The following is a 57671-nucleotide window of genomic DNA, read 5'->3' as shown; positions in this document are numbered from 1 at the left end:
GGCCACCGCATGAGCGAACTCGGCGGCGTTGTCATCGAGATAGGACGTCACGGTGACACCCTGCGGCAACACGATATTGCCGCAAGCATCGAGTGGTATCGCGTCACGTGCCCGCAGACGCTGCGCTTTTGACAGCCCCATGGCCATACCTCCGCATGAAATTAGTGCGCGTTCAGCCCCTGCCGAACAGTCCCGTGTATGCCGCCGCCGAGCGCACCCAGTCTCGACGCCGCGCCGCTTCACGTTATGCAGACTAAGCACTGTGTGCAGGTACTGCGGTATATGCACAAGATTTATCCACAGATGTTAGTAATGACACTACTAAAAGTTCGTGTTGTGCAGTGTATGCAGTGGGTGCAATACTCGAGGACGCTTTGTCGCTGCGGCCGGCAAAGTGCTTGATCAGACGATTGCCAACCAGGGAAGCGTCGACTGTCACCCGCCGCCCTGGCACGCGGTGGAGGTGTTCTCGGCACCCGCGTGTCCACAATGGAAGGAACATCATTGACGAGTCCACCCGCGCCGCCGCCCTCTGGCCTTCCCCCCAATTTCAGGCAGGTCCAAGCGCATTACGACCTCTCCGATGAGTTTTATCGCTTGTTTCTTGATTCCTCCTTGACCTACAGCTGCGCTTATTTCGCCGAGCCGACCATGACGCTGGAGGAAGCACAGATCGCGAAAATTGATCTGGCGCTGGACAAGCTGGGTCTTACGCCGGGGATGACGTTGCTCGACGTGGGCTGCGGCTGGGGTTCGACACTGATGCGCGCGGAAGAGAAATACGACGTCAACGTGATCGGTCTCACACTGAGCAAAAACCAGCACACTCACATCGAGCGGCTGTTCGCCGACACGCCGAGCACACGGTCGCGCCGGGTGCTGTTACAAGGGTGGGAGCGTTTCACCGAGCCCGTCGACCGGATCGTCTCGATCGGCGCTTTCGAGCACTTCGGCTTCGAACGCTACGACAATTTCTTCCAATTCGCCCACCGAGCTCTGCCGGACAACGGGGTAATGCTGCTGCACACCATCACCGCGTTGCACCCTCGCCAGGTTTCTGCGCGCGGCTTGCGACTGACGTTTGAATTAGCCCGTTTCATCAAGTTCATCCTGACTGAGATCTTCCCCGGCGGACGGCTGCCCTCTCAGGAGATGGTCGAATCTCACGCTGTTGCCAACGGTTTCACTATTGACCGAGTCCAGAGCCTGCGACCGCATTACGTCAAGACCCTCGATGCTTGGGCGACTCGGCTATGCAGGCATCGGACCGAGGCTATTGCTGTGCAATCCGATGAAGTGTATTTGCGCTACATCAAATACCTCAACGGATGCACTCAGCTGTTCCGTGACGGCTACACCGACGTCTATCAGTTCACGTTGCGCAAGACCGACCACGTGATCACCGGTGGGTAGCCCGACGATGCCAGATAACCGGTCGTCGCGTCACTCGACACACCTGGGGTCGATGAGTGATCTGCCCGCTGACTTCGCCGCGTTGATTTTCGGCCCCACCATGGCAGATACGTGCGCCTATTTCAGGCGAATCTCCATGAGCCTCGACGAAGCTCAAGTCGCCAAAGCTGCACTCGTCCTTCGCAAACTTGATCTGCAACCAGGGATGACCCTGCTCGACATCGGATGCGGCTGGGGCGCTACGCTGCGCATTGCGGCCCACAACTACGACGTCAAGGTGATCGGCCTTACCACCCACCGCCATCAGTACAACTACAGCAGGGCAAGGCTGGACCCGCGTGCCACAAAGGGATCCGTGGACCTACGGCTGCAGGGTTGGGAACACTTCGACGAGCCGGTCGATCGTATCGTGTGCCTGGGCGCGTTCCAGACATTCAGAAGGGCTCAATACCCTTCTTTTTTCGAAAGAGCGCACCGGGTCCTTCCCCGCGATGGCCGCATGGTGCTGCAAACGGTTTTTACCCAGCCGTTGGATAATTCGGTACCGGGTGGTTCTCGGATCACCGCACCCGACCTGGAATTCTTGCGGTTTGTCCATAAAGAGATCTTTGCACGCGCACAACTGCCGCTGCAGCGTGACGTGATCAACTTCGCGCAGGCCGGCGGTTTCGAGGTCGAGCAGGTTCAATTGCTGCGGCCGCACTATACACGGACATTGAAGACCTGGGGATACAACTTGGCGGCCCGGCGTGATCAAGCGATCGCCTGCACCTCTGAAGATGTCTATGACCGCTACCTGCGCTACCTCACCCAGGGTGCCAACGTGTTCCGCCGCGGCGTCGCCGACGTCGGCCAATTCACCCTCAGGAGGACATAACCGCTACATCGGGCTCGCGACGTCCAGCTTCGACTTCAATCAAAACACGGAGGGAGAGAAACGGATTGATGCCAGCGGCGTCCACCCCCATTTCACGGGGGTCTCAGGTCGGCGGCCCGGCGGCCTGCGGTTGACGATGTGCACCAGCCCAACCGCCCGTCAGCGCGGCGACAGCGAGCCCGCCGCTGACCACGCCGTCCAACCCCTATGCGTCAGTTCATCGCCGCCGTGATCCCACACAAACTCTTCCCGCGCGTCGCTCGTGAAGGTTATCCGAAACAATTGCTGCCGTTGATGATCGCCGCAGTCATGGCAGTAGGCGGCCGGGCGCCGTTGTCGCCAAAGACGGCACAGGCCAGCCGAACTCGCTGCAGCGTGAGGTGGCGAGCTTGATTAACAATGGCATTGCCGCACACCTGTATGAGGGCCGCTATTAGCCCATCTGAGCGGAATGCGGTTTATGTGGACACGAAAGCGGTATGGACATGGAGCAATTCGACGCGGTCGTCGTGGGAGCGGGCTTTGGTGGAATCGGCGCTGCGATCCAGCTCAAGCGGCTAGGGTATGACAACATTGTCATCTTCGAGCGGGAGGACGACTTGGGCGGCACCTGGCACGTCAACCGCTACCCGGGCGTGGCCGTCGACATCCCGGCCACCACCTACTCGTATTGGTTTGAGCCCAACCCGAACTGGTCGCGGCTATTCGCGCCAGGTGAGGAGATCAAGCGCTATGCCGAACACGTCGCCGATAAGTACGACATCCGCCGCCACATGCGATTCAACACCGCGGTCGACGGCGCGCGGTGGGACGAGGAAGCCCGGCTGTGGCGGGTCAGGCTGGCCGGCGGCGAGTGCCTGACCACCCTCTTTCTCATCACGGCGACCGGGTTCCTTTCACAACCGTGCATGCCGGAGATTCCCGGGGTCGCGTCCTTTGACGGCAAGGTCCTCCACACCGCCGCGTGGGACGACAGCTACCACTTAGCGGGGCGTCAGGTCGCGGTCATCGGCACGGGGGCCAGCGCGGCGCAACTCATCCCCGAGCTGGCCGATAAGGCCTCCGATCTCACGGTCTACCAACGCACGCCGATCCACGTCGTACCCAAAGTCGATTTCGCCTTCGCGCCGGCGGTGCAGCGGCTGTTCGCGCGCGTGCCCCTGGCGCAGCGCGCCCTGCGCTGGCTGACCGACGCCCTATTCGAACTGATCACAGTAGTCGGCGTGCTGCACTATCGAGGATCGCGGCGGCTAAACATCGCCGCCGCCGACCTAGCTAAGATCAACCGGTTCCTGTCAGTCCGTGACAAGCAGCTGCGTCGAAAGCTGACGCCGGACTACGACTTCGGCTGCAAGCGGCCCACCTTGTCCAACCGCTACTATCGCGCCTTCGCCAAACCGCACGTGCACCTGCAGACCAATCCGATCGAGCGCATCGAACCCGACGGCGTCGTCACCGCGGACGGGCGCAAAACCGTCATCGACACCCTGGTGCTGGCCACCGGGTTCGACCTGTGGGATGCGAACTTCCCGGCCATCGAGCTGGTGGGCTGCCAGGGGCGCGACCTTGGAAAGTGGTGGCGCGACGCGGGGTTTCAGGCGTATCAGGGCGTGTCCATTCCGTCTTTCCCCAACTACCTGAGTTTGGCCAGCCCGTATGCGTTTTCCGGGCTGTCGTTCTTCAACACCATCGAGTACCAGATGCGGCACATGGACCGGCTACTCGGGGAGGTGAAGCGCAGGGGCGCAACGACCTTCGAGGTGACCGAAGAGGCCAATGCGCGCTTCCTGGACCGGATGACCCGGCTGCTGGGCAAGTCGGTGTTCTATGCCGGCGACTGCGCCCGGTCGCGGTCATACTACTTCAACCGCAGCGGTGAGGCGGCGCTGCTGCGGCCGACCTCGACGCGCAACGCCGTTCGCGAAGCATCGACGTTCCCCCTCGACGACTACACCATCACGTAGATGTGCTATCTCTAGGTCGGTAAGGTCTGTATATCCATATTGGGTTCCTGATTTTCAGGGACGTCCCTCGCAGCGTGGACAGTCTGGCGCGTTGCGCCCGGATCTGGCCGAGAAGAATCAGCGTTACTAAGACACAATTCGTCACTGTGACGTATTGCCCGCAGATGCAGTTCCCGGCGGAGCGACGTTCGATACTGCGACTCGAGGGAGCGGGTCTCGATCTGACCAGAGACGGGACAGGTGCATCCGGTTCGCGACGCCCAGCAGTATCGCCGCCGTGTCGCGCCGACTCGATCGCGGCTGGTGGGCTCAGTCAATGGTCATGAGATGTAGTTACTCATCTAAACCACCGGCATCGGTATCCGAACGCCTGGCCGACGACATCACGGATCATAGCGAACGGCTATTGAGTAGTTAGTAGCATTTCGTGCCGAGACCAATCATTTTGGCCCGCAACAACATTCGCCGATATTTTATCTTATGTCAGGTTAGTGCGAGCGGCGGGTCTTGCGCCGCTGGCACTGGGACCGCGCCCGCGGCAACGTAGTTGCATCGGCGGCGGTCAACAAAGCTGCCAAGGCCGATGGCCCGCAGACGCTGACAAAAGCTCTCGTTGCGGCCTCTACTGACAACCCATCACTGGTGGGCAGTTCGTCAACGAGCCTCATCCGCTTGCCGCGCAGGCCCGTGGCGTCATACCGGAAGTGGTGAACGTTCACGTCAGGTCCTCTGGGTCGGACAATGGCCGCTCTGCAGGCGGAGTGGCGCCGGTTAATAACACCATGGTGAAGCCGTGCCGAGGATAGGCTGCGTATCCCTGAGTCCGACGCGCCTCGACATTGTCGGATCCAGTCAGCGCGCCAGCCGATCGTGCCGGTTTTCCTCGACACTCCCCTATTATCGCTGCGCTGCGCAGCGCTCGGCGCCGACCTGGGTGCAAAGTGAGCATCAAACTCGAAACCTACCCCGCGATCAACCGTCCGGGGGGATTGAAGCGAGTCACCACCGACGGCTCAACGAGCGTTGGTTACTTCGGGGCTACCGGATCCCGTCGGCCCCGAAGTTTGCCTTGATGGTGGCTCTCGAAATCACGGCGATGACAACTCCATTGGCGCCACCTCTGCCTCAGCGAACGTGACACTTTCCCCAGCACCCAGAGGACCACGTCCCGTTGTCATTCGGGCCGCTTGGCCAGATGTCGGCGGCAGTGAAAACTGACGCAGGCGCGACGGCTACCTGCTCGCTTTTCGACCGGCGCCGGCAGGTTCGATGCAAGGCGGTCATCAGATGACGCCTGCGACTTTCTCCTTAAGGCTCTACTATTTGGCTAGCGCAACCGGCGGCCGCAGAATGCCGTCGTCGTCGGGAGAAAAGGAGTCCAATGTGAAGGCGAGAGTATTGGCCACCACCGGTGGTGTGGCGGCAGCCTTGACCGCTGGTGTCATCTGGACCGCGCCATCGGCCTCGGCTAGCGACTTTTGCGATTCACTTGGCAACCCCGCGCAAATTCATGATTGCAACTGCGGTGCCGACAACGTCCCAGGTACTCCAGAATACCAGCAGTGTCTGCATGGAATTGCGGCTTCGCCCGGACCAGCCAACTCACCGCCGCCCCCGCCTCCCCGCTGACCCCTACCGCACTGGGCTCGCCCCCCAGTGTGGCGAACCGCGAGTGCTCTCCCAACTCCAGGGCTCGTAGCGAATATGCATAAATCCGTTCTCAATGAATTTGTCAAGCCGTTGGGGCAGTTGGGATTTGGTACGCGTAGTGGTTAGGCAGCATGGCCCAGAGGACGTTGAGGCATCGACTTGCCAGCCCCAGGATTGCACGGCGGTGGTTTGCCCTCAGCGCGTTTGCGGTCGTAGTAGGCGCGTGATGGCGGGGTGGTGCGGGCGACGCTTTGGGCGGCCATGCAGCAGGTGCGCAGGAGCCGTCGGTGGTAACGGGCGGCGTAACGTGGCGTGCAATACCTGCCCAGCTGACGGCGCGAGCCGACTGCAGCGACTCCGAATCTCGTTGCGCAGCTCCTCTTGCCAGACAGGGCGGCGCTCGAAGCGAATGTAATCATCGGCCCAAGCCTCGACTACAGGACTGGCCGCGGCTGGTCCACGAATGTTGAAGGGCCGCTCAGACTTCGAGGCTGCCACTCCCCGAGCAGTCGGCTCGGTGGAAGTTGGTGCCCAGACGCAGGGTTCGCCCGGAAGGCCTCCGTCAGCATGTTCACCATCACCCGAGACATCCGTTCGACCGTCTGCCGTCCGTTCGATCTGGTTGATTGACGTGGGTCGGGCGCCACCGCTAGCCGGGCGGCAGATCCCGCAAGGTGAGATTGGCTGTCCCACTGTCTCTTTCGCCCAATGCTCCAGCTCGGCCACATATTCCGCGCAGACTTTCACCTAGGGTCCGGTCCACGGTCGCCCGTGAGGGTTCTGACCTCTGATCGTTCGGCAACTGGCGCGGTGCACACGCGCTTGGGTCGCATTGTGGTTGCGCGCGATATTGATCACGTAGCCATCACGGTGAGCGGCGAGCCACGCCAGATAGCCGGCGTCGTCGTCCCGGAACTCAGTGAACCAAAGCATAGCGCCACATTTTGCCTCCAACTACCGACAGCGGGTTTATCACCGACCAGCACGTGAGCGTTCGAGTCCCTGACGTTCATCTGTCCAGGCGGCCCGCGCCCACAAGGTGGCGCCAGGCTGACTGGTGTTCAAACGCGCTGGCAGGAGTGATTTTTTCTCAGTGCTTGACTCAACGGCGGATCGGTGAGCAAGGCGTTAAACGTTCTTTGCTCGATGGAGAATGAGCTCTGGTAACCGTCGGTTACTTTTCCAGGGTGAACTGATTGACGTCGGTGTAGCCCTGGCGGAACAGCTTCGCGCAGCCGGTCAGGTACTTCATGTACCGGTCGTAGACCTGCTGGGACTGGATGGCGATGGCCTGCTCGCGATTGGCCTCGAGTGCCTCGGCCCACAGGTCCAGGGTCCTGGCGTAGTGCAGCTGCAGCGACTGGACCCGGGTCAAGTCGAAGCCCGCGGTCACCCCGTACTCGCCGACGGTCTGAGGCGTCGGCAGCCAGCCGCCGGGGAAGATCTCGGCCAGGATGAATTGGGAGAACTGCACAATCTCGTGGGTCAGGTTCAAGCCCTTGGCCCGGGCATCTTTGAACGACGGCCGAACGATGGTGTGCAGCAACATCACTCCGCCTGGCGGTAGCGCTTGGTAGGCCATCTTGAAGAAACGGCCGTAGCGTTGCCGGCCGAAGTGCTCGAACGCGCCGATCGACACGATGCGGTCCACCGGCTCGTGGAACTTCTCCCAGCCCTCCAGCAGCACCCGCCGGGTGCGGGGGGTGTCCAACTCGTCGAAGGACCTCTGTACGTGCTCGGCCTGGTTTTCCGACAGCGTGAGCCCGATGACGTTGACGTCGTATTTCTCGATGGCCCGCCGCAGGGTGGCCCCCCAGCCGCAACCGATGTCCAGCAGCGTCATTCCGGGCTCGAGCTTGAGTTTGCCCAGAGCCAAATCGATCTTGGCGATCTGCGCCTCCTCGAGCGTCATGTCATCGCGCTCGAAGTAGGCACAGCTGTAGGTCTGTGTGGGATCCAGGAACAGCCGAAAGAAGTCGTCAGACAAGTCGTAATGGGCTTGGACGTTTCCAAAATGCGGCGTGAGCTGCACAGACATGTCACTGCTGCCTATGTCACGGGGAGCGGTGGGCGCCCGGCCGGCGGCGGGCTGCCCTGTGGGACAACGCGGTTGGTCTCGTGTGGTCATGCCACCACCCGAGGCGTTCCGGGCCGGCGGAAGGTGAGGGCAATCGAGCGCATTCGCCTCGTGGGCGTCGGCAGGAATTCGATTTGCATGTCAGGGTCGACGGCTTTTCCCAACGCGATGAAGGCTGAGGGGCTGTAGGCAAGTAGGGCGCTGATGTAGGCATCGTGCATAACAGCGCGGGCCGCGGCGAGCGGGCGCACGCGGAACGCGATGGCGGGGAGTGTCAGCGGCAGCAGCGCCAGGGCCAGCGAAGGCATGCGCTTGAAGTCTATGACGAGGAAGGTTTTGCCGACTCGGGTGGCGTTGGCGATAGCCTTGGCTGCCACGGGTGGCGGCAGGTGATAGAACGCGTTGGCGAACACCACCAAGTCGTAGCTGTCGTCGGGATCGTCGATGTTGGTGGCGTCGACGACCTTGGTCCTCACTCGGGAGTGGTGGCCCAGTGGGCCGTTGGCGACACTACTGACTGAGTGGGGGTCCAGGTCGGAGATGGTGAGTTCGGCGGTGGGGTGCAGGTGCAGGATGTGGTCGCAGAGGCGGCCGTGGCCAGCGCCTAATTTCGGGATGCGCGGATTATCGATACCAGCGACAAGGTCGACGGCGAGTTGGGCGGTGGAGGCGTGCGTTCCCTGGCGGGTGCCCATGTCGTCGAGTGCGGTGACCACGTATTGCTTGATCTGGTCGGGAATGTCGTAGCGGTCGGTGTATTCGAGCACCTCGGTTTGCAGGTGGCGATTTAGCCATGACGCATCGGGCCCACCGCGCGGCATGTCCTTAACGGGCGGGGTGTGGGTTGCAGACGTGGTCATCGCAGGCCTTTCGTTACGGTTGGTGGAATCGTGAGATGCGGTCGTCGCCCACTGTCGGCGGGGTTCGTCGGTGCTGGACCACGGTGTGCAGTTGTTGCCTCGTCAGGGCCGGCGGTGCCTCGATGCCGACGGGCAGTTGTGACTCCTCGTGCAGCATGCCATCGATGGTCAGCCGCAATAAGCGCCGCCAGAGCTCAGGGTGTTGGCTGCCGCCGAAGTCACGGACTGCTCCAATAGCCATCAAGATGAGCGGAAAGTCGGTGGCCGAGAAGTCTTCCCGTAGCCACCCCGTCCGTTTGGCTTTGTTGACCAGTACGGCCGTTTGTGAGGTGAGCTGGTCGAGCGCTGCGGCGTGAGTCTTGCTGGGGCGAAAGTCTTCAGCGAGGATGATCTGACGTAAACCTTTGTTGCTTGCGAGCTGTTCGGCCACCGTGCTCACGAACTCCACCAATGCTGCTGCGGCGTCTTCCTGGCGTGCCGCGATCCACGCCAGTCCGGTGACCTCCTGAATTTTCACGGTGAATAACGCATCGATGAGAACCTGTTTGTCGCCGAAGCGACGATAGACGGTGCCCACGCCGACGCCGGCACGCTCGGCGACGTCGGACATCGACACTGCCAAGCCCCGCTCGGCGAACACCTCCATTGCGGCAGCCGAGATCTTTTGCATGTTGCGGGCCGCGTCTCGGCGCAGCGGACGCGAGGCCGCCTCGACCTGGATCGTCGTCACAAGCGGAAACTCCTAAATGGATAGTTCTAATCCGTTTCGTCCATGACCATACGCCACTGAAGCGGACGGCGCTATTCCAATTCGCCGACACCGCCATATTCGCGCTGGGGAGTTCAATCGGACACCGACGCGGCGCGAGAGATTTCGGCTCATCGAGTGGCTGGGGCTGGGCAGGAGGACGTCTCTCCGCCGCCGGATCTTTCGTATCCGTTTCGATGGAGTGCGCCGCGGACTACACTGAACGGCGTGTCGTCGGGGTGTGGGCCGCGTCGCCCGCTACGTAAGGACGCTGAGCGCAATCGGCAGCGGGTGGTTGAGGCTGCCCGAGATCTGTTTGCCTCGAAAGGACTCGAGGCTACTCTCAATGACGTCGCCCACCACGCCGGTGTGGGTGTGGGCACCGTTTATCGACGATTCCCCACGAAGGAAGCACTGGTCGAGGCGATCTTCGAAGATGGCATCGATGAGGCCACCGCACTAGCCGAGTCAGCGCTGCAAGCGAAAAATTCCTGGCGCAGCTTTGTCGATTTTGTTGAACAGTTCTGCGAGCTGACCGCGACCGACCGGGGATTACGGGAAGCTGTGTTTAGCAAGGCTTATGGTGGAGATCGGGTTGAGGCTTCGCGCTTGAGGTTGACCCCGGTAATCTCCAAACTCGTGGAGCGGGCCAAAGACGACGGCTATCTGCGCCCGGACATCTCGCCGACCGACATGCCTTTCCTGGCCTTATTGGCGGGTACGGTCAGCGAGTACGCGGGCCATGTCGAACCACAGCTGTGGCGTCGCTATGTAGCGATTTTCCTCGACGGAATGCGCCCCCGCAGAGGACAACGACCCTTCGCGATCGCTGCGCTTGACGACGAACAGCTCGACGCCGCGATGCGCACCTGGTATCCCGCAACATCTGGCTGACCCGCAAACGAGTGCCACAGCACGGCGATGCCTCAGTGCCCGAAGCACAGACGTTGCTGTTCAACAGAATTGGTTGCCCGGCTGCCTTTTACTGAGAACTCAGCGGGCGGCGGTTAGCACCGCTTGGTGACCATTTTGAGGGCACTAATGTTTTCCGTTCCCGACCAGTAGGCAAGCCGCCAAAGAGCAATTTCCTGCCGCATACCTGCGGGTGCATCACCTTCGTTTGCTATCCCGCACGCGAGGGCCCGGGCGGCCAAAGTGTCTCGCATCCCGATCGACCTAGGCGACGACACGCAAATTCGTCGACCTCGCAGCTCTGGCGGATGGCGTACCTCACCGAAAACGAAACCGGATTGACACCATCCACTTATACCGCTAGGTTACTCATTGCTTCCCCACACCGTCGTCGACCACCCGCCCGGGGCGGCCGACTGCCGCTGAAAGGTCCACTGTTGACTGCCTTTTCCAATGTCGGCGCGCACGCGAGCCGATTACACCCTTTCGCGACAACGAAACTCCCACAGCTTGGCTCAAGGGGATGCTCGCACGCTGTATCCGCTGCCGGTGAAAGGCGCCGGGGGTGACCGGGGTGGTCAGACTGGCGCGGCGGGTGTGGCTTCCGCTGCTGATCGTGGCGGCTGTCGCCGTCGGTGGCGTTGCTGTGATCAAGTTGCGTGGAGTTTTCGGGTCTAACGCTATTTTAGTGGCGCCCAACAGTTCTGACAGCGCAGCGGACTTCAATCCCAAGGTCGTCACCTACGAGGTGTTCGGCCCTGCCGCCACGGCGGTCGTCAATTACCTCGACCTCGACGGGAAGCCGCAGCGCGCCCCGGATGTGGCATTGCCGTGGTCATTGACGCTGCAGACCACCGCACCGGCGGCAACACCGAATCTGCTTGCCCAGGGCGACGGTGACTCCATTACTTGCCGGATCACCGTTGATCGCGCGATCAAGGACGAACGATCGGTTACCGGCGCGAATGCCATGACCTTCTGCTTGGTGAAGTCAGCATGAGCGCACCGATGGACCACACCCAGACCGAGCCCATCCCGGTAACCCGCCACGCGTCGCGCCCTGGGATACCGCGCACGATTCGGGTGCTGGCGGTGCCGATCATCCTTGCCTGGGTCGCCGTGGTCGTGGTTCTCAATACCGTTGTGCCCCAACTGGAAGTTGTCGGCAAGACCCGCGCGGTGTCGATGAGTCCCAATGATGCGCCGTCGATGATTGCCACCAAGCGGGTGGGCAAGGTGTTTCACGAGTACGACACGAGCAGCTCGGTGATGATCGTGCTCGAAGGCGACAAACCGCTTGGTGCCGACGCCCACCAGTTCTATGACCGGGTGGTGCGCGAGTTGCGGGCCGACCCGAAGCATATCCAGCATGTGCAGGATTTCTGGGGAGATTCGTTCACCGCTGCTGCGGCACAAAGCGTCGACGGCAAAGCCGCCTACGTCCAGGTCTACATCGCCGGAGATCAGGGAGAAGCACTGGCCAACGAGTCGGTGGAGACGGTGCGCCATGTCATCGCCAGCGTGCCCGCACCGGCGGGCGTCAAGGCCTACGTGACCGGTCCTGCGGCCACGAGCGCCGATCAAAATGAGACCGGCGACAAGAGCATGCAGGTGATCACGCTGCTCACCTTTGCCGTCATCATCACGATGCTGCTGCTGGTCTACCGATCGGTGCTCACGGTGGGCATCGTGCTGGTGATGGTGGTACTGGAATTGGCTGGCGCGCGGGGATTGGTGGCCTTCCTTGGCTATTTCAAGGTTTTCGGCCTGACGACGTTTGCGACCAATCTGGTAGTGACGCTGGCGATCGCCGCGGCCACCGACTACGCCATCTTCCTGATCGGCCGCTACCAAGAAGCGCGTCGGCTGGGAGAGGACCGAGAAGCCGCTTATTACAGCATGTTTCACGGCACAGCGCATGTCGTGCTGGCTTCGGGAATGACTATTGCGGGGGCGGCCTTCTGCTTGCGCTTCACCCGTCTGCCGTACTTCCAGACCATGGGAATACCTTTGGCGATCGGCATGACGATCGTGGTCGCTGCGGCTTTGACACTCGGGCCGGCACTGATCGCGGTGGCCAGTCGCTTTGGCGGGGTCCTCGATCCCAAACACATGGCCCAGCCACGGGGATGGCGACGTATCGGTGCGGCGACGGTGCGCTGGCCCGGCGCCATCTTGATCTGCGCCATTCTGGTCGCGCTGGTCGGCTTGCTGACGCTGCCCGGCTACCACACCAGCTACAACGACCGCATCTATCTACCCGCTAACGTCGCGGCGAACGTCGGCTATGCGGCCGCGGATCGCCACTTCTCCCAAGCGAAGATGAATCCCGATCTGTTGATGGTCGAAGCCGATCACGATCTGCGCAACCCCGCCAGTTTCCTGGTGATCGACAAGATCGCCAAAGCCCTTGTGCGGGTGCACGGTATCGCCCAGGTGCAAACCATTACGCGGCCCGAGGGACGCCCGATCCAACACACCTCGATCCCCTACAACATCAGCATGAACAGCACCGGCCAGGTGATGAACAACGACTATCAACAGACCGTCCTGAAGAACACCCTCAAACAGGCCGACGACATGCAGGTCAACATCGACTCGATGGAGAAGATGCAGGCCATCACCCAGCAACTGGCCGGCGTCACCCACAACATGGCGACCAAGATGAAGAAGACCAGCGGGGACGTGCAGGACTTACGCGATCACATGGCCGATTTCGAAGATGTCTGGCGCCCGATGCGCAGCTACTTCTACTGGGAAAAACATTGCTTCGATATCCCGGTGTGCTGGTCGCTGCGTTCGGTGTTCGACGCCCTAGACGGCATCAGCACCATGTCCGACGACCTCTCCGACCTGGTTCCCGACTTAGACCGCATGGACGCGTTAATGCCGCAGATGGTGGCCCTGATGAGACCCATGATCGACTCGATGAAAAGCCAGAAACAGATGATGCTCAACCAGTATCAAGCCCAAAAAGCCCAGCAAGACCAAACCATGGCGTTGCAGGACAACGCCACAGCCATGGGCCAGGCGTTCGACGAGGCCAAAAACGACGACTCCTTCTACCTGCCGCCCGAAGCGTTCGACAACGCCGATTTCAAACGCGGCGTGAAGCTGTTCTTGTCCCCCGATGGCCATGCCGTGCGGTTCACCATCATTCACCAAGGTGACCCGCTAACAGAGGAAGGCACGTCGCGCACCGCGCCGCTCAAAGTCGCGGCAGCAGACGCGATCAAAGGAACACCATTGGAGGGATCGAGGATCTACCTCGGTGGAAGTGCGGCCATGTACACCGACATGCAGAAGGGCGCCAACTACGACCTGCTCATCGTCGCGGTCGCCGCACTGATCTTGATCTTCATCATCATGGTGACCCTGACCCGGGCCGTGGCTGCCGCGGCGGTCATCGTGGGAACCGTGGTGTTGAGCCTGTCCGCCTCCTTCGGGCTCTCAGTGCTGCTGTGGCAACACATCATCGACATTCCCCTGCACTGGATGGTGCTGCCGATGACGGTCATCATCCTGTTGGCCGTGGGATCGGACTACAACTTGCTACTGGTCTCGCGGATGAAAGAGGAAATCCACGCCGGACTCAACACCGGCATCATCCGCGCCATGGTCGGCACCGGTTCCGTGGTCACCTCCGCCGGCCTGGTCTTCGCCTTCACCATGATGTCCATGGCCATAAGCAAACTCATCGTGATCGGACAAGTCGGGACCACCATCGGCCTCGGCCTGCTCTTCGACACCCTGATCGTGCGCTCGCTGATGACGCCCTCCCTGGCAGCCCTGCTGGGCAAGTGGTTCTGGTGGCCGCGCCGAGTGCGGCCCCGCCCCCTTCCCCAACCATGGCCACAACCCAAACACCAGCAATCCACGGAGATGCAACCGGTATGAGCGTTTGCCCGCCGCGCCGGTGCTCCCCCACCGGCCATACACCTCAGCAAGGACCCGCCAGTAAATGGTTCACCAACGATCAACGCTGACGACTCGTCGTCGAGGCGACGAACTCGAAAGAGTTCTATTCGACGCGGTTCTTACCGAACTGAAAACCACCGGCTACGACAGATTCACGATCGAAAACGTCGCGGCCCGGGCGCGCTGCAGCAAGGGATCGATATATCGCCGCTGGTCACGCAAGCGGGAACTGATTGTGGCCGCTTTGCGGGCCCAGTGCCCGCCGGTGCCGACCGCTCAGCGCCACGGCACAGCACGCCAGGACCTGTTCTCGGCCCTGAGCGCGCTGGCCGGAATCCTCACCGGCCACACCGCGTACCCCGAGTTGGTCGTCATGTCAGGGCTTTTCCGCGACACCAAGATCCGGGCGATCTATGCCGACGTGATCTTGGAGCGCAGCATAATCGCCTTCGAGAGCATCATCCTCGCGGGCATCTGTGCCCAAGAGATCGACCCCGCCGCGGTGAGGCCTTTGGCCCCACGGACCGGGACGGCGTTGATCGTCCAGCACGTCCTGCTCACCCAGACCGCGCCCACCCCTGCCGACATCGAGCAATTCATCGACGCCATGATCGGAAGCCCCGGCGACATCGACACGACCAACGAGGCGGGTACCCAAGCCCCCCAGACCGCACCGCCCGGGCATCAACGCCAGGACACCGGATTCACCACACAACAGGAAGGGCGTCCATGACCACCAGAGCACTGCGAACAACGAGGGTCAAAGGCATTGCGGCGCTGAAACATACCGGCGCGGTGACAGATGCGCCCGGAGCTGGATTTGAAGACTGGAAGACGACAGTGAAGCGAGTAGCCCGATGACTGTCTTTGATGGGTCGGTGTACCGGCCCGGCGATGACGGCTACGAGGCGGCCCGTTGCGGTGCTGTCTGGAACGCGATCAAGCCCCACCGCTTCCCGGCCATTATCGTGACAGCCGGCAGCCACCGCGACATCCCTCGGGCCGTCGGGTTGGCCCGCGAGGAAGGGATGTCGATCGGAGTGCGCTCCGGTGGACACAACTGGGTGGGCAATGCCGTGCGCGATGGCGGGCTGCTGCTGGATCTGTCCCAACTCAAGGCCATCGGCGTCAATCCGCAGGGGCGCACGGCCACCATCGAGCCAGGCGTACGCGTGTGTGACTTGGTGCAGGCGCTCACCCCGCACGGGCTGTACTTTCCCGTCGGAAGTTGCCCGACCGTCGGGCTCACCGGATACATCCTCGGCGGTGGATCCGGGGTGAACTCCCCCGAGGTGGGGATGGCTGCGTACAGCATGCGCGCTTTTGACATGGTCAACGCCGACGGCGAGGTGTTGCACGTCACCGACGAGCGCCACCGCGACATCATGTGGGCCGCACGCGGCAGCGGACCCGGCTTCTTCGGGGTGGTCACCCGCTTATACCTCGATTTACGGCCCTTCCCCGGCGTCGCGGCGGTATCCCTTCAGCTCCATCCGCGGGAGGCTTTCGACGATCTGGTGCACTGGTATCTGCAAGCGCCACGTCCGGGGATGATCATCGCCGGTGCCGCCCCCTCCTTCGGTCATCATGAGACCGTGGTGATGGTTATGGGCAACGCCTTGGCCGACACCCTCGACGGCGCAGCAGAGAAATTGGCCCCGCTAGAGACAGCGCCGAACTTGGACGGTGCACTCGTTCACCAGACCGCCCAACCCATTTCGCTCGAACAGCTTCCCGACCTCGTCGGCCAGATGTACCCGGAGGGCCTGCGTTACCTGTCCGACAACGTCTGGATCAACGACACCGAGGCGCCCGGCCTGTGGGACGTGGCGAACACCGTGGTCGATACCCTCCCCACCGCACACTCCACCCTGTGGCTGATGCCGACCTTCACCCAGGTGCAACACCCGAACGCCTCCTTCAGCTTGCAAGGGAAAACCTGTCTGCAGGTCTACGCCGGCTACAAAGACAGCGCCCAGGACCAGGACATGCTCGCATGGCACAACGACGCCATGGCGCGAATCGACCGCTACTCCATCGGCGGCGGATACGTGGGGGACTCCAACCTAATTGAGCACCCGGTGGCCGTCCTGGACCCCGACAGCGCGGCGCGCCTGGAGCACTTGCGGGCCAAATACGACCCGGACGGCCGCTTCGACAGCTACCCCTCCGACCTACCACCTGCCCGGATTTTAGGGGCCTCACCGCTAGCTTGTGGACCGTTGTGCTGGCGTACCGGTTCTTCCGGCGCTATGCGGCTGCGGGGGTGAGGGCGCCGATCACAGGCGTTGCTAAACAACTTATTTCGGACTAGGAGCACAAGTGACAGCCCCTATCACGCACAAAGCTCTCCGCAAGCCTGCTGGTTCAGCCGCCGTCAACAACGGTGCCGAAGCCCACGTGAGGGATGCCATGGTCACGTTTGTTAGTGCTGCGGCTGTACTCGTCGCGTGCGCGCTTTCTCGCGTGTTCGTCGAATCCGCGTCGGCCGACCCCTGTCCATACATCCACGTAATCTTCGCCCGCGGTACCGGTGAGCCGGCCGGAGTTGGCCCGACCGGACAGGCATTCATCGACAACCTTCACTCAGGTGTCGGGCAACGGTCCTTGGATGTGTATCCAGTGAACTATCCCGCCAGCGACCAATGGAACACCGGCATTGACGGGGTACGCGACGCCGGTGCCCATGTGGTGTCCATGGCGCACGCCTGCCCGAAGACCGCGATGGTGCTCGCAGGATATTGTCAGGGCGCAGCGATCATCGGATTCATCACGTCGGCCACCGTTCCTGATGGCGTCGATCCGTCCACCGTGCCTAAACCGCTGGACCCCGCAATCGCCAACCACGTCTCGTCGGTTGTGCTGTTTGGCATGCCCAATGTGCGCGCGATGAATGTCCTCGGCGAGCCGCCCGTCGTGATCGGCCCCCTGTATCAGTCCAAGACCCTCACGGTGTGCGCCGCCGATGACCCGGTGTGTTCGGACGGGCTGAATTTCGCCACGCACAACAGCAACGCCGCAGACGCGCCGATGATCCATCAGGGGGCAGTTTTCGCGGCCAGCCACCTTGACACAACTCCGTCGAATACTGCGGCGGTCGGGCGTTCGGATGGAGGCTTCGGAACCTAAATATATCGACGTCGATGCACCGCCCATCGGCTCAATCATATTGCGGCGCTGAGCGATCGGCGGTCGGTGCCTGCAGATTAATCACGACTGATTCTGGAGGGAACACATGTCAAAACCGAAGCGGCTACAGCCCAACTTCAAAGATGTTCAAGCCCACTACGACCTGTCCAATGATTTCTTCGCCACGTTTCTCGATCCGTCGCGGACCTACAGTTGCGCGTTCTTCGAGCGCGACGACATGAGCTTGGAGCAGGCGCAGATCGCCAAGATCGACCTCGCCTTAGCAAGTCTGGATCTGCAACCGGGCATGACCCTGCTCGACATCGGCTGCGGCTGGGGCTCGACGATGGAACGAGCGATCCAACGATACGACGTCGACGTCATCGGATTGACGTTAAGCCGCAACCAACACGCCTACACCAAGCAGTTGCTGGACGAACTGGTCACCGACCGCTCACACCGTGTATTGCTGTGCGGCTGGGAACAATTCGACGAACCCGTCGACCGCATCGTCAGCATCGAAGCTTTCGAGGCGTTCGGTAAGCACCGGTATGCGGCGTTCTTCGACATGGCCTACCGCAGCCTGCCGTCGGGTGGTCGGATGGCCTTGGAGACCATCTTCACCCACCCGCCCAGCTACTGGCACAAAAACGGTATCCCGATCACCATCACCGACCTGCGGTTCATGCAGTTCATCCGGAAAGAGATCTTTCCCGGCGGTGAACTGCCCTCACAAGAGGATATGGCCGAATTCTCCCGGAGGGCGGGCTTTTGGCTCGATGGCATCGAATTGATGAACCCACATTATGTGCGAACGCTGGACGCCTGGGCTGCCAATCTGGCCGACCACCGCAGCCAAGCGATCACGTTTACCTCCGAAGAGGTCTACAACCGCTATCAGCGCTACCTGACTGGCTGTGCCGATTTCTTCCGCCGCGGCATCGCCGAGGTCGCCCAATTCACCTTCGTTAAGGCCTGACCGAGAGGATCACCCCAAAATGTGGCATAGCATCGTCAGCCCGAGCCCTTCACTCAGTGCGGTCGGCTCGGAAGGTTCTTGTAGCACCAACGCCACCGGCGCCGACCAGCTCGCCTACGTCCGCGGGTCCATCACCGCCGCCGAGCTGCCGACGGACGGTGACACAGCGCGATCCGAAAGGTCCAACGTTGAGTAACAGCCGCGTGGACGTCGTCCTAGTGGGCGCGGGACCCAACGGATTGATGCTGGCCTGCGAGCTGGCACTGGCCGGGGTTCGTCCTCTCGTCCTTGAGCGCGCTCCCGGACCCACTGACGAGCAGAAGGCCAGTGGACTTGTGGGGCAGGTCATCCGCGCCCTCGACATTCGTGGGCTGTACCGGGCGCTCACCGGCGATCCCGGCCCGCCGCGGCCGGTGCCCAGCCACGTCTTCGCCGGCATGGCGCTCTCCTTGGTGGACGTCCCCGACAATCCGATGTACGCGGTGCCAATTGCCCAGCCGCAGTTGGTGCGGGTGCTCTGCGAGCGTGCACGCGACCTCGGTGTCGAAATACGTTGGGGCCACGAACTCACCGACATGGACCCCAACGTTGAAGGCGTGGCGCTCACCGTAGCCACCCCCGAACGGAGCTATCGTCTGGTCGCCCGATATCTCGTGGGCGCCGACGGCGGGCGCAGCATGATCCGGAAACGCGCGGGCATCGGCTTCCCGGGTGTGACGACGCCAATGCACGCCAGGCACGCCAGCATCCATGTACCCGATGACCTGCGTCGAGACTGGGGCTGGGAGGTCCCCGGGTTTGGACGAATACCGTTTGGCATTAACCGATTTGATGGCGGCGTCATCTTCTACGTCGAACGATCGCCCGGACAGAGCACCGTTGCGACCATGGAGTTCGACGACACGCCGGTGAATGAAACGGAGCCGTTGACCATTCAGGAAGTGCGCGACAGTGTCCGCCGCATCATCGGCGTCGACGTGCAACTTGGCCTGCCTCGCGGTCCCGGGCCGCACGTGTTGCGCCGGCTCAACGGTCAGAACACCCGCCAAGCCGACCGGTATCGAGCAGGGAACGTGCTCCTGTTGGGTGATTCCGCACATGTGCATCCGCCGATCGGCGGCCCCGGTCTGAATCTCGGTTTGCAGGACGCCATGAACTTGGGTTGGAAGCTGGCCGCCGAGGTGAATGGTTGGGCCCCTGAGGGTTTGCTTGACACGTATCACCGCGAGCGGCACCCCGTCGGCCAGCGCGTGATGATGCACTCACTTTCGCAATTGGCGCTAACCATGCCCGGAAGGCCCACCACCGCGCTACGCAGTCTGATCGCGGAACTGCTGCAAATCCCGGACGCCGCCGAGCACCTCGCACATGTACTGGCGGGTTCCGATGTCCGCTATGACGTCGGCGACGATCACCGACTCGCCGGGCAATTCATGCCCGAACTTGCGCTGGAAGGCGGGCGGCGTGTCGCCAACCTACTTCACAGCGCCCGCCCGCTGCTGGTCGACCGGACCGGCGGGTACTCGGCGTTGACCGCCCATGACTGGCGAGACCGAGTCGACGTGGCAGTGGCCGGCATTGGTGGGCATCCCGCCTCCTTATTGGTTCGTCCGGACGGCTACGTGGCCTGGGCGGCCGACACATACGAGCGGGAGGACGAACAGCGGTTGCGGGATGCGTTGCAACGTTGGTTCGGCCCTCCTGCGCCCGGGAAACGGCCGGCCGCCTGACGCGGCTGATGAATACTCATGCGGTAACCCCGGCGGTGACGCTGAGCGGCATCACTTCCAGTTCAGAGTTCGCCGCTAGCTCTTCAATGCAGGCTTGCGAGGCGCCGAGACAAGTACTGTCCAGGTCGATTTCGGCGGCCACACACCAAGCGTGGTCGTCCGGCCACCACAGGTTGGCGGACAGGTGCGATACCTGATGGATGCCTACCGACCGCAGCCACCTGCGGCTGGAGGCTGAGGCCAAAGCCAAGCGGCAAGGATGTCATCGGCGCCAAACTCTCCCTCACCCGGGTCGGCGCCGATCTGCGAGCACGGTTGTCCGTTACTGCGCGGCTCCCAGGCACGACGGCCCCTCGGGCCCCTGATCTGCCCACCGTGGCAATACATTTGGGCTGGCACTCGATCGACGACGGCATCGTGGTGGCGCACTGGCGTTCTGATCGCCCCTTGGCGATCGCACCCGAGCTCGCCAACGTGATCGTGCCGATCACCGAGGACGTATCGGGCCGCATCGTGGCCCCTGATTCCATTGCGACCCGGCTAGAGCGGCACGCGGAGATCGCCTCGGTGCGTGACGTGGCCCTGGACGCCATTAAACGCAAGGTCATCGCGTGGCTGAGCGAACACGATGCGCGGCTGCGTCCCACCTACCGCGGTGAGGAGGTCACCGCCGCCGACGTCGCACAGTGGCGCTCACCGGCGAAGTTCGCGGCCCTCGCGCTGGCTTGGCGAGAGACCGACCTCGAGATCGCTCAATCGTTGGAGGCGTGGCGGCGTGCCGACAAACTACTGTGGCAACAACAAGGACACGGGCGCGCCCGGGCCCTTGGCTATCGTGATGACCTGTGGCGCCAGGTCGCGCGCGCTGGTCAACCAGTGCGGCCGGATCGTCATCGACGACACCAATATCTCCGAGGTGATCCAAAATACGTTGGACCGCAGCGATCTACCCAACGACCTACAGCAGCGGATCGACCGCCGGCGCGATTACGCAGCTCCAGGAGCTCTACGGTCGAGCATCGTTGCCGCCGCAGAACGCGACGCCGTCCCGGTCACGGTGGTATCGGCGGCGGGACTGAGCCGCATTCATGCAGGTTGCGGATATGAGAACGCTCTTGACCGCCGGCCCCGTCAGCGCCTGATTGTGTGCGGCGGATGCGGCCGCACCTACGACCCGGATCTTTCGGCGACCATGCTGATGCTGGCACGAGGACTGGACCGCTCGTAAGAGTTGCCGGCGGCCGATAGTGACGATGGTGCAAGGTCTAAAGTGGGCAGCGCGCCCAGCGATCCGGGCCAAAAGGGTCGACGGGTCATTCCAACGGCTACCCTAGATTCGCCCAGCGATCCGGGCCCAAGGGATCGACTCCTTCTCCGGTTGGTCACTCTCCGGGCCGTGCGAGTGAGTGATCTTTCGTGGTCACGCGACTCGCGTCATGAGCCGACGTACACGCTGCAGCGTGGCGGGACTTCAGGAATTCCCTGTCGCACGGGCGAGCAACGATCGATTTTCGTTACCCGGCGGGGCGGCGACGTTGCCAACGCTGCGTTCGGGTCTGAAGGATGATTTGTGCCCACCAGTTGGGCGCTGGGCGGGCTTGCAGGAGCCCTAATTGGTGTTGTGACAGGCCAATTGGATCTCCGTCGGCGTTGACTGCGGTGATCAGAACGGTGCCGTGCAGCAGTGGTACCGCCCGAGCTGGGAGCCCGCTCGCCGCGTAGAGGTTCAGTGTTGCCATCCGGTTGACCGGCGACTGGCTGGCGGTATTGAACCAGAACACCACATTGGACTGCGCAGTGATGGTGTCGATCGGGTTAGCGCCGATGTCGGTGGCTGCGATGTGGTCGCTGACCGGTACGGCCTGCATCTGTTCGTCGGCAGTGATCAAGATGCCGAGTTCGGATGAAGCTGGTCTGCGCGCAGCCATGTCACATCGTAAAGCGCGAACACTCAGCTGGTTGGGGCAAACCGGAAGACCATCGACGTCACTTTTGCTTGGATGGGCGAGATGCCGGCGTCGTCGCGTTTGGTGACCACAATCCCGACAAAGATGAGAGACCTATGCATGAAGCCTGAGGAGTATGACGTCGTCGAGTTGCTCCGGCCCCTGCCAGAGCAGAACCTTCCTGCCGGTGCACGAGGAACCGTTGTCGTGGATTACACGAAGGATTCAAACAAAAGCTTGCCGGCTGCCTATGAAGTGGAATTCTCAGACGCCGACGGCCTCACCCAAGCTTTGGTCACGCTGGCCGGACATGACCTAAAGGTCGTGTGGCGCACGGATCCACGTCAGTAATTTCTGCTGAGTCCCGCGGGTGGGAGACAGATTCTCAGTTATCGCACTGCCGTCGGCGATCATGCTGAAAGCAGCCGGGGAAAATCCCGCACGCGGGCTGGTGCTGGGCGGGTAATAATGCGGAGGTGTCGATTCAGCAAATAGCCGCGCAGGCGGTGGGGGTGGTGCAGCGGGCCCGCGCGTTGTTCGGGTCCTCCACCCATCCCCCGGACGCCGAAGGGCCCCTCCTGCAGTCAGGTGCCGACACAGTGCACGCCGCCGGCGCCCGCGCGACCGTGCTCTCCGGGAACCTCGCCCAAGCCCACCGCGGCTTTGTCAGCGACGCCACCACCCGCCTGACCAGCAACAGCCACACCGACACCAGCCTGGACCACGGCCTCAGCAGCGCAGCCTTGATCAATCAGACCGGCGCCCGCCAGCTCGACACCATCACCGACCAAACCCGCGCCCTGGCCCAAACCGCACCCGCGGCCCGCTCCCCCGCCGCGCAACGCTCCCTGCTGCAAGGCCTTCGAACCCAGGTGTCAGCCGCCAACGCCGTGGTCAACACCACCCAACAGCAATCAACCACCCTCGCCGGCCAAATCCGCGCCCTCGACTACCAAGGCGGCGGCGCGTCCGATCCGGACAATCACATCCAACTCGTCGACGACAAGCATGGTGCGCCAAACCCAGCGGTTCCGCCGACCGCGATTGATCCGCGCAACCCGTTCGTCGGCGATTACCGGTTCGGCTATTGGCAAGACGTCGTCCCGCCGCCGTATGTCGGCAAGGAGCCGCCGCCGCCGTGGACTGGTCACCGCCCCATCACCGACGGTCCTGTGGGTGGGCCGACAGGCTTTTATGTGCCCGGCGGCAAGACATGGGCCGACGACAGCGCTCCGCCGATAGCCGACCTCGAGGAGCAATATCACTTCCGCATTTCCGGCGTCGACTACACCGGCTACACCCGCACCGACCCGGTCGACGGTCACCGCCAGCAGTGGGTGCAATACACCTACGAGGGGCAACGGTTTGGTCGGCTCAACCTCGGCGGATCGATCTGGGCGCCCAAGGCACCCAATGAAATCACCGGGGAGCTGGGGGGTGTCAGTACTGGTGGGCTGGCCGGTATTAACCCGCCGCCGAGTATTGGCCCGTGGAAACCGATGTCTCTTCCGCAGATCGCGACGCTGTCGGCAGCCAATCCGTCGGTGCAGTTCTATATGCCGAACGACTGCGGGGGCCAATTCAGTTTTATCAATGGTTCACCGGTAGGCGGCCCAGCGCCTCCGCCGGTCACGCCGAGCATCATCGCCCAACGGTAAGACGGGTGTGCACTGCCGTGGTTGTTGCCCGTCGCGGCGGTGATCGCCGGCAGGCCGCGAGTGATCAGAAAGTGTCTTTCGCCCCGTAATAGGCGGGTGATAATGCGGATGTGTCAATTGAGCAGGTAGCCGCGCAGGCGGTGGGGGTGGTGCAGCGGGCCCACGCGTTGTTCGGGTCCTCCACCCATCCCCCGGACGCCGAAGGGCCCCTCCTGCAGTCAGGTGCCGACACAGTGCACGCCGCCGGCGCCCGCGCGACCGTGCTCTCCGGGAACCTCGCCCAAGCCCACCGCGGCTTTGTCAGCGACGCCACCACCCGCCTGACCAGCAACAGCCACACCGACATTAGCCTGGACCACGGCCTCAGCAGCGCAGCCTTGATCAATCAGACCGGCGCCCGCCAGCTCGACACCATCACCGACCAAACCCGCGCCCTGGCCCAAACCGCACCCGCGGCCCGCTCCCCCGCCGCGCAACGCTCCCTGCTGCAAGGCCTTCGAACCCAGGTGTCAGCCGCCAACGCCGTGGTCAACACCACCCAACAGCAATCAACCACCCTCGCCGGCCAAATCCGCGCCCTCGACTACCAAGGCGGCAGCAGGGTCCAAGGGGCTGGATTCGGCCAGGATCCCCCGCCGGAATCCCCAGCGCCCAAAGACGAGCTGCCCCACGGTAAAGACCCGCGCTACTGGATTGACGTCACCAAAATCATCCACGTGGGCCCAGGGGAAATGGCTCCCTACGGGTCCAAGCAGATCGGCCCCGGCCTGTGGTATCCCGAGGACAACTCGCTGTCCGGTCCGCCGCCGGCGAAATATCCACTGGATAACACCACGATTACCCGCCTGGGCCCGCACGAGCTCGGACCCTACGGGACACAGGAATTGGCGCCGGGGATCTTCGCCCCGGACCCCCGCCAGTCATACGGGCCACAAACGCCGTGGCCGGCGCCCAAGCAGCCGATCGACGTGCGCGACGTCATCCACGTCCCCGAGGGCGCCAAAGCCCCGTACGGGTATTTCGAGTACCTGCCCGGCTGGTTTGCCCCCCTCGTACCCGGTCCACACTGAGAAGCCGCTCGTGGAATCAATCCTGTGGGGCCACAGAGCTTTTCATGGTTCGGCATTCGAATACCCCTCGCCTACTCGCACACATCGGAGGACCTTGTGATGACTGGCTCATTCCCGCAGCTACTGGCGGACCAGGTTCCGCTGCCTCAAGGAATGCCGGCGCTACCGCCGGCCCGTGATTTCCTGCTGTCGGCGGGATTTGGCGGCGCGGGAGCACTTCTGGCCGCCATCATCGTGGCTGCTGTCGTGATCTTTGCCGTGCGCGGCGCGACCAAACGGCACGGGTTGCTGGCGGAGCAACAAGAACGCCACCACGGGGAGCTGCGCGAAGATACGCAACGCGCTGCAAGGCTGCAGGAATGCCGCGAAAGGCTTGCCTGGGTCGTAGACAAGGGCGGGATTGAACCTGCCGCTAGCGAGGGCGCCACGGTGGGGTTTGGACCCGAATTGGCCATGGCCGTTCTGCAGGGCATCCAGGCCGACGCCGAGAAACTCGACGACGCCAACTTGGCCAAGGCAGCGGCGGTTCAACTCAGTCAGCTCTCCCGCGTGCTGGCCAGACAAAGCGGTGGCGCTGCACAATTCGTGGCCGCGGAGTCAGCGGCCCCCGCGCAGCCACCCTCAGCTGCCCCACCGGAGTCCAACGGCGACCCAGGCGCGGCTGCGGGCGAAGAGTCGAGCGCGCCCGCGCGTAAGGTCCCTGCAACTGGAAGGCGCCGCCGCCAATGACCTCTCTGATGCAACAGATCGAGGAGCTCGACGTCGAGGAATGGGCATCGCTGACCAAGCAGGCAGCGTTAGCCGCGGTTGCGGCGAACACCCGACTCGGTGTGCCCACTCCACCTGAGGTGGCAGCGGTGGCAAAGATGAGCGAACAAGACCTCATTGACCAGCGGCGGCGTTTCGGTCCTGCGCCCAAGCGTCTTTCGGCGGTGCAGCAGTTGGTGCAAGCCGATCATCGCCGCGTCGTCGCCGAGCGCCAGGCCGAGAAGGCTGATCAAGATCGGCGAGACGCCGAAGCGGCCACCACCACTGCCCGCGCTGAAGCGCAGCAGTCGGCGGACGTGGCTACCGCCGCGCGCGAGCGGGTCAGGGCGGTCGAAGCTGAAAGCGCGCGCAAAGACGCCGAGCGCGCCGAAGAACGGGCAGCGGCCCAACAACGATTGGATCTGCTGCGCGGCGAACTCCAGCAGGTTCGGGCCAGTGCTGCGGCCGACGCCGCGGCGGCGCGCGAAGCGCTCACCGCTGCTGAAGCGCGCGCCGAAGAGCGCTCAGCTGAGCGAAGCGCCGAGCGGGCAGCCGCGGAAAGAACGATCCAGGAACTGCGAGACGAGCTGGCCAGGGTCCGCGCCGACGCTGAGACGGAGGTGGCGGCCGCCAGGGAGGAAGTTCGGGCGGCAGAAGAACGCGCCGAACAACGGATGGCCGAACGCGCCAGCGAGCGCCAGGACGCCGAACATCGCGTTCAGCAGGTGCGCGGTGAACTTGACCAGGTGCGTGCCGACGCGGCCGATGCCGTTGCGGCGGCGCGCGGACAGGCCAGCGGAGAAATCGCGGCCGCCCAGGAGACCGCTCAAGTGCAGATCGCCAAGGCCCGCACCGCGGCGCAGGAGGCGATGGCGCGCGCCCAGAGGGAGGTTGAGGAGGTGCGCGCGGAGGCCGCCGCGCACGTCGCCGAGGCACGCCGGCAAGCCGATGCAGCGATTACGGCGGCACACCAGGCCGTGCACACCGAGATTGCCCGGGTCCACGCCGAACGCGAGGAGATCCGCCGGGCGGCCGCGGCCAGAGACGCCGTCGCCGGGGAAACGACCTTAAGCATTCCGGTGCCTGCGGCGTCGATACGCGCACATACCGGCGCGATCGAGGACGCCCTCGCTACGGTGCGCCACGTCGATTATGTGCTCGAGGCCGCTGCGGCTGAGGGCGGGGGGTTACGAGGGGGCGGTGATGTGGAGCTGGTGCGCAACCTCGTGGGCACGGTGCAAGAGCAGGCCTGGGGCTTGTCCGAAGAGTTACGCACTCTCCCTTCGCGTTTCGGCTCGGACTGGGATGTGCAGGCTGCCAGGGTATATGTTTCGACCGCCGCCAATGCCTATGGTTCTCTACTGCAACGCATTGAGGAGACCGTCGATCAGCTGCGTCAGAACGGATTAGCCGAACTCGTGGACATCGTCACCACGATGCTCGACGAGCATCCCTGGCGCCAACCGTGATTCACCACTGACCAGGCGGCCGATCGGCCGGTTTGCGCGCACGGTTTCACCCCCGATGGCCGGCATTCGCCTTCGTAGAGAACCGCCAGAGGCGACGAGGGCTTGCCAATCGAGCGAAGTGGTCGGCTGGCCGACGACGGCGGGCCGGGCAGCTTGGAGCTGGCCAACATCCGTGCTGGGCTGCGTGCTGTGTCGTAACGCGCGCTGCTCACGATAGACAGGTTCGATCACCTTGCGCGACAACGAAATTGGCTGGCGAGTCTTGGTACACCCTGCCAGCCGAGGACCAACTAAAGCTGTAATCACCGGTGTGCGGTCAAACACCCGTGAGCGCCGATCGGTCAGGCCGGCGGACGACGAATCACACCCGTGAGCGGACCCTGCGCGCCGCGTGCTGGTTTCACGACCACGACGCCCCGGCACCCGACTGCACGTGTGGCCTGTACGCCGTGGCCAACGTCGTCGATGCCCTGTACCGGCTGCGCGCCATGACGATCAACATTCGCAACCTCACCCGAGAGTCGGGGTCGGGGTGCCACAGGATCGGCGCCGTCGCGATGTCATCGTGATCGACCACGCGGTGCAAGGTGACCTGCGTTAAGACTGGCGCCATGCCCATGTGGGGTCGATAGGGCCAACATCCGCCTCGCTCGACACCGACTTCCCTGTATTGTGCGCCGCCTCGCTGGAGATTCAGAGCATGTTCGTCAGCGCGGAGCCGAGGGGCACGGCGCAAGACGCCGAGACGAAACGTTGGGGGTCATGCAGCGGGTAGTGGGCTAGGTCGGGTTCAACATACGGCGGAACGGGCAGTTTCCGCGCATATCGTCACCCTGTTGCCGATCATCGACCCCGACCCGCCGACTTCGGCCGCCTCCGCTTCGCTGCTCAGGCCAGGAGTCGAGGCCGCCGCTGGTGTCTTGACCCAATGGCTCGAGGGTCTCGACCCCAGCCGGGTGAACGTCGGCGAGGTGATCGACGCTGCCATCGGTGACTACAGCCGGGAGCTAGGTACGGCCGTGCACAAGATCAAAACCGAACTGCGCGAACAGCATCCGCGCATCGACGCGGACAACGACCTGGCCGCTACCCTGCGCGAGTTCTGGGCCGATCCGGCCCAGAACAACGCGGTACTAACGCCTGTGGTGCTGCAAAGCGCGAGCCATCTGCTGTGCAACCGGCTAGGCCTGCAGCGCCACGAAGAGTTCGCCACCATGTGGATGGTCAAGACCGAACGAAACCGCCTCGAGCGGCGCACTACCCGACCCCAGCCGAGCGCGACCACACTGGATGCGAGCCGATGATCCCCAGTCCGGCCAGCGACAGCTAGCCAGAAGACTTCAATGCCCCTGCGCCACCGTGTGTTCCGATTCCAACGTTGCTGGGTTCCCTACCCCGCCATCAGCTAGCCCCTGAGCACCAACCGCACTGCGCCAGAACGCAATTCGGTCTGCATTGTTGGCGACGCGCGGTGAGGATTCGCTACCCAAAGGAGCTTTCGATAATAGGGTCCTGCCTGCCTGAGCCAGCAGAACAGGTTCCTTGCCTTAAGGGACGCCGGCCTTACCGGCAGCGCGGCATACTGTGCCCTCTGGTATCGGAATCGAGGGAACAGTTGTGCGGTGCCGGTGACGAACTCGCCGAAATCGTCACTGCAATGCTGGATGAGCACCCGTAGCGGGAGCACTAAACCACCACAGGCCAACGAGTGCAGGTCTACCGCTAGCCGCTTCCCGCGGTCTTCCAAGCGTATGCGCGGCCCAGGCGCCGAAAAGTTGTGCATGCGGGGCGCCGCAGCGGCCATACGCTGAAAAGGGTCATTTGGATCGATGTAAGCGGCGGCGGAAGGTGATCGATGGTTGCCGAAGAAACCACCAATGAGACGCGCGCAGCGGTGCGATTCTTCTGGGCATGGCTGTTGTTGGCGACAGGTGTTTCAGTGGCAGGCAACGTCACCCACGCTGTGTTGACGGCGCCGCCTGGAACCGTTGGACTAGCGGCCGCGGCGGCTGTTGTGCCGCCGGCAGTGCTGTTGGGGGCCACCCACTCGGTGGCCCTGTTGGTGAAAACCCGCCGCGCGGGTTTCATCTCCCGGTGCGCGCTGGTGATGACTGTTGCACTGGCAGCGTGTGCATTCATTCTGTCATTCGACGCGTTGCGTGATCTGGCGGTGGCGCTGGGCATGCCAGCTTCTCGGGCGTGGTTGTGGCCGGTGGCGATCGACGTGTCGATCGCCAATTCCACGCTGTCACTATTGTCGCTGTCCCCGCCGCGTTCACTCCCGGTGACCGGGGTCAGCGATGATGCGTCGTCGCGCTCCTTTGCCTCACCTGCGGGCAGTTCCCCAGCAAGTGGACGCGTGGGCGAAGATAGTGTTGCGCCGCGCCCTTCGCGTGCTCGTCAGAAGGGGCGGCGTGCGGGTGTCGATCACTCGGTCACCCCTCCCCCGGCACCGGTGCCACACGCCGATGCGCCTCATACGGGACACGGCGAACGCCCTCTTGCCGCCGTCGCGGCAACGGCACCGAAAGACGCCATGGACCTCAGGCGTTGGCGAGTGGCCGCTGACGAACTGGTTCGTGACGGGGTGACGTCAAAGGATCCTGCGATTGTGGCTGCTGTGTTGGCAGACGATGCTGCCGGAACCGCGCCAACTACGATCGGACGCCGCCACAACCTGCATCACAGCACGGTCGGACGGATTCTGGAGGAAAATGCCCGCCGCGTTGAGTCAGCGGCCGGCGCCGAACGTTTAACCGGCTGATTTCCACCGGTTTTCGGGGACAGTTGAACGAACAGGAGTCGGAGCTGGCAACGATGAGTCCTCGCTACCCCCGCGGGCACCGCTGTCGATCACGAACGGCGCTGGCCGGTAGCCGACGTTCTTGGTCTTCTGTATCGAGAAGGGTTTTCTGCCAACGAAATCGATGTTCCGCCGGAGTTGAGTAAGCGAATGCTGGTGAGTTGGCGAAGATCTGACCGTTAGTGTCAAGACCTGGGTTCGTCTGGGATCACTGTCCCGCGTACTCGATCATGGGTTCGGAATAAAGCTGACCGCCTGGCGAGGTGATGGAGATGCCAGTCGGTCGCACTTGGTAGCGGGTGCCATCGACTGGATTGGTGACATCGAATCCGCCCGAGGACCGCACTGCGTTGGCCAGTTCAATGCTGGCACCATCGCGTAGGCGCAGACCGCGGTAATAATAATTGGCCGACCCGGCCTCGCAAATTACCACCAGGGATTGCGTGGTGCGGCCCATTGCCGCCGGCGTACTCCCCAGGTCGCAACGAGCGGCGGGATAGCCCACGAAGCCCTGGTCATCGGCATCTGGCAAGCTGCGTTGAGGCTTTGATGTCGCCGAAGCCGTTCGAGGGGTGGGCAATTCCGTTGTCGTACGGCTAAAACTTGGTGTTGTCCCCGTGGCGTCGGAAACGTTCGGTAGGCCGTGGTCGTTGTTTTGCACGATGAGCAATGCTGCTACCAGCGCTGCGGCGACGAACGCAGTTACTGTTCCGGCAATGAGCACCAGTCGCCCATATCCGATTTTGCGCTCCGGTGGTGGAGGGACGTGGAGGCGGTCGGCGTACGGGGTGTCTCCACTCCGGTCCGGATTGGGCCATCGGGCAGAGAACTCGCGGGTGTTGGTTCGCCGGTGGGTGCCGGGGGCCAACACGGTGGGTGCTTGGGAAAACTCTGCCGCAGCGCGTGCGGCGCTGGCGAGTTCGCCTGCTGAGGCGAAGCGGTCCGTCGGCCGCTTTGCCATCCCGCGGGCGATGACCTCGTCGAAGGCGGCCGGGATGGCAGGGTTGAGGGCCGCGGGTTTGGGCGGGCTCAGGGTGAGATGGGCGGTGATCTGCTGCTCGGCGCTGTCACCGGGATACGGCTGGGCACCCGTCAGGCATTCGTGCAGCATGCATGTCAACGAATAGACGTCGGCCCGCGCATCGGCGACGCCGTCGGTGAAACGCTCGGGGGCCATGTAGGCCAAAGTCCCAATGATGGCCCCGGTTTTGGTCACTCGTGACGCAGCGACGTCGTGGGCGATGCCGAAGTCAATCAGGTAGGTGAAGTCTCGGTTGGTTATTAATGCGTTGGAAGGCTTGATATCTCGGTGTACGAGGCCAGCGTCATGTGCGGCGTCTAGTGCGGCTGCGAGCTGCTCAATAACGACAACGGTCCGCTGCGGCGTCATCAAGGTCTCGCGCTTAAGTAGGGTTGCGACGTCAATGCCGTTGATGATTGGCATAACCAAATACAACCGGCCGTCGACTTCGCCGGTGTCGTGGATGGGGATGATGTGGGGTTCGGTTAGCCGTGCGGCGGTATGGGCTTCGCGGCGGAAGCGTTCTCGGAAGCCTGGCTCAGCGCCTAACTCGGTGGACAATACTTTTACCGCGACGTTGCGGTCAATGATTGTGTCGTGCGCTTTATATACCGTGCCCATACCGCCCTCGCCGATCACCTCCATCAGCAGATAACGTCCGAACACCACCTCATCCATGGTTAAGCGTCCCCGCGCATCGCATAGCAATCTGAGCTTCAACCCTGAACGACCACAACTTCGAGCCACGACCGGCGCGGCGGGTTCGCTCGCGCGGGTGGCGGCATGTCGGCATTGTTTTAGGCACCATCCGAAAGAGTTTGTCGGCTAGAACGACGAGACGTTCTCGACGCTGACAAACATGCCATGCCCGGTGGCATCGTTGGTGAAGCGGGTGCCGTCGCTGTTGGGTATCACCGTCCAGCCGGAGAGGTGATAGGTCTGGCCGTAGTTGAGCACGAGGTCATTCTGCGGTGTGCCGCCACCGCCGATGTTGCCGTCTTGCCACTGGAAAGCGCCTGAAGTTGTGACTTCGGCGAGGTCAAAGTGAATGCCGCCCGGGCACGGCGAATTTCGGCACTGAGATTCGGGCATCGAAATGGGGGCTTGAGGGAAGCCCGTGCTGTCGGGTCCGCTTGCCTCGCAAACAATTCTGTCGGGATGCACGATGCACCGCAGCCGACCAGATTCGGTTCTGACGTATTGTGCGGCCGGGGCGGCGGTGGCGTACGGAACCATGATGGCCATACACACAGCGAAATAGAACGCGAGGACAGCGTTTCCACGCGCGATCCGCATCATGACTGAAAGGCTAACGACCCGAAGTCTGCGCCCGCAGCAGATTGCAGAGACGCAAAATAGGCAACTAGACGATAGGCGCCCCACCCCCGGGGGCCGGCCTCAGGTGGTTACACAAGCCCGAAACCCGGCCCAGGAGAGCCCGCCAGTTCCGGGGTCGGCGAGCCTTAAGAGGCTTGCGCGACCAGGGTGCGCAGGCTCAACTCGCGCATCAGGTGCGGCAGACTCACGCCCTGGCGGTCGGCTTCTTGCTGCAGCGCTTTGAGGTCCTCTTCGGCGAAGCGCACCAATACCTTGCCGGTTAGCTTGCGCTGTTCGCTGCTACTCACCTTGTCCTCCGGGTACCTCGGCGGGCGTCAAATCACCTCGTCGTGATGTCGTTATTTTAGAGCATAGCTGCCCTAAAATTGGCGCATTAGGTCTTCTAACAGCCGACCATGTCGCTATTATGGCTTTAATTAGCGGCATGATGCCGTTGCAGACGACGGAGCGAACCGTGCGGCCGGAGTAATCCAGCGATGACTGAGCCGAAGCAGCCACCGCCGGGGGTGGAGACCACACCCGGCGGTCCTGTCGTGTCGCTATCGGAGGCCGCTAAGCGGCTCAACAAGGATCCGCGCACCATCATCCGCGCCATTAAGACGGGCTCGATTCGCGGAGGAGCCATGCCCAGGCCGGAGCGCCTGCGATGGTATGTCTACGCGGACGAGCTCGCCCCGGTACCTAGCTTGGCTGTTCCGTCGGCGGGTGACGAGGCCGATACGCTTCGGGCTCAGGTTGTTTCGCTAACGGAGGCCAATCGGCTGCTGATCGCTGCGCAGCAGGATCTGCTCGATGCCGATCGCTCGACCAACGAGGCCGCTGACAAGTATCGTGCGGTGGCACGCAATTACCTTGACGCCCTGGCGCAGTTTATGACACCGGGCAATCTGGGCGAGCTGGCCAGCCGGCTCTAAGCCCTACTTTCGACGAAAAGCTGCTCCGCGGTGTCGCGATTAGCGATAGCGGTGTCGCTGCACGTCGTTTCGTCCGCGCTGCCCCCCAGCTCGGCGTCATTTTGTCACGTGACGGTGCGGCGGTTTGGGCTACACCGCCGCGGCCGCATCGGAGAGCACGGCCACGAGTGTCTTCACCCCATCTTCGCCCAAGTGAGTGCGAAGGGCGTCCGCGAGCAGTTGAGGTTTCGATTCGAATTCATTGAGCGCGTTGGCGATAACCCGAGACGAGGTGAAGCGCTTGTCGGGTGCGCCGTGCTGCTTGCCGTCATTGTTCTTTTTCTCTTGTGCAGCCTGCCAGCGTGCGACTTGCTGCTCGAGGGGCACGCGCGCCAAGGTGCGAGCTTCCCGGATCGCCAATTCGCCTCGGCGCAACGCGGTTTGCAGTTGTGGTGCGAGTTCCAGTAACGCGCGCCGCTGTGATACCCAGGCTTGGGTCTTGCGGAGCCGGTTAGCTGCCTCTACCCCGCTGCCGCACTCCTGCACGAGGGATTCCACGGCTTTGGCTTCCTCGATGACATCGAAGTCCTGCCGATCAACGTTCTCGGCAATCGATGCTGAGATCAGCGTGACGCGGTCGCGGGCGATCTCGTCGTTGACGACAATGGCCAGATCAGTGCGGCCGTACTTGTGTGCGGCAGCCAGACGCCGGCATCCGTTGACCACCACAAAGCGTGTCGTAATCGTGTCTTCGGGATACAACCTCAGATAGGCACTCGAGGTGACCACGACGGCGGGTTGAAGCTGCATGTCGGTGATGGATTCGAGATCGGAAAGATCGCCGACGTCATCGCGCGGGTTACGCGGATTGGGTGTGAGATCTGTCAGCAATGCGGTGCGACCGTGCATCGGGGTCATCTGCTCGACCGGTGAGTTGTCGCCCACCCGGTTGGCGAGCGAGGCGAGGTTGGTGCGCTGCCCGCGTGCCATCAGTGCCCACCTCCGACGTTGAGCTCCAGCGCAAACTTGTAGAAGTCTTCCCGTGCCTGCAGCGCAACACGATTCAGTGGATATTCGGTCACCACCTGCCCGTCGGCGCTGGCCCGCGCGTGCAGTTTGTAGTGACGAATCACGGTGTGGGCCAACGGCCAACCGTTAGCTCTGATGAATTCTTTTGTCTCGTTGAGATCGTGCATGCCGTCGCGCGGGTCCCAGTTATTGATCACCACGAGGTAGGGAATCCCCCGGGGCGCAATCACCTTGTTGATGGTGCGGGCGGTCGGGTCGAAACTCAGCGGCTCGGTTTCGATCGGAACAATGACCGAGTCAGCGACGTCGAGGACCACTCGCAGGGCATCGGCGGCGGGACCGCGCCCTAGCGGATCGGCAGTGCCGTTGCCCGAGTCCAAGTCGATCCAGCCGGGAGTGTCAACGTAGACATGCTGGATACCGGGAAGCTCACCTAGGCGCTTAAGGCCGTCAATATCTTCGTGGGCCTGAACGATATGAAAAGGAAGATCGTCGATACGAGCGGCCCACCACACTGCCGAGCCTTGCGGGTCGACGGAGACCGCCGCGACGGGTGAGCTTGAGTTCGGGTCGTCATCGTGATTGAGGACGTCGGCGGTGACCGCGGCTAAATTGACGGCGATCGTGCTCTTGCCGACGCCGCCCTTCTGGTTGAGAACGACGTGAACAGCCATAACTGGCCTTCCGTATGCTTCCCCCGCGATTCGGGGTACTTCGGATGAGACAGCGGCAGTCTACGGGGCCGCATCCCATCGTGTCGGGTGGACACGCCGGAACCAATCTCATTGCCTCAGAGAGCCAACGGCCCCTTTTCATCAGCCCATCGAGATCGGACCGCTAAGGCGCCGACCGCAACGATCACCTTCCGGGACTGCGGACTTAACCGCGGTTAAGTACGCAGGTTCGGTCCGAGCCCCACACGGCGGTGACGTTCGCTTGATCTTTCACGCCGAAGCTGCCATGGGCACAACGGATTCAGCTTTCCAGGAAGTCGGGATGCGCTGCTGCAACTCAGGATCTGCTCGGCTCTCATGCGGTAAACAACACACGGATGTCGTTACCCGGCCGCCCTATGCGTCAGTGAAATACTGACAGGGTGGCCGCCCGACCCAAGGTGCACAGACATGAGGTCGGTGCGGCCATTGTGAGGATCGCAAGGAGGCGGGCGAAAGTCGAGGACCGGTACCGCGAAAAGCTGCCTGACTCACCGGAATCCGACCCCCGCGAAGTCCTCGACTACCTGCAGAAATACAGCCACCGGGAGATCCCCCGATGGGTGTTGCAGGCAGACGTCTGTGACGCCCTGACGCTCAACAACTGGCTGTGGTGGGAGGATCGCCGGCGCGAGCTCCACTTCTTGAAGGCCGGACGCGATCGTGGCATTTTCCTCTCACAGCTCGGATCGCAGGTGGGAGTGGGCAAGCAAGGCGTTCTCGATCGCATCGACCGGCTCGAGTGTCTGCTGCGCTATGACCGTCCCGACGAGAAGATCGCCCGAGACTCGCGCCGCGCAGAACGCGAGCGCTGCGAGCGGTTACCCGTCGAGGCGGCCTGGCTGGCCAACCACCGCGACGAATTGCGGGCGGTCATCGCCGGTCTCATCGAGCAAGCCGCGCGCTTCAACGTCGAGGACCGAGACTGGATCGACGAGCTGGCCGTTGATGAACGAAGCGGCTTCACGCCAGCGACCATGGTGATTCTCGGCCTGGCCGCATCCGAGCTGCGGACAGCGCCCGCCGTGCTGAGTTTGGACAGCACCCGCCCGTACGCGGTACATACCCTGCTTGCTCGCGCCGATCAGCTGCGCAGCCGGTTCGCCCAGTTGGGCTCCGATGCGGTTGATGGACGGTCCCCTCGGCAGGTCGAGCATGCTCACGAGAGCCACGATCGGGGGCCGAACGCGCCGGCGCGCGCTGAGTGTGAGCGGGCGCTCGATCGAGGCGCTGTCGGGAATTAGTGGCGGCCGTCTTAACCGCGGTTAAGACGCAGCAGTCTCATACCTCCCGGATGTCAGCCGGATTCCTACGCCGGCCAGGCGGTTAGGTGCCCAGCCCATGAGTAGCGAACCGGCGGTCGATCGGCGTTACGCCGTATCACTCCCCGTCCCAATGAGCCCAGCGGGCGGCCCACTCGTGCAGCGGCTCAGAGCCAGCAGGCCAAGGCCGATCGAGCACCACTCCCCCATTGTCGACCCGGCGTGCGCCGTCACGGCCCCAAGCCGCAGAGTCTGTGGGCAGCCCCGATTGGACGGCTTTCGTCACGGTGACGCCGATCTTCAGCGGGTGGTCTCGGGGTGCGGCTTATCTGTTCCGCGCGCTCTAGGCGATACTCCATCACCGGATGATCGGGTCACTCGATCACCACATCGCAATATCACCAGAAGATCAAATCGCAGCGCCGCACCATCATCGAATCACCGTGTCAGTCGATCACTATGTGAGTGAATCACGACCGCACTTGGTGATGCAGCGATCGGGTGATGGAATCACACAGGCACTGAATCGCCCGATCGCCTCATCACTACGCGACTCGATCACCCTGCACCCCGATCACTGGATCGCTTGATCATCCAGTGACACAGTCACCGCATCTCCGAAGCACCACGCAACTCGGTGACTCGGTGATTCGATGATTTCCTCACCGCATCACCGCATCACCGCATCACCGGATGACCAGATGACCGAATGACCGGAAAACACGATCACCTGGTCGCGACGTCACTCGATGACGCCGTCACCTCGCCACGGGGTCATCCCGTCACGTCATCACCCAGCGATCACATCACGCCGACACGCCATCGCCAGATCACCCAGACACATGGTCACTTTGGTGTAATAGATGAGGCGAATGTTAAAGGAGTGATTATCGTGAAAGCGGAAGTGATTGCGATCGCTAATCACAAGGGCGGGGTAGGGAAGTCCTTCACCGCAGTGAACCTTGCCGCCGGCCTGGCACAAGCCGGGTGGCGCACCTTGCTCACCGACTGTGACCCTCAAGGCAATTCGACGTCGATGTTCGACCCCGACGACGACGTCGAGTTCGACATCTATGACTTGATCGGCGAGGGCGCACCGATCGATAAGGTCCGGCGTAAGACGCGCTTGGAGAATCTCGATCTCGTTCCCTCCACCCTTGCTGTCGCCAAATTGGACCAGGAGCTCGTGACGATGCACCGGCGCGAGGAGCAGTTGGCGATGGCGCTTGCGCCGGTGTATCAGGACTACGACGCGATCGTGCTCGACCTTTCGCCGAACCTGGGCCAACTGGTGATCACCGCGCTCAACGCTGCTGACTGGTTCGTCGTGCCGACCGATGCCAGCAAGTGGGGTAGGCGAGGGGTCAACATGTTCTTGGAGTGGTCTTCTACGCTGCGACAGCATCGAGTTCTTTCGGCAGCCTTCCTGGGTGTCCTGCTGACGAAGTACGAACCGTCAACGCTGATCAGTCGGGAAACTCTGCATGCGCTGCGCAATGATGGGCTTCCCATTTTTGCAACGATGATCCCGAAACGTACTGCGGCCGAACGGATGGTCTCCGACCAGGTGGTCCTTGGAGACCTTGAAGCCGATCCGGATCTGGCGCATGCGTACGCGAGTTTCACCGTTGAAGTGATGACCCTCGTTGATGAGGGCCGACGGAATCGAGGAAAGCATCATGCCTAAAAAGGACACCGCCGCCGCCGTACTCGGCATGTTGTCGACCGCTGGGGCCCAGACCCGCAAGACGGCTGAGAGCGCCGAGGCCCCTGAGCAGAATGTACCGCCACTCGCCGTCACAGTGACGGAAAGTAGCCCTGTGTCCGCAAGCGCGCTGCCACCAGCTCGTCGGCCTTCCGCCGCAGCCGAGGTCAAGGCTCCTCGCACTCTGAGGCTGCGATCGACCACCGCGGAGCGGCTTCGTCAAGCGTGGTTGCATGCTAAACGCGACGACGTGCTGCTCACCGCACAGGATTTCGCTTCGGATCTCGTGGAGGATGCACTGGCGCGGCGACGGCGGATGACCGCGCGTGCCGCAGATTAACCGCGGTTAAGGCTCTCAGGCGGTCTGCACGTCTGTGCGGATCTCGGTCAGCCACCCGTCGCGCTCAAACAGCACCCATCGCGATGCGCGCCAGTGAAACGGTATCGACGTTGGATCCCGGTGGGCGTCGATGACATAACCGGACCATTGCGCCAGGCGTGGTTCCATGCACGTTATGGTGTCTGCGCATGCCACGCAGGCGGCGAACACTTCTGTGGGGGAGAGGTTTTCAGTCAGATCCCGGGTGGGGCAGCGGCTCACGAGACGATCGAAGGTGTAGTGGCAGCCCTCGGTGAAAACCTCACAGCTACCCGAGCTCCGCGCTAGCACTCGCGCCGCCGTCGAGCGTGAGGCGATAGGTGCCGCCGGCCTCACTAGTGGCGTATAGGCCGGGGGGTGGTGACTGTTGGTTTCGTCATGCAGCGGCGGGCGAGGTTCTGCCGGCTCAGGATCGCCGCCGTCGGCGAGTCTGAGATTCTCGGCGATGGCCTCGAGGTAGGGCGCCGCGTCGTGGTGGTGTCCGTCGATCCAGACGCCTGCCCAAACGCCCCACGAAGCCTTACATTTCAACGCCTCTCGAGCACACCACGACCGTACCGGGCACTGAACGCATTCAGCCAGTGCATCGCCACGGCGCCGCCGGTCAAACCACCGCTCGGGATCGCGTCGGCAGGCCACTTTGGGGCGAACAGGGGAATGGCTCATCATGGGTTGTCCCGAAAGGGTTCCTCGTAGCGACGACGCAGCCTTCGTTCCCGTATCTTCTCCAAGGCTTTTCGGGCCGCTGCGCGCCCCGGGCCCGACAACGCTTCTCGGCCGGCCTCGCGCGCCTTCCGGTTAGCTTCGCGAGCGGCGAGTTGCGCGGTGATGCGTGCCCGTGCCTGCTCGACCTCTTCTTGCTCTCGAGCGACGTCATAGGCCGAGGGGCGGTTGGTCAGGTCACCGTGTGCAGCGAGTATGGCCCCGAGTAATCCGATGGGTTTATGCGGGCTGTCGGGTATCCAATGTCCGGTGCCCACCCAGTCTTGGATGAGGGTGTTGAGATCCCGCGGTGTCCAACCGTGCTGGGCGGCCTTAGTCACGACTTTCGCCCAGGGAGTGCCGGTCCGATACCGACGTGCCCACGGCGGGCTTTGCTCGCTACGTACCCAATTGTTTGCCAGAGCCAGCCCTTTGGGATCGAGGCTGGTGCGCCGCGGAGCGGCGCTGCGACCGGCGGCGGAGCGCCGGTGTCGGGTCGTAAGTAATGATTTACGGGAGGGTTTTTGGGTTAAAAGAGACCCTCCGGGATGGGGTGACAGCGCTTGAATTCGGCAGTCATGTAAGGCCCACACCGAAGCCCATCCGCGGCCTTTGTCCCCAACCCGCCAGCTTGCGAATCGTTCGGCCCTGGTGCGCTGCCGACCACGCATGACTTCGGTCGCAACTCCCAAGAGCCGCAGTGCGGTTGAGGCACGCTGCACTGTCCGAACGGAAAGGTGGGTCATTTGCGCCAGCCGTGCGTTGGTGGGTCGACAGTTGCGGCCGGTGCGGTGGTCGGCGAAAGACGCGCGTGCCTCAGCCACGGCGACAAGGGTTTTCAAGCTGACGGGGTTGTTGGGCATGACAGGACGTACGTGGGTGTCGTAGCGCAGCTTGTACGCCATCGGCACCGTGGTCTGCGCCCACCGTTGGGCCCGCCCACTCCAGCACGGAATGGCCGCCCAAATCACGTCGAGTTCGAGAACGATATTTGGGACGCGATCGAAGCAGTGGCTGCCTGCGCGTTGAATCCATAACGGCGCGGTTCGGGCGGTGCCGCGACGGCGGGCGCCGGGGGTGCTGCCGCGATAGGGATGGGTGACAGTTCTGGTGGATCCACGGGACGCGGTAACTAGACCGTTTTCAGGGCGTGCGCTACCGTGGAATGCGTCTTTCATGACGATTCCCTTCGAGGTGGGGATTTTCGCGAGAGCACCCAATTGGTTCGAGTTGCAGCTCGAACCGGCTGCCCTCGGCCTGACGGCCGGGGGTTTTGCCGTTTAGGGGCTCTTATCTGCGCTTTATTTACGTGGTATTGCGGTGATTTCGGGCGGCCACTAGCGTCGCGGCCAGGTGTGTCCTCTCACTAGGGTCGAAGTTTTCCCATACCGGCGGATATCCGCCGGGTATTCGATGGCGGATATCCGCTCGGCGCTAGCATGCCTCATTCGACCTCGATTCCCTCGGTGACACGCCGCACCATCCGTCACAGCCGTCACTTTGCGGTGCGGCGCGGTTGACCTCCCATAACGGGCCCTTACCCACGCTGTTAGGGCATCGGCAGCCAGCGCGACCTTCGCGGGTATGGAGCGCAACACTTTTCACTGTGAGCGATTGATCGCGTCGGCAGCCCATGTTCTTCTGCTCGCGACGCGGCGCAGCCTGCTGGAGTGTCGTGACGCTTGCGTCCCGGACCGGCCCACGATAGTTGGCCGAGCTGGCCTTGGTGCAACAGCAACAATCCACGGCACTTTTGTCCCCTTGGTCGTCTGTGCGGCGCCGCGGTCTGGTGGTGTGTTGGGAGGCATTGGCCTGCATCACAATTCCTGTGCGTGCGTTGCGATCTCTGCTGGCAGTGCCGGGGCGGTCACTAGCAAGAACGTGCGACAGCAGTGACGGTGACATCATGGTTTGCGTGGTCGCGCAGGGGATTCCGTTTCGGTTATCGCCGGCCAAATGGCCCTGTTGTGGCCATCGGCATGCCAGGGGCAGGCCTGGCCGCCGTCGCGTATTGGGGCTTCGCAGACCTGCGTGTGATGCCACGGGCAGCCGCGGTCGTAACGGCGTACGGCCTCTTGAAGGCTGGGGTGGGCGGGGACGTCCAGTGCGATGGTGCCGGTGATGCCGTGATAGTGCAGCGCACTGGTGGGGATGTCCAATTCCGCTAATTCACCTGCCAGAGTTGGTAATTCGTTCGGGGGCAGCGCGTTAAGAGGTGGGCTGAAGTTGCCGACGCCCCAGTGCACGGTGGGCAGGTCGACGACGATGAGCGGGTTGCCGTCGGCGCTGACCGGGACGAAGCGCAAGGTCCGTTCGGTGGTGATGAGCTTGGCGCCACGGCGTTCCACCAGGGCGTCCGAGGGTTGTTTGGTGGCATAAAGCCAGCGCAGCCCGGCGCGCAGCGCCGATTCCAGGGCTGGTGGGGCGGGGGTGAGGATGGTGGTCATGTGGACCTCCTGGGTAAGGAAGGCCCCGGCGGATGGTGTCGGGGAACCCAGCCGATTGCGAATGGTGTGACGGTTGTGCCACGGCGGAATCGATGCGCGGGCAGCGACACTGGTCGCTGGGTGGCGCCGGTTAGGGGATGGTGGGCTGATCGGCATAGCCGGCGTAAGCGGCCAGCGATTGCAGTTGGCGCAACGCGAACATGCGCGTGCGACCCTCTTTCGGGACGTGCACCCCGGCGACTAAGCCTTCGATACCTGGGGTGTGCAGGGCTTCCTTCGCGCACAGCCATCGGCGGGGGCACCCTCGGCACAGGGCCTTGAGGGTGGGGTCGTTGCCGCCGTCGGCCCAGCGGTCTGGGTCGGCCACGCAGGGGCTGGCGGTGAGTACGGGTGGTAGTTCCAAAATGACGGTCACGGTCGCTCCTCCCACTGAGCGTTATCACTAGATGGGCGCTAACGTTAGCGCCATAACGTAAGCACTGCAAGCATAAACATAAGCGTGCAGCCGACTACGTGTAAGCGCTAACGTAAGCAGCAAACGTAATCAGCAATACAGACGTGTCGCTGACCAGCTCTATGGGGCTACGCCAGGCAACCGATACACTGACGCGATGCACGACGACGCGGACACGGTCGGCGTGGCCCGCGCCGGTGCGGCGTTCGCCGCCCGCCGGGAAGAACTGGGCATTTCACAGCGCCAATTGGCAAAGCAAGGAATCATCGGCGCGCCCAATTTGATCGCCTTTGAAAAGGGGCGGTCGTGGCCCCGTGAACGCACCCGAGCCAAGCTCGAGCAGGTTGTTCAGTGGCCGCCCGGCACGCTCGCCAAACTATATGACGGCAGAACAGCCGTCGTAAGCGGCGCTATCGAACCAGTCCGCAACGAGTCCGAGGCCGGCACGGTGATTACGGACGCAGTTACTGTGGCGGTCGAACAAGTACTGGCCTCGGCCGATGCGCTTCCCGACGACCACGAGGAGGCCTTTCCAGAGCGCGTGCGCCGGGTGCTTGCCGACCTACGCACCGTAGAGGCGATCACGGCACGCGCGGTGCGCAGCAGCCAAGGCTCACCAGAGGTGATTAAGGCGTTGCGGCTGGTCCGACAGCGATACGGCGATCTGATGGTGCGGGCGGCGGCGGCCCCAGGCGCCACGCTGGGCCAGCGGCTCTACACCGCGCGGACGGGCGCTGCTTTCAGCGTCGCCGAGGCCGCAGGCGCGATGGACGTCGCACCGGATGTGGTTGTGGCCGCTGAATACGAACAACCCGTCACCGCGGGGGACGAGCGCCGCATCGAGGCGCTGATCGCCGAGCTCACCGACGAAACCTAGATAACACTCGACCCCGGCGCCGGGACTGTTTAGTTGTGCGGGGCGCCGAGCAGCGCGCGTCTTGCTGTCCAGACATCAGCGTAAGACTCAACGCGAAGAGGGACCAGGTCTGGAACTGTGAGACTACGGGCCTGATTCCTGTTCGGACTCACCAGATCTGGCAGCTGCTGCGCTTCGCTTAAGCAAATCACGCAGCCCGGGAGCATCGGCATTGTGAGCGTGCTTCACCGCCCGGGCGGTGTCCTCAAGCAACGTGTACTGCTGCGGCGCCGTTTGTCAGGCGGGCGATCGCGATCTCAAAGAGCGCGTGGACACTATGCAGGTTGGCGTCACTGTTGAAATCGCACAGCGTGGTCGACGGCGGCAGGCCTGCTCGCAAGGCCGCGACCAGAAGGGTGTACGGCACAGCCATGCCGGTGTTGCGCCACGCCAGTGCGAGGCATCGATAGACGTCGCGTGATGCCCGGTTCCATTGCTGGGCGGCAAGGCGCTGCGCGGCGCGCAGAACGGCGACGAGGTCGGCCATCAGCGGCTCGGACAGCGATGTGCGAACACGGGCCAGTAATCCGATGCCGCTGTTGATCGGAGTGGCGGCCATGCGGTAGGCGGCCTGGAGTAAGGCTGCGAGGTCCTCGATGGATTTTCCGGCGCTGTCTTGCCCGGGGACGGTGACGTTGGGGCCGGAGATTGTGACGCACCAACCGCCCGACGACACTGTGGTGACATGCCCTCGTTTGAGGTCCTCCGCGTGCTCGACAGTGATGTTCGTCGTCATCATGGTGAAGTCCTTTCGATCAGGGAGCCTAACGTTCTGAGCTGGGGGCGGGAGCCGCCTGTTGGTAGTCGTGTTCGAAGGTGGTGGCGATGGCCGCCAGGACGTCAGGGGCGCAGCTCTGGTCGAGGTGGAGGGACAGTTCGCGGTTGTCGCGCAGGCTCGCAGTGGACAGGTTGTGACTGCCGATGATCAGCGAGTTGTGGTCGGTGAGCAGTAGCTTTTCGTGCATGTACAGCGGTGCGCCAGAGCGGGGTAGCAGGTGCACTGAGCAGCCGGCGGCTGAGACTTGGTTGATGGCCTGGTTCCATGCCGGGTCTTCGGTCAGCACGATTCGGCAGGCCACGCCGCGGCGGGCGGTGTGGGTGATCGCGGTCAGTATCGCGGCGTCTTTGAGTTCTTCTGTGGTGATGTCCAAACTGGTGGTGGCCGCGGCGATCTGGTCTACGAAGGGTCCTCGCCCGGCGGGAGACCACACGAGGCGTTGACCTGGCGTGGCGGGGGTGGCCGAATGGGTGGGGCTGCGCAAGGCGCCGTAGTCGTCGTCGAACGTCGCTCTGATCGGGTCGACGTCGGCGGGGGACGTGGTGACGACAAAGGCATCGCGGCTCGATCGGTAATATTTCCGAACGAGATTGCCGGTGCCGACCACTGCTGAGGTGTCGTCGATCACGAGGACTTTCTCGTGGTAGATGGTGTCCGATGGCGCCCATGTCACGTCGATACCAGCGTCGTGCAGGTTGGTGTAGGCGGTCTGGTTGGTCTGGCGGCCGTGGAAGGCCGCATCGAGGAGCACTTGCACCTTGACGTGGCGTTGGCGCTGCGCGGCGATGAGCGCTTGCACAACGGCGTCGTCGTTGAGTTCGTAGACCAACCGCACTGAATGGGTTGCCGCACCGATCATGTCGGTGATCGGTGCGTAGCCGGCGTCCGGTTCTTGAATCAGCCGATAGGGTCCGGTGGTGTTACCTACGACGTGGCCAGGTGCGGGTGTGGCGGCGGAGTTGACGCTGCAGCCGACACACAGCGACAACACCGCAGCGGCCGCTGCAACGCCAGCCCGGTGCAATCTCATGTCTGGATCGTATTGGGGTGCATAGGTATTGCCGTGCGCTAAATTGTGCAGCCGCCGCGTACGCCAGACCATATAATGCGGGGGCTTCGCGGATCGGTGGTGAAGACGGCCGAAATGGTGCATCTGGTGGGGTGTGGGGGCGTTGATACTTGATGTGTGTCGATTGAGGCGCTGGTTAGGCACGTGGGCCAGGTGCTGCACCGTGGGCATGCGTTGTTCGGCCAGCCGGGCTTTGGTGGCGGGGTGGCCGCCGGGCACAGTGGTTCAGCGCTGGCCGGTGCTGCGGAGTTGGTGCGCCACAGCCACCACCGCATGTCGGGGTTATCCGGTGCGCTGCCGGCGACCTATCACACCTTCGCCGCCGACGCCGGCCCCGGCTTGGGGACTGTCTCAACTGCCGATAACCGGCTGGGCACCCAGATACATGATGCGGTGCAGGTGGATTGGACGGGCCGAACCAACTCAGGCAATGTCGTCAACGGCGCCGCCAACGACACCACCACGTTGGCCCCGGTCTCGTCCACCCCGGCCGGCCAACGCGCCCTCATCGCCACCCTGCGCGCCCGCGTCGCCCAACAACAACACCTCGTTGAGGAATACACCGCACGTGATGCGCGACTGGCAGCGGTGCTGCGCTCGCTTTCATACGGCCGCGGCCGGATGCCCATGGGCGGAATGCCTTTCGGCGCAGGGGGAGGCGCCCGCGGCGGCGGCGCAGGCGGCGGTGGCGGATTGAGTGGCCTAGGCGGGTTAGTCAGCCCGATCGCCGCACTCGGCCGCCGATCGGGTGCACGGCCTGGGACAACCGCGGGGTTGCGGGCGCCGACGGGGCCGGTCGGGACCCCACTGGGTGCGCTAACGCTTAATTCGAGTCCACGCGAGGTGGCATCGGCCATCATTCATGAGGCCCAGCGTCGCGGCTACTCCCCATACCAGACGACGGCGATTTTGGCTGACGCCATGCAGGAAAGTAATTTGAATCCGCGGGCGAAGAGTCCGAACGGTTTGTGGGAAGACATTTTTCAGCAAGACGCATCATATCCGGGTCGGCGTAATCCGAACTTGGCGATCTCGGAGTTTTTTAATCGGCTCGACCATCACGGCGGACCGCGATCACCCGACATTTGGAAATCGATCTTCTGGCTCCAACAACGGCCCGGAGAGCCATCCGCTCAAGCGGCGTATTCCCATGGCCGACAAGGGTATTTAACCGAGATTATGCGACAGCACCAAAGAGCCACCGCCATGTACCACGACATCGTCGGTGGTGGCGGCGGCGGCGTCATGGTCTGAGCGGCGACGGGGCCGCAGATACCGATAGCCGCACGTGCCGACAGCAACGGATTTGATGAGTAATTGAGGTGAATTTTGACACCACCGCAGTCGGTAGGCCGGATAATCGTTGTATGTCGCTTGTGCAGACCTGTGTTGGTGTGCAGGCCGCGATCGCGCGCGCCCGCGCGTTGTTTGGTCCGGCGATCGGCGTGGGCGATGCCCAGACTTCGACCCTCATCGCCGACGCGGTGCAACTCGCCCGGGAGGGGCGTGACCGTACGCTCGAGATGGCCGGCGGATCAGGGCTGCCGTCCTACCGCGACATGGTGGACCGGTCGATCCCACCGCTAATGACCGCGTCGACGAGCGACGCGGGCTTGACCACCCGAGTGGTGGACGCCGCCGCGGTGACCAAAGCAGGCGGCGAGCGCCTCGATGCGATCGCCGGCCAGACCCGTGCCACCACCCAGGCCGCCGTCGCCGCGCGTACACCCGCCGAGCAGCGTGCCGTCCTGAGCGCATTACGCGGCCAGCTTCAGCAGGCCTCCCAGGTTGTCCAAACCACCCAGCAGCAGGGTGGTGCGGTAGCCGCTCAGATCCGCGCGCTGAGGTACCCGAAGGACGCGCCCGAGGTTCCGATGCCCGGCGAAGGCCCGGGCGACATATGGGACCCGTCGACGGCGTACAGGTTATTCAACTCGATGAACGAATGTGAGGCCTGGATTACGTTCCGCAGAGTCCTGTATCCCTGGCAGCAATGGGAGTGCCACCTGGCGGGGCCCGGGGGAGTAGCGGGCTCGTTCATCGTCGACAAAGCTTAAAAGCGCCGCATCGTCGCAGACTGAGGAAGGATAGCCATGGTCGATGAACCCGTTTGGAATTACCGAGCGATCATCAGCGCAGCTGACGCCGACGCCCGCGACGAAGTCCGTGACCGGCTCTTTCGAGCGCCGTTTCACATTCGGTCGTACAACGGTGGGACAGTGACCAGCACCGTCTATAGAGCGGCCGACCAACTTGAGCTCTACAACCCAGATCACGTCGTGGATCTCTTTCAGGCGTTTCACGATGCGGGCGCCTATCAATGGGATGCGAAGACACACACCATGTGCGAGGTGGAAGACCCCGACAGTTACGTGCACCGGGTCAAGCGACCCGCCCACATACCTCTAACGCCGGGGGCGCGTGAGTAACAGTGAACTTTGAAAAGGTGGTGCGGTGTCGATCTATTTGAAGCGCATTCGATTAGCGCGCAGCGCAGTCGACGACTTCAACGTCTATCCATTCTCGCTGCCGCTGGTCAGGTCTTTGAGCACGGTGGAGTTCGATTCTCAGGTGACCTTCCTCGTCGGCGCCAACGGCGCCGGCAAATCAACTCTCCTAGAGGCTATTGCCGTGGCGCTGGGCTTCAACGCCGAAGGTGGAAGCCGTCACTTCAACTTCACGACTCGAGCATCCCACTCGAACCTGCACGCCTATCTCGACATTGCACGGGGTACGCGCAAACCCCGCACAGGCTACTTTTTGCGCGCGGAAAGCTTCTTTAATGTTGCGACACAAGTCGATCAGCTTGGCTCCGACATCATCACCGGCGCCTACGGTGGCCGTTCTTTGCATGAACAGTCCCATGGTGAATCCTTTTTGACGCTGATGGTCGAGAGGTTCACCGCTAATGGCCTGTACCTGCTTGATGAACCGGAAGCAGCGTTATCGCCGACGAGCCAGCTGGCCGCGCTAGCACGCATCCACGATCTCGTTCGCGATGGTTCACAGTTTCTGATAGCGACGCATTCGCCGATCCTCATGGCCTACCCGGGCGCGACCATCTACGCGTGCACAGACAGCGGCATCAGCCCAGTCGCGTATAAGGAGACCGAACACTATCGGATCACCCGGGACTTCCTCGATGCGCCTGAACAATTCCTCCGGGAGTTGCTCGACGTAGAGTTACCGAACTCTGCATGCTGAGCCCGAAAAAACGTGCATCTGGTGGGGTGTGGGGGCGTTGATACTTGATGTGTGTCGATTGAGGCGCTGGTTAGGCACGTGGGCCAGGTGCTGCACCGTGGGCATGCGTTGTTCGGCCAGCCGGGCTTTGGTGGCGGGGTGGCCGCCGGGCACAGTGGTTCAGCGCTGGCCGGTGCTGCGGAGTTGGTGCGCCACAGCCACCACCGCATGTCGGGGTTATCCGGTGCGCTGCCGGCGACCTATCACACCTTCGCCGCCGACGCCGGCCCCGGCTTGGGGACTGTCTCAACTGCCGATAACCGGCTGGGCACCCAGATACATGATGCGGTGCAGGTGGATTGGACGGGCCGAACCAACTCAGGCAATGTCGTCAACGGCGCCGCCAGCGACACCACCACGTTGGCCCCGGTCTCGTCCACCCCGGCCGGCCAACGCGCCCTCATCGCCACCCTGCGCGCCCGCGTCGCCCAACAACAACAGATCGTCGAGGCGCACAAGGTTCGGGGCACGCAGCTCGCGGCAAGGATCCGGTCGATGCTCTATGCGCGCCGCAGAGGCGGTATGGGCGGCATGCCGATGAGCGGGATGCCCTTTGGCGGCGGGGGTTTTGGCGGCGGCGGCGGGACACCCATGCTGTCTGGTCTATCGGGGTTGGGTGGTTTCGGCGGCCACGGATCACGCAATCCGCATTCGAGGCTTGTCGACTCATGGAGCGGGGCTAGTAATGTGCCCGGCGAGCCGGGAACGGGGGCGGCCCAGGCGGCGCTAAGTAAACTGGGTCGACCCTACGTGTGGGGCGCGAAGGGCCCCAACAGCTTTGACTGTTCCGGGCTGACGCAGTGGGCATGGCGCCAGGCTGGTGTGCAGCTCGGTGGCGACACGTATTCCCAGATTAAGGAGGGTGTCGCGGTGCCGCCGGGGCAGGTGCGGGCCGGGGATCTGGTTTTCCCCCTTGGCGCCTTCGGTGAGGGTGGCCGCGGCGGGCCTGGGCATGTGCAGTTGGCGATTTCAGATCACCAGGTGGTGCATGCACCGACCTCTGGTGATGTGGTCCGAGTCGCTCCGCTGCCTGGGCGTTACATCGCTCGTCGGCCAGTGCGACCGATGACGGCTTGAGCGCCGGAAATTGTGCAGGAGCGGGTCATCTGACGGGGTTAGGCTCAAATCACCTCCACGAAAGGACCGGCGGTGAATTCACGTTTGGAGCAAGAGGCCCAGCAGGTGTTGGGAGTTGTTTCTCACGCGCGGCATGTCTTTGGCGGCGACGTGCCCCCTACGGAGCCGCCGGTGTTCGCGCCGCGCCGCGATCTTGAAGACGACCTTGGCCTTGGCCACTTCTGACGACGGGGACGGGCGATAATTCATGGGCACCAAGCACTTCGGCGACGACACCTCGTGGGGCGTCTGGGACCACAAGGGCGGCGGCGAGGGGTGGTCAGAGCCGGGTTGGGCGATGCCGTCCGATCACACCCACTACATCAGCAAGCATGACCTGTATTGGGCCCGGGTGTTGGATCATGCGCGACAAACGTATGGCGACCCCAACATTCACTACAGCACTGACAATGTGGGTGATGAACGCCATCTGGTATTCGGCGACGGCACGAGGCTGCCCGCCAACGGGACGGTCGTCTATCACGACGCGGGAACCAAACAGAACTGGGCCCAAAATGATGACGGCACAGTTTCTTTGGTAGGCCCGGACGGAAAGCAGGGACCGCCGATCCCGCCCGCGGGTTACCGTAAGTTGGGTGATCACTACGCACCGGTGAACGCCAATGGCCAGCAGATCGGACCACAGCTGGGCGGTGTTCCCAGTAGCGACAATGGTTTCTATAACGACCCCAAGACCGGGTTGTTGACGCCAAAGAACGCCAACGGCGACTACTACACGCTGGACCCGAACGGCAAGAAGGCGTTCTTCGACAAGAACGGTGCACCGATCAGCGAGGAGCAATTCAACAACGCCAACAAACCGCGCGATCCGGCACCGCATCCCGGCGACGGCGGGCTGGGCACCGATGAGCAGCAGTCAGGGAAAGCCGCTGACACGGTGAAGAAGCTGCAGCAGGAACTGAAGAATCACTACACCAAGATCAGTGACGCCGAGGAGAAACTGTCGGAGGTGCTGCTCAATGCGCACGCCACCACAACCGCGGGTCAGCAGAAACTCAACGACATTCAGAAGAAGATCGTCGAGGCGGTCAACAACCCGACCATGGCCATCGATACGCCGGCCGGTGAGCGGGCGTTTCTGACGTTGCTGCGCAATCAGGTTGGTGCGACGAATGATTTGCTCGCCGCCGGGGGACTGAGCGCTGAGGATCAAAGCAAGGCCGCCCAGGCGCTGGCCGCGTTGTATGCAGCCGACAGTGGTGCCGGCAGCACCGATGATCCACAAAGCCCTGCTGACCCTGGCCCGGGACAATCCGCCCCGTCCCCGGCGCCGAGTGCGCCTGCTGAACCCGACCCGGGCCCGGTTGCCGCTGACCCCGGGCCAGTTGGTGCACCGGATATGTCCGATCCCGGGTTGTCGGACATGCTTGGTGGCGGCCCGCTGGGCAGCGACCCGTTATCGTCGCTGGCCTCGATGTTGCCCGCGCTGGGCAGCCTGGGGGGAGCCGGGGGCAGCCCGCTGGATTCGTTGGGTGGGCTGGCCGGTGCGGCAAGTCCCTTGGCGGGCTTGGCATCTGGCCTGGGTGATCAGGGCAATCACGAGCGGCCCTCAGACACCCCGGATAAGACCGGCGATAGCGCCGAGCATGTCAAAGACGGCAAGGACACCAAGGACGGCAAGACTGACACCACGACACCGCCAGATGGTGCGCAGGGCGCCTATGGGCAGCCGGGGCAACCGGGGCAGCAGGGCCAAAATGCTGGCAACTCCACACCGGCGGATCCACCCACCGCCGCGACGCCGCCTGCTCCGGCGTCGCCGACGGTCAAGTTGCCCGACGGATCGACGTCGACGGCGCGCAGCTCGCAGTCCGCGCAGGCCATCCGTGACTATCTCGCTGGCAAAACCGTCGATGCGGCCTACCGCCAGAACAACATTCAACTGCCGCCGCCTGGGACACCGGTGACCAACCCGGTCGATCCGAGCCGGCTCACGTGTGGGGACTTGGCCATGTTCAAGGACCACTACGTGCCGGTCTTGAGCTCGGTCAAGGCCTACGTCAACGGGCAGGTGGTTCCTCTGGAATCGGTGTCTTCGAGCCCAGACTTTATGGGGTGGATCGACCCCACCGCCGCGGCCGCCAATGCGGTACCCCATGGCGGACCGCCGGCAGCGGCCCAACCGGCACCCGCTATCCCTCCGGTCGCCTCGGCGCCGCCGGGGGGCTCGGCACCTCCGCTGGCAGCATCGGCGCCGGTACCGGCCAGCGGATAGCTGCAAAGGCCATCCATGATTAGCCGCTAGCAGGGACACTGAAATCATCAAGTTAGGAAAGGAACACACCAGCCATGACCGAGCCGATCCGCACCGATCCCGAGGTGCTGCACGAGGTCGCCAGCAACCATGACGAGGTCGTTCGCATCGTCGAAGCCGCGCGCGAACGCGGCGGCGACATCCATGCCGCTGTGGATACCCTCGGCCCGATCATGCACGAAGTTAAAGCGGCAGTCAGTGACGTGTTGATCGATCGCGATAATGCGCTGACGGAGCACGCGAGTCGCCATCGCAACGCCAGCGATGAGCTCCGGCGGGCGGCCTCCACTTACACTGTCGTCGACGAGCAGAATTCCCAGCACCTCCGACAGCTGTAAAGCAACTATGACCACCGATGCCGCCGACCGGGAATACACCGCCAACACCCGCGACGAAACGGTGTGGGTGCGGGTGGCGGGATCGGGTCAGGTGTTGGGGGTCCAGCTGGAGCCGCCGGTGATGGATCTGCGCGGCCACGAAATCGCCGAACGCATCCAGGCCTGCGCCGACGTCGCCTACCTCGAGGGGCAGGTGGCGTTGCGCGGCGAGTTCGAACAGCGCGGCACCCCCGCTGACGCGATCGCCTGGATGGCCACGCACGAGGACCTCGAGCAGGCCCGCACCCGGCTCAGAAATCTCTAGGAACATGCCATGAAGGTCGACGCACCCGGGCTGATTGCCGCTGCGCAGCGGCTGCTCGCCGCGGTGGAAGGCCTGAGCGGAAGCGGAGTACCGCACGCGCCGCTGGCCGCCGACCCGGCATCCCTCGGCGCGGCGACCAGGCTCACCACTGCCGGCACCGAACTGACGGCAGCGCTCGTCGCCCATATCACCGCCCTGGTAGGCACCATTGAGCATCTGACCGGGACGGCGATCACGTTCGTCGAAACCGACGCCAACAACGCGACCGCCCTTGCGACCTTGAACAAGGGTGGGGCTACCGCGGCCGGTGTTCCCGGTTCGGCCCCTGCCGCGCCACCTGTGCCTCCCGATGTGCGAGTACCGATCGGGCCGCCCCCGCCGATGCCCCCAGAGGCCATCTCGGCGGCGGTGCATTCGGGTGATGTCAGCGGCGGGGAACCGTTTATCAACGCCTGGTCGAGGGTCGCCACCGCGACGCATGACGCCTCTCAGTTGATCCGGGACTCCGTGCACCAGTTGCCGGACACCTTGGACGGACCGGTGTCCACGCCGGCGGTCAGCCACCACCTGCTGAAGTTCGCCAAGGGCCTTGAGACCTACAGTAAGCGCGCTCAAACTCTGGTCAAGCAGGCAAATGACCACGCGGACAACCAATTTCAAGTCCGTCAGGCTGTCCCTACTCCGCAGCAATTCACCACCGCTCAACAACGGGTGCACACGATCGCTGTCGCCAATGCGGCTTCCGGGGGTAAACACGCGACGCAGCTGGCTCAGGCGGTCGCTGACAAGAACAAACTCGACACCCAAGCGGTGACCAACTATCCGCCCTATCACGTGCGCACCGCAGCGAACACCAGCGGCCAGGACCCGGGCACCCCGCCCACGGATCAGCCAACGGCCGACCCAACGGATCAAGAGCCGACCACGCCTAAGTCCCCGACCGATCCAACGACGAGCGGCCCCGACGACGGGACGGGTCTGGGCCCAGACCCGTCCGCGGATCCGCTGCCGGAGGAAAGCGGCGGTGCGGCGGGCCTGATACCGCAGCTGCTGCCAGCACTGCTCGGCGGCGCTGGCGGACTGATCGGCGGTGCCCTGGGCGCAGTGACGAAGGGACCGCAGGCTGTCCTACAAGCCGGCGAACAGGCGATCCAGGCGGCGACCCAAGGCTTGTCAAGTCTGGGGGAGCCGAAAATGGATCCCCCGGGAATGGGAAGTGAGTCGGCCCCGGGCGGTGGGGACCCGGCCGGCGGTGGGGGCGGCGATCCCGCACCGACCACGCCGGCCAGCGGTGCGGGAGAGCTCAGTGTTGCCCCGTCAATCGGCGCCCCGCCAACCCCGGCGGTCACACCGGTGGGCGCCACAGAGGGCTCTGGCCCTGGCGGCGGCCCGTCGGGGGGCGGTGGCCCGATGGGCATGCCGATGGGCGGCATGGGTGGTCTCGGCGGGGCACCTGGAGGTGCCGGTGCTGGCGGCAAAGGTGATAAGGACAAGGAACGTAAAGTCGTCGTTCGCGACATCCCGCACACCGAGGACGTCACTGGTCGCGTTGACACCAGCCGGCTGTCGGTGGCTTCCGCCGCGACCCAGCGGGATCGGAACCCTGAACCGCCCGACGATGACCCACCCGATGTGTCCGGCCCGGTCGTGCGCCGCCTGGTGACCCGCCCGCCCAAGGAGCCGTCGTGACCCTCAGCGCCGACGACGAGTTCAACAACCTCGGCGATGCCGAGAAGGTCAAGTACAACCAAGCCGAAACCGCGGCGACCTTAGCGCAGCTCGATAACCTGCTCAACGAGCTCGACAGCCTGCGGGCCGGCGTCGATGACCCCGAAGGGCTGGTGTCGCTGACGCTGGGTTTCGATGGGCGCCTGCTCGAGGTGCGGATCGCCGACGCGATCGGCAACGTCATGACCAATCTGCAGCTGGAGAAAAAGCTCAACAGCCTTTTCGCCGCCGGCAACAAAGGCGTCGATGAGATGCGCGGCGAAATCCTCTAACTGCACGCACTAGCCCCCGATCTTCGGGTCGCAAAGCGAACACCCCATCCGAAAAGTAATCCACGCGCACACGAGACCTGTTGGTAGGCAAGAAAAGTTGAAAGGGCTCGGCTGAAGTGGGAGGTCGCCGAGCCCTTTCAGCCACACCGTGGTGGGGCGTCTCTAACCCTACAGCTCTTGAAATGCCCGCCGTGCACAATCTTTCACACGCTCCAGGCGAATCCCCGTCAGCGACAGTTAATCTGAGTGTGGACCCGCGCACCGGGAGTGAGATCCTGCAACGAGGGACAGATTTCCCGCCAGGATTGGTGTGTAACGGCATCTAAGATGAGACGTGAATTGGCAAACCACGCCGGCACTACCGCGACGAAACAGGGCAGTCGGCATCGCCCTCGGCACAGCGATTGCAGCGATGTTCGTCGCTCTCGCCGGGCTCGTCGTAAGCATCATCGGGCTTATGCAGCCGCCAACTGTAGCCGCGCCAGTTATAGGAACGTCTGCGCCGCCATCACAAACACCGGCTGCAGATCCGACTGCGGCCAACCACGCGCTCTGTAACGCGATTGCTCCATTGATGACAGAGAGCGACGGAATCTCGAAGGCTTACTCGAATCTTGGCCCAGCCGGCAGTCCGACGTATCGCGCAGGAATTTCAACATTCGTAAGCGATACGAAGAACTGGGTGGGACACATTCAACCAGTAATTGACGGGCACAATGGTGCCGATCCGTTCCTACGTCGGTCCCTGCAGCGATTCGTAGATGATCGCAGGCATCTCGTTGCCGACCTTGAGGAAGGACCTCCACAGCCCTACGACCAGACCGATTGGAATGACAGCTTGTCTGCGTACAACGGCCCATTGACCGTTTGCTGGAACCTTGGCGTGAAGTGGTAGCAATGGCCGCGTCCGCAGGGCGCCGTAAGCGCACCGGTGCGACACAGCCCACTCACGCTGAACAGCCAGCGTTGAGCGCGGTCGTTATGGCATGAGTTTCCGTGGCCAGCCCTGCTTCCAGCCTTTAAGCTTGAACAATGACGACCACGCGTCATGGGCAGCCCGAGACACAGGCAGGTCAGCGGCAGGACCCCGTCCTGCCCGGAGCTCCTTCGATGCCTCCGTCCGCTCCGCCAGGCGCAAATTGGCCGTATCCGCCGGCTCTTCCGCCGCGAAGCGCGAGCGGCAAGGCTTCGGCGATTGCAATCGGAATAGCAATTCTGATCTCTACCGCCGCGCTTGTTGTGGGCATCATCGGCCTCGTGCGGCCCTCAGCTTCGCCGGTGCCAAGCGCAGGAACCCCGTCAGCGTCGACAGCGCCAGCGCGCTCCAATCCCGTCGATATAACCGCGGCGAACCGCGCACTGTGCGGTGCGATCGCGCCTCTCATGGCCGAGGGCGATCGGATATCAAAAGCTCTGTCCAGCCAGGCGCCTGCCGGTTCGCCCGGCTGGAATGCGGAGATGCCGAAGTTCATCAGCGCTGAAAAGGATTTGTTGGGGCGCATTCAGCCGATCATCGATAGCCACCCGGACGTCGACCCGTACTTCCACCGGACACTGCAGCGCTACGTCGATGACCGGAGGAACTTGGTGGCGGACATCGAGGCGGGTCCGTGGCAGCCGTACGACCAAAACATCTGGGATGACAGCTTGGGCGCCTACAACGGTCCGTTGGTCACCTGCTGGGATCTAGGGGTCAAATGGGCGCAATGAGTGCTCCGGCTGGCATGCCACACCGGCGCTACTCCGCGGTGATCTTGGGGGGGTCGTGGCCACATACAGACCCCCAAAGTGTTCAGGCCACTTCTGAGGCGCAGCACGGCGAAGGAATCAAGAATCTCGATCTCTCCGAAGTTGTGCATGGGGCCTCAAACCGAGTCGCTGCGGAGATGTCAGGTCATCTGGCAGACGGGTTCGTCCAAGAGTGCGGCCGCATCGCCGCAATGTACGTCACGCATGCCGACAATTGGTTTGCGATGTCGCGGGTTTCGGAGGAGGTTGGGCGGCTCGGCTACGGTCTGCGCCAAGACCTCGACCAGATCGATCTAGAAGCGCACCAGGAGATTGCGCGTTTGGAGGAGCAAGCTCGGCTCGGCACCGGCCTGCTGGCGTTGTCGCAGATCGGGCAGGTCATAGCTAAGGCGCGGGCAAAGGCGATGGCCAAGTGTGCGACGGCGACCGCCGCTGTAGAAAAGTTGGCCCCTCAGCTCACTCCTGGCGGCGGGCAAGGTTCTAAACCAACAGGTGGGCGGCCAGGAAACGGCGGCAACCCAACCGATCCAAAGGAGCCCGGGGGTGGTCCGGGCGGCACGACGAAGATCATGTCGGCCGGGTGGGACAAGCCGCCTCCGCTATCACCGCAGAAGGATCCGGGTGGAGGACCACATCCGCGGGGCGGAGGACTCCAAGGGGACGGTGGATCGGGCCCCCAGCCCGATGGGCCAGGGGAACCGGCTCCGGGAGGCGCGACAGGCGCCGGTAACGGGCTTCCTGACCCAAATTCGCCGCACCCTCGAACTGGCAAACTACAAGGCGGCGCCGCTGATGGCATTGTGCCGCCGCCTATACCGTTTGGTGGCGGCAGTGGGGGCGGAGGCCTCCCCTCGGGTGGTGGGGGTCTTGGTGGCGGAATCCCTGGTGGTGGTGGATTTAAGTTGCCGGAGACTCCGGGCGGTTTGGGCGGCGGAATTCCTGGCGGCGGTGGTTTGCCGCAGGGTTTAACGCCGACGAACTTTTCGCCGGGGGGTGCGGGAATGACGCCGCCTTCGGCGGCTCCCACGGATTTTTCCCGCGGTTTAAGCGCGGGTTTTGGTGGCGCTCCTGCCCCAATGGCGCCTCCGGTAACGCAGCCTTCTGCTGTGCAGGCGAGCGGGGCTCCGGCGGGCGCGTATTCGCCGGGTCCAGCCCCGGTCGCTGCGTCGGCGGGTGCACCGGCTGTGTCGTCACCGGTGGCCCCGCCTTCCCCGCCGGGCGGGGGTGGTGTGCCGGCGGGGCCGGTCGGGCCGTTGCCTCCGTTCGGGTCTGACGTCCCACGTTCGGCGGTGGCCGCTTCGGCGGGGGCGGCGGTAAGCCCTGCATCGGGTGCGCCGATTGCGCCAGCGGTCTCGGGTGGCTCGTCGGGATCGGCGCCGGTGGCACCCCTTCCTCCGGGTGTGGTGGGTTCCGGTGTGGGCGCGAGTGCGGGCGCCGCGACGGAGGGGGTCCGCTCATCGCGGCCGGACCCTTTGTTGGAATCGGCGTCGCAGCTGGTTTATCAGTTGCTGCATGCGTCCCAGAAAAGCAAGTACCTGTTTATGGACTGGTGCGTGGGGGTGTTCCGCACGCAGTCCGGTGTCGAAACCGTCGTGGTGAATAGTGATGGCGCAGGCTACATTCCGGCCGGTGTGTTTGTGCCGCGGTCGACGCGGATGCTGTTCGCAGATTCAAGCCTGAGTCCGGCGTTTCGGGCGAAGTGGTTTAGCTGGGCCAATCCGGCCGAGACCATGCTGGCCTACGCTGAGCTCGCCACCAAAAACAGCCCCGGGGTTGAGTTGTGGGCACTGGCTGTCTCGACAAGCTACGGAGGCTCCTCCGTGCCGGCGCGGGCCGCGGGTGTCCCGCTTTTTGAGGATTGCCCGGTGGACCTGTCTCCTATCAAGGAGACCGACCCGCCGATGCCGCTTGACGAGAGCCACATGCATCGACTGGAGACGGTCGATCGCGCCCTGTATGCGCGCCTGCTGGGTTTCGGGGATGGTCCATT

Annotated in this window: 56 protein-coding genes and 1 pseudogene (2 of these 57 cut by a window edge); 38 read left to right on the top strand and 19 right to left on the bottom strand. The window is 63.4% G+C overall.

Features of this window, described 5'->3' with window-relative positions; all coding sequences use genetic code 11:
• A protein-coding gene (locus A5625_RS01730) for a fatty acyl-AMP ligase (protein ID WP_369829966.1) crosses the window boundary here: on the bottom strand, window positions 1-141 show its start. Its footprint begins 1668 nt before the window's first position; 141 of the gene's 1809 nt are visible here — the first part of the coding sequence; the start codon lies at window positions 139-141; its stop codon lies beyond the left edge, outside the window.
• 363 nt (window positions 142-504) lie between these two features.
• On the opposite strand from A5625_RS01730, the gene A5625_RS01725 reads away from it, so the two are divergent.
• The 3 genes from A5625_RS01725 to A5625_RS01715 all read left to right on the top strand — a co-directional run bounded on the left by A5625_RS01725 (window position 505) and on the right by A5625_RS01715 (window position 4254).
• Window positions 505-1413, top strand: coding sequence for a cyclopropane mycolic acid synthase family methyltransferase (locus A5625_RS01725; RefSeq protein WP_232003339.1), 909 nt, complete (start codon window positions 505-507; stop codon window positions 1411-1413).
• Between the two features lie 7 nt (window positions 1414-1420).
• Window positions 1421-2290 (top strand): class I SAM-dependent methyltransferase, encoded by an 870-nt coding sequence (locus A5625_RS01720; protein WP_066988653.1) that lies wholly within the window; start codon window positions 1421-1423, stop codon window positions 2288-2290.
• Between the two features lie 479 nt (window positions 2291-2769).
• Window positions 2770-4254: an NAD(P)/FAD-dependent oxidoreductase gene (locus A5625_RS01715; protein ID WP_066988652.1), complete on the top strand. Its 1485-nt coding sequence runs from the start codon at window positions 2770-2772 to the stop codon at window positions 4252-4254.
• Between the two features lie 1319 nt (window positions 4255-5573).
• Here the strand turns inward: A5625_RS01715 and A5625_RS30430 are convergent.
• The 4 genes from A5625_RS30430 to A5625_RS01695 all read right to left on the bottom strand — a co-directional run bounded on the left by A5625_RS30430 (window position 5574) and on the right by A5625_RS01695 (window position 9571).
• The gene (locus tag A5625_RS30430; protein ID WP_255397869.1) at window positions 5574-5699 is read right to left on the bottom strand and encodes a hypothetical protein; all 126 of its coding nucleotides are present in this window, start codon (window positions 5697-5699) and stop codon (window positions 5574-5576) included.
• A 1379-nt stretch (window positions 5700-7078) separates the two neighbouring features.
• On the bottom strand, window positions 7079-7942 hold the full coding sequence (gene pcaA / locus A5625_RS01705) for a cyclopropane mycolic acid synthase PcaA (protein WP_066988650.1): 864 nt from the start codon (window positions 7940-7942) through the stop codon (window positions 7079-7081).
• An 86-nt stretch (window positions 7943-8028) separates the two neighbouring features.
• Window positions 8029-8841: a class I SAM-dependent methyltransferase gene (locus tag A5625_RS01700; RefSeq protein ID WP_066988649.1), complete on the bottom strand. Its 813-nt coding sequence runs from the start codon at window positions 8839-8841 to the stop codon at window positions 8029-8031.
• A 13-nt stretch (window positions 8842-8854) separates the two neighbouring features.
• On the bottom strand, window positions 8855-9571 hold the full coding sequence (locus A5625_RS01695) for a TetR/AcrR family transcriptional regulator (protein ID WP_066988648.1): 717 nt from the start codon (window positions 9569-9571) through the stop codon (window positions 8855-8857).
• A 237-nt stretch (window positions 9572-9808) separates the two neighbouring features.
• Here A5625_RS01695 and A5625_RS01690 point away from each other — a divergent pair, with 237 nt between their 5' ends.
• The 8 genes from A5625_RS01690 (at window position 9809) to A5625_RS01655 (ending at window position 20257) form a co-directional block, all read left to right on the top strand.
• Window positions 9809-10483 (top strand): TetR/AcrR family transcriptional regulator, encoded by a 675-nt coding sequence (locus A5625_RS01690; RefSeq protein WP_066988670.1) that lies wholly within the window; start codon window positions 9809-9811, stop codon window positions 10481-10483.
• Window positions 10484-11075: 592 nt separating this feature from the next.
• Window positions 11076-11501 (top strand): MmpS family transport accessory protein, encoded by a 426-nt coding sequence (locus tag A5625_RS01685; RefSeq protein ID WP_066988669.1) that lies wholly within the window; start codon window positions 11076-11078, stop codon window positions 11499-11501.
• Window positions 11498-14398 (top strand): RND family transporter, encoded by a 2901-nt coding sequence (locus A5625_RS01680; protein WP_066988647.1) that lies wholly within the window; start codon window positions 11498-11500, stop codon window positions 14396-14398. Before A5625_RS01685 ends, A5625_RS01680 begins: the two co-directional genes overlap by 4 nt.
• 64 nt (window positions 14399-14462) lie before the next feature.
• Window positions 14463-15152: a TetR/AcrR family transcriptional regulator gene (locus A5625_RS01675; protein WP_066988646.1), complete on the top strand. Its 690-nt coding sequence runs from the start codon at window positions 14463-14465 to the stop codon at window positions 15150-15152.
• 124 nt (window positions 15153-15276) lie between these two features.
• Entirely contained in the window at window positions 15277-16689 is a 1413-nt protein-coding gene (locus A5625_RS01670) for an FAD-binding oxidoreductase (RefSeq protein WP_066988645.1), read from the top strand.
• A gap of 142 nt (window positions 16690-16831) precedes the next feature.
• Window positions 16832-17548 (top strand): cutinase family protein, encoded by a 717-nt coding sequence (locus tag A5625_RS01665; RefSeq protein WP_066988644.1) that lies wholly within the window; start codon window positions 16832-16834, stop codon window positions 17546-17548.
• A 106-nt stretch (window positions 17549-17654) separates the two neighbouring features.
• Complete coding sequence (locus A5625_RS01660; RefSeq protein ID WP_066988643.1) at window positions 17655-18527, top strand: cyclopropane mycolic acid synthase family methyltransferase; 873 nt, start codon at window positions 17655-17657, stop codon at window positions 18525-18527.
• A 188-nt stretch (window positions 18528-18715) separates the two neighbouring features.
• Window positions 18716-20257, top strand: a complete 1542-nt coding sequence (locus tag A5625_RS01655; RefSeq protein WP_066988642.1) for an FAD-dependent monooxygenase — start codon at window positions 18716-18718, stop codon at window positions 20255-20257.
• A gap of 16 nt (window positions 20258-20273) precedes the next feature.
• On the opposite strand, the gene A5625_RS30425 is transcribed toward A5625_RS01655, so the two are convergent.
• A complete protein-coding gene (locus tag A5625_RS30425) occupies window positions 20274-20399 on the bottom strand; it encodes a hypothetical protein (RefSeq protein WP_255397868.1) in 126 nt (41 codons plus the stop codon).
• Window positions 20400-21032: 633 nt separating this feature from the next.
• Between A5625_RS30425 and A5625_RS01650 the strand changes: the two genes are divergently transcribed.
• A complete protein-coding gene (locus A5625_RS01650) occupies window positions 21033-21485 on the top strand; it encodes a hypothetical protein (protein WP_066988641.1) in 453 nt (150 codons plus the stop codon).
• Between the two features lie 286 nt (window positions 21486-21771).
• Here A5625_RS01650 and A5625_RS01645 read toward each other — a convergent pair whose 3' ends face one another.
• Window positions 21772-22185 (bottom strand): hypothetical protein, encoded by a 414-nt coding sequence (locus tag A5625_RS01645; protein ID WP_066988640.1) that lies wholly within the window; start codon window positions 22183-22185, stop codon window positions 21772-21774.
• A 138-nt stretch (window positions 22186-22323) separates the two neighbouring features.
• On the opposite strand from A5625_RS01645, the gene A5625_RS01640 reads away from it, so the two are divergent.
• The 8 genes from A5625_RS01640 (at window position 22324) to A5625_RS01605 (ending at window position 29911) form a co-directional block, all read left to right on the top strand.
• Complete coding sequence (locus tag A5625_RS01640; protein ID WP_082984211.1) at window positions 22324-22554, top strand: DUF4926 domain-containing protein; 231 nt, start codon at window positions 22324-22326, stop codon at window positions 22552-22554.
• Between the two features lie 125 nt (window positions 22555-22679).
• Window positions 22680-23861: a DUF4226 domain-containing protein gene (locus A5625_RS01635; protein ID WP_197515918.1), complete on the top strand. Its 1182-nt coding sequence runs from the start codon at window positions 22680-22682 to the stop codon at window positions 23859-23861.
• A gap of 110 nt (window positions 23862-23971) precedes the next feature.
• Window positions 23972-24931: a DUF4226 domain-containing protein gene (locus tag A5625_RS01630; RefSeq protein WP_066988637.1), complete on the top strand. Its 960-nt coding sequence runs from the start codon at window positions 23972-23974 to the stop codon at window positions 24929-24931.
• A 99-nt stretch (window positions 24932-25030) separates the two neighbouring features.
• A complete protein-coding gene (locus tag A5625_RS01625; RefSeq protein ID WP_232003335.1) occupies window positions 25031-25660 on the top strand; it encodes a hypothetical protein in 630 nt (209 codons plus the stop codon).
• A complete protein-coding gene (locus A5625_RS01620) occupies window positions 25657-27147 on the top strand; it encodes a hypothetical protein (protein ID WP_066988636.1) in 1491 nt (496 codons plus the stop codon). Before A5625_RS01625 ends, A5625_RS01620 begins: the two co-directional genes overlap by 4 nt.
• A 326-nt stretch (window positions 27148-27473) precedes the next feature.
• Window positions 27474-27716, top strand: coding sequence for a hypothetical protein (locus A5625_RS28880; RefSeq protein WP_156747833.1), 243 nt, complete (start codon window positions 27474-27476; stop codon window positions 27714-27716).
• 267 nt (window positions 27717-27983) lie between these two features.
• Window positions 27984-28451, top strand: a complete 468-nt coding sequence (locus tag A5625_RS01610) for a hypothetical protein (RefSeq protein WP_066988634.1) — start codon at window positions 27984-27986, stop codon at window positions 28449-28451.
• Window positions 28452-29197: 746 nt separating this feature from the next.
• The gene (locus tag A5625_RS01605) at window positions 29198-29911 is read left to right on the top strand and encodes a DUF2637 domain-containing protein (RefSeq protein ID WP_232003333.1); all 714 of its coding nucleotides are present in this window, start codon (window positions 29198-29200) and stop codon (window positions 29909-29911) included.
• A gap of 247 nt (window positions 29912-30158) precedes the next feature.
• On the opposite strand, the gene A5625_RS01600 is transcribed toward A5625_RS01605, so the two are convergent.
• The 3 genes from A5625_RS01600 to A5625_RS28875 all read right to left on the bottom strand — a co-directional run bounded on the left by A5625_RS01600 (window position 30159) and on the right by A5625_RS28875 (window position 32596).
• Window positions 30159-31649, bottom strand: a complete 1491-nt coding sequence (locus A5625_RS01600) for a serine/threonine-protein kinase (RefSeq protein ID WP_066988632.1) — start codon at window positions 31647-31649, stop codon at window positions 30159-30161.
• A gap of 147 nt (window positions 31650-31796) precedes the next feature.
• On the bottom strand, window positions 31797-32270 hold the full coding sequence (locus tag A5625_RS01595; protein WP_066988631.1) for a hypothetical protein: 474 nt from the start codon (window positions 32268-32270) through the stop codon (window positions 31797-31799).
• 164 nt (window positions 32271-32434) lie between these two features.
• Entirely contained in the window at window positions 32435-32596 is a 162-nt protein-coding gene (locus A5625_RS28875; protein ID WP_156747832.1) for a hypothetical protein, read from the bottom strand.
• A gap of 189 nt (window positions 32597-32785) precedes the next feature.
• On the opposite strand from A5625_RS28875, the gene A5625_RS01590 reads away from it, so the two are divergent.
• Complete coding sequence (locus A5625_RS01590; RefSeq protein ID WP_066988630.1) at window positions 32786-33223, top strand: hypothetical protein; 438 nt, start codon at window positions 32786-32788, stop codon at window positions 33221-33223.
• A 129-nt stretch (window positions 33224-33352) separates the two neighbouring features.
• Here the strand turns inward: A5625_RS01590 and A5625_RS01585 are convergent, their stop codons facing one another.
• Entirely contained in the window at window positions 33353-34192 is an 840-nt protein-coding gene (locus tag A5625_RS01585) for a ParB N-terminal domain-containing protein (RefSeq protein ID WP_066988629.1), read from the bottom strand.
• Window positions 34192-34905, bottom strand: a complete 714-nt coding sequence (locus A5625_RS01580) for a ParA family protein (protein WP_066988628.1) — start codon at window positions 34903-34905, stop codon at window positions 34192-34194. Before A5625_RS01580 ends, A5625_RS01585 begins: the two co-directional genes overlap by 1 nt.
• A gap of 470 nt (window positions 34906-35375) precedes the next feature.
• Between A5625_RS01580 and A5625_RS01575 the strand changes: the two genes are divergently transcribed.
• Window positions 35376-36188 carry a hypothetical protein gene (locus A5625_RS01575; protein ID WP_232003331.1) on the top strand — a complete coding sequence of 271 codons (813 nt, stop codon included), beginning with the start codon at window positions 35376-35378 and terminating at the stop codon, window positions 36186-36188.
• A 727-nt stretch (window positions 36189-36915) separates the two neighbouring features.
• Window positions 36916-37893, top strand: a complete 978-nt coding sequence (locus A5625_RS01565; protein WP_232003329.1) for a ParA family protein — start codon at window positions 36916-36918, stop codon at window positions 37891-37893.
• 373 nt (window positions 37894-38266) lie between these two features.
• On the opposite strand, the gene A5625_RS29860 is transcribed toward A5625_RS01565, so the two are convergent.
• The 5 genes and pseudogenes from A5625_RS29860 to A5625_RS01550 all read right to left on the bottom strand — a co-directional run bounded on the left by A5625_RS29860 (window position 38267) and on the right by A5625_RS01550 (window position 41854).
• Window positions 38267-38419, bottom strand: a complete 153-nt coding sequence (locus A5625_RS29860; protein ID WP_232003341.1) for a hypothetical protein — start codon at window positions 38417-38419, stop codon at window positions 38267-38269.
• A 375-nt stretch (window positions 38420-38794) separates the two neighbouring features.
• A pseudogene (locus A5625_RS29855) lies at window positions 38795-38956 on the bottom strand (WhiB family transcriptional regulator); the annotation flags it as partial.
• Window positions 38956-39333: a hypothetical protein gene (locus tag A5625_RS29850; protein ID WP_232003327.1), complete on the bottom strand. Its 378-nt coding sequence runs from the start codon at window positions 39331-39333 to the stop codon at window positions 38956-38958. The pseudogene A5625_RS29855 and the gene A5625_RS29850, both read right to left, overlap by 1 nt.
• 1563 nt (window positions 39334-40896) lie before the next feature.
• On the bottom strand, window positions 40897-41439 hold the full coding sequence (locus A5625_RS01555; RefSeq protein ID WP_066988625.1) for a hypothetical protein: 543 nt from the start codon (window positions 41437-41439) through the stop codon (window positions 40897-40899).
• A gap of 130 nt (window positions 41440-41569) precedes the next feature.
• Window positions 41570-41854 carry a transcription factor WhiB gene (locus A5625_RS01550; RefSeq protein WP_066988624.1) on the bottom strand — a complete coding sequence of 95 codons (285 nt, stop codon included), beginning with the start codon at window positions 41852-41854 and terminating at the stop codon, window positions 41570-41572.
• Between the two features lie 223 nt (window positions 41855-42077).
• Between A5625_RS01550 and A5625_RS01545 the strand changes: the two genes are divergently transcribed.
• Window positions 42078-42770 carry an XRE family transcriptional regulator gene (locus tag A5625_RS01545; RefSeq protein WP_369829965.1) on the top strand — a complete coding sequence of 231 codons (693 nt, stop codon included), beginning with the start codon at window positions 42078-42080 and terminating at the stop codon, window positions 42768-42770.
• Between the two features lie 244 nt (window positions 42771-43014).
• Here the strand turns inward: A5625_RS01545 and A5625_RS01540 are convergent, their stop codons facing one another.
• The gene (locus A5625_RS01540; protein ID WP_066988622.1) at window positions 43015-43548 is read right to left on the bottom strand and encodes a hypothetical protein; all 534 of its coding nucleotides are present in this window, start codon (window positions 43546-43548) and stop codon (window positions 43015-43017) included.
• 25 nt (window positions 43549-43573) lie between these two features.
• Complete coding sequence (locus A5625_RS01535) at window positions 43574-44617, bottom strand: phosphatidylserine/phosphatidylglycerophosphate/cardiolipin synthase family protein (protein WP_197515917.1); 1044 nt, start codon at window positions 44615-44617, stop codon at window positions 43574-43576.
• 156 nt (window positions 44618-44773) lie between these two features.
• On the opposite strand from A5625_RS01535, the gene A5625_RS01530 reads away from it, so the two are divergent.
• From A5625_RS01530 to A5625_RS29830, 14 genes are all read left to right on the top strand, one after another.
• Complete coding sequence (locus A5625_RS01530) at window positions 44774-45910, top strand: hypothetical protein (protein ID WP_197515916.1); 1137 nt, start codon at window positions 44774-44776, stop codon at window positions 45908-45910.
• Window positions 45911-46023: 113 nt separating this feature from the next.
• Window positions 46024-46713 (top strand): DUF4226 domain-containing protein, encoded by a 690-nt coding sequence (locus A5625_RS01525; RefSeq protein WP_066988619.1) that lies wholly within the window; start codon window positions 46024-46026, stop codon window positions 46711-46713.
• A 36-nt stretch (window positions 46714-46749) separates the two neighbouring features.
• Entirely contained in the window at window positions 46750-47085 is a 336-nt protein-coding gene (locus tag A5625_RS01520; protein ID WP_066988618.1) for a hypothetical protein, read from the top strand.
• 25 nt (window positions 47086-47110) lie between these two features.
• A complete protein-coding gene (locus A5625_RS01515; protein WP_066988617.1) occupies window positions 47111-47860 on the top strand; it encodes an AAA family ATPase in 750 nt (249 codons plus the stop codon).
• Between the two features lie 51 nt (window positions 47861-47911).
• Window positions 47912-48976, top strand: coding sequence for a C40 family peptidase (locus A5625_RS30510; RefSeq protein ID WP_066988616.1), 1065 nt, complete (start codon window positions 47912-47914; stop codon window positions 48974-48976).
• Between the two features lie 72 nt (window positions 48977-49048).
• Window positions 49049-49201 carry a hypothetical protein gene (locus A5625_RS29440; protein WP_197515915.1) on the top strand — a complete coding sequence of 51 codons (153 nt, stop codon included), beginning with the start codon at window positions 49049-49051 and terminating at the stop codon, window positions 49199-49201.
• A 22-nt stretch (window positions 49202-49223) separates the two neighbouring features.
• The gene (locus A5625_RS01505) at window positions 49224-51251 is read left to right on the top strand and encodes a DUF4226 domain-containing protein (protein ID WP_066988615.1); all 2028 of its coding nucleotides are present in this window, start codon (window positions 49224-49226) and stop codon (window positions 51249-51251) included.
• A gap of 74 nt (window positions 51252-51325) precedes the next feature.
• Window positions 51326-51628 carry a type VII secretion target gene (locus A5625_RS01500; RefSeq protein WP_066988614.1) on the top strand — a complete coding sequence of 101 codons (303 nt, stop codon included), beginning with the start codon at window positions 51326-51328 and terminating at the stop codon, window positions 51626-51628.
• Between the two features lie 7 nt (window positions 51629-51635).
• Window positions 51636-51932, top strand: coding sequence for a DUF2694 family protein (locus A5625_RS01495; RefSeq protein WP_066988613.1), 297 nt, complete (start codon window positions 51636-51638; stop codon window positions 51930-51932).
• 9 nt (window positions 51933-51941) lie between these two features.
• Complete coding sequence (locus A5625_RS30505; RefSeq protein ID WP_066988612.1) at window positions 51942-53621, top strand: PPE domain-containing protein; 1680 nt, start codon at window positions 51942-51944, stop codon at window positions 53619-53621.
• On the top strand, window positions 53618-53932 hold the full coding sequence (locus A5625_RS01485; protein WP_066988611.1) for a hypothetical protein: 315 nt from the start codon (window positions 53618-53620) through the stop codon (window positions 53930-53932). The genes A5625_RS30505 and A5625_RS01485 overlap by 4 nt, the downstream gene beginning before the upstream one ends.
• A 1458-nt stretch (window positions 53933-55390) precedes the next feature.
• On the top strand, window positions 55391-55642 hold the full coding sequence (locus A5625_RS01480) for a hypothetical protein (RefSeq protein WP_232003326.1): 252 nt from the start codon (window positions 55391-55393) through the stop codon (window positions 55640-55642).
• Window positions 55643-56302: 660 nt separating this feature from the next.
• Window positions 56303-56650, top strand: a complete 348-nt coding sequence (locus A5625_RS29835; protein ID WP_066988609.1) for a hypothetical protein — start codon at window positions 56303-56305, stop codon at window positions 56648-56650.
• A gap of 506 nt (window positions 56651-57156) precedes the next feature.
• Window positions 57157-57671, top strand: partial view of a hypothetical protein gene (locus A5625_RS29830; RefSeq protein WP_232003324.1) — the 5' portion only. Its footprint extends 394 nt past the window's final position; the window shows 515 of its 909 coding nt (coding positions 1-515); it begins with the start codon at window positions 57157-57159; its stop codon lies beyond the right edge, outside the window.

Source organism: Mycobacterium sp. 1465703.0 (assembly GCF_001672975.1).
Classification (GTDB): Bacteria; Actinomycetota; Actinomycetes; order Mycobacteriales; family Mycobacteriaceae; genus Mycobacterium.
Note: the sequence above shows the minus strand (reverse complement) of the source record. Positions and strands in the feature narration are given on the sequence as shown.

Bases quoted from the DNA above. Each gene is read 5' to 3' on its own strand.
- A5625_RS01505 (WP_066988615.1), top strand. From the start codon at position 49,224: ATGGGCACCAAGCACTTCGGCGACGACACCTCGTGGGGCGTCTGGGAC.
- A5625_RS01720 (WP_066988653.1), top strand. From the start codon at position 1,421: ATGCCAGATAACCGGTCGTCGCGTCACTCGACACACCTGGGGTCGATG.
- A5625_RS01665 (WP_066988644.1), top strand. From the start codon at position 16,832: ATGGTCACGTTTGTTAGTGCTGCGGCTGTACTCGTCGCGTGCGCGCTT.
- A5625_RS01580 (WP_066988628.1), bottom strand. From the start codon at position 34,905: ATGGCTGTTCACGTCGTTCTCAACCAGAAGGGCGGCGTCGGCAAGAGC.
- A5625_RS01520 (WP_066988618.1), top strand. From the start codon at position 46,750: ATGGTCGATGAACCCGTTTGGAATTACCGAGCGATCATCAGCGCAGCT.
- A5625_RS01480 (WP_232003326.1), top strand. From the start codon at position 55,391: ATGCCGAAGTTCATCAGCGCTGAAAAGGATTTGTTGGGGCGCATTCAG.
- A5625_RS01700 (WP_066988649.1), bottom strand. From the start codon at position 8,841: ATGACCACGTCTGCAACCCACACCCCGCCCGTTAAGGACATGCCGCGC.
- A5625_RS01595 (WP_066988631.1), bottom strand. From the start codon at position 32,270: ATGATGCGGATCGCGCGTGGAAACGCTGTCCTCGCGTTCTATTTCGCT.
- A5625_RS29860 (WP_232003341.1), bottom strand. From the start codon at position 38,419: ATGGAACCACGCCTGGCGCAATGGTCCGGTTATGTCATCGACGCCCAC.
- A5625_RS01565 (WP_232003329.1), top strand. From the start codon at position 36,916: ATGACCGGAAAACACGATCACCTGGTCGCGACGTCACTCGATGACGCC.
- A5625_RS01525 (WP_066988619.1), top strand. From the start codon at position 46,024: ATGTCGCTTGTGCAGACCTGTGTTGGTGTGCAGGCCGCGATCGCGCGC.
- A5625_RS01540 (WP_066988622.1), bottom strand. From the start codon at position 43,548: ATGATGACGACGAACATCACTGTCGAGCACGCGGAGGACCTCAAACGA.
- A5625_RS01670 (WP_066988645.1), top strand. From the start codon at position 15,277: ATGACTGTCTTTGATGGGTCGGTGTACCGGCCCGGCGATGACGGCTAC.
- A5625_RS01645 (WP_066988640.1), bottom strand. From the start codon at position 22,185: ATGGCTGCGCGCAGACCAGCTTCATCCGAACTCGGCATCTTGATCACT.
- A5625_RS01675 (WP_066988646.1), top strand. From the start codon at position 14,463: ATGGTTCACCAACGATCAACGCTGACGACTCGTCGTCGAGGCGACGAA.
- A5625_RS01640 (WP_082984211.1), top strand. From the start codon at position 22,324: ATGAAGCCTGAGGAGTATGACGTCGTCGAGTTGCTCCGGCCCCTGCCA.
- A5625_RS01600 (WP_066988632.1), bottom strand. From the start codon at position 31,649: ATGGATGAGGTGGTGTTCGGACGTTATCTGCTGATGGAGGTGATCGGC.
- A5625_RS01715 (WP_066988652.1), top strand. From the start codon at position 2,770: ATGGACATGGAGCAATTCGACGCGGTCGTCGTGGGAGCGGGCTTTGGT.
- A5625_RS01585 (WP_066988629.1), bottom strand. From the start codon at position 34,192: ATGGCACGCGGGCAGCGCACCAACCTCGCCTCGCTCGCCAACCGGGTG.
- A5625_RS01495 (WP_066988613.1), top strand. From the start codon at position 51,636: ATGACCACCGATGCCGCCGACCGGGAATACACCGCCAACACCCGCGAC.
- A5625_RS01680 (WP_066988647.1), top strand. From the start codon at position 11,498: ATGAGCGCACCGATGGACCACACCCAGACCGAGCCCATCCCGGTAACC.
- A5625_RS01625 (WP_232003335.1), top strand. From the start codon at position 25,031: ATGACTGGCTCATTCCCGCAGCTACTGGCGGACCAGGTTCCGCTGCCT.
- pcaA (WP_066988650.1), bottom strand. From the start codon at position 7,942: ATGTCTGTGCAGCTCACGCCGCATTTTGGAAACGTCCAAGCCCATTAC.
- A5625_RS01620 (WP_066988636.1), top strand. From the start codon at position 25,657: ATGACCTCTCTGATGCAACAGATCGAGGAGCTCGACGTCGAGGAATGG.
- A5625_RS01590 (WP_066988630.1), top strand. From the start codon at position 32,786: ATGACTGAGCCGAAGCAGCCACCGCCGGGGGTGGAGACCACACCCGGC.
- A5625_RS30430 (WP_255397869.1), bottom strand. From the start codon at position 5,699: ATGACACCAGCGGTCAAGGCTGCCGCCACACCACCGGTGGTGGCCAAT.
- A5625_RS01535 (WP_197515917.1), bottom strand. From the start codon at position 44,617: ATGAGATTGCACCGGGCTGGCGTTGCAGCGGCCGCTGCGGTGTTGTCG.
- A5625_RS30505 (WP_066988612.1), top strand. From the start codon at position 51,942: ATGAAGGTCGACGCACCCGGGCTGATTGCCGCTGCGCAGCGGCTGCTC.
- A5625_RS01660 (WP_066988643.1), top strand. From the start codon at position 17,655: ATGTCAAAACCGAAGCGGCTACAGCCCAACTTCAAAGATGTTCAAGCC.
- A5625_RS01555 (WP_066988625.1), bottom strand. From the start codon at position 41,439: ATGACCACCATCCTCACCCCCGCCCCACCAGCCCTGGAATCGGCGCTG.
- A5625_RS01500 (WP_066988614.1), top strand. From the start codon at position 51,326: ATGACCGAGCCGATCCGCACCGATCCCGAGGTGCTGCACGAGGTCGCC.